The sequence below is a fragment of the Aeromicrobium sp. genome (assembly GCF_047606445.1).
Taxonomy (GTDB): domain Bacteria; phylum Actinomycetota; class Actinomycetes; order Propionibacteriales; family Nocardioidaceae; genus Aeromicrobium.
The window spans coordinates 57,672-115,342 of sequence record NZ_JASGEK010000017.1; the positions used below are offsets into that span (position 1 = coordinate 57,672).

The following is a 57,671-nucleotide window of genomic DNA, read 5'->3' on the forward strand; positions in this document are numbered from 1 at the left end:
AACAGCAGGCCACGGATGGACCGACCGCTGTCTACGACGCGGACCTCGACTTTCTGCGTGACGCCCTCGACGAGGTGCTGGAGACTCCCGGACGGCCGTGGCCGGACGGGGTGTCGTGGAAGGAGGAGCCCGCTCACCAGATCGCCGACGTCGCCCCTTCCCCCGACCTGCGCAAGCGCCTCGAGGTTTTGCCGCAGTCCTAACATCAAAGACCGCGAGGTGACCGAACGACTCCGCCTCGCCACGACCATCGGCCGCGGACAGGCGTCTCTCGAAGCGGCCCGTGGCGCCGGTCAGCACACCCTGTGGCCTGAGGCGCACTACCTGTCACCGCTCCATCCCGTCCTTGAATGGGCGGCTGACCGTGCCCTCGCTCAACTCGGACGCAATCAGGTGTTCGCAGTCCACGGACCGGTCGACGAGGTCGCCGTCCTGTTGCACGGCACCCTGAGCAACCGGCGTGGCCAGGTGGTCGCGTCGTCCTTCTTGCTGACGCGGTTCGTCGGGGGCGCGCCGGATCAACTCGCCCTGAGCGAACCGCGCTCCAGTCTGCGGAGCGCCTTGGAAGCCCTCGGCATCGCCGGTAACCACGTCAACTCTGGGGCGCCTGTCGATCTCGAAGAACTCACTCGCTACGTCGCTCCCGCCGTCCGCCAGGCCCGCGAGGCGCTCTCGACGGTCGTCGACGCGGCGGAGCAGGACACCCGCGCGCGCGTCGCGGCGTGGGCGGACCGCGTCAACCAGTGGGATGACGAGGCCGACGCCCTCATCCAGCGATCCGAGATCAGGGAGCGGCGCTCGCTGGTGGTCGGCGAGAAAGAGATCGCCGAGTCTCTGTTGCCTGATCAACGTATGGTGCGACCGCTGCTGGTCGTCGTGCCGAAGGAAGGTGCCCAGTGAGCGCGAGCGACGCGATTCTGATCGGTGAGGACTGGATCAGCGAGCACTACTTCACCACTGACGCGAAGAAGCAATCCTTCACAGCTCGGGTACTCGCGCGACGGAAAGTCTGGGACGAGCAGAAGGACACCGGCTCGGTGCGCTCGCGCTTCACCGCGGCCCGCGGATCGCTGCTCTCGCGTCTCGCCTCGCTGGAGGACTCCCCCGACCTCGTCGGTAGCGTCCTCAAGGACCTGGCCGACATCCTCGGCTACAACGCGCTCGGCCTCACTCATGTCGCCTCTGGTCCGGCGACGTTCATCCGGCAGGTCAGCCTGACTGACGGCCCCGGTGTCGCGCTGATCGCCGCCGCTCCTGCGGCGACGCCCGACGACCTGTTGGAGAAGGATGTCGCGACGCTCGCCGACCCCTATGAGGTTGACGACTCCACTCAGATCCAGTCAGTCTCACGGCTTCTGTCGGCTCTGTTCGTCGCCGATGACGCGCCGGACTTCGCGCTCGTTCTGGCCGGACGGATCGCGCTCGTCGCCGAACGTGAGCGCTGGCCCGAAGGCCGCTACCTCGCCATCGACCTGCAACTCGTGTGCGAACGCAGTGACGACAAGAAGGGCGGCGAGACCGACACCGTGTTGTCCTGTCTCTCGGCCGAGTCGTTGGCTCCCGACGCCGAGGGCAACATCTGGTGGCGCGACGTCCTCGACGAGTCGGTCAACCACACGGTCGGGGTCTCGCAGGATCTGCGTGAAGGCGTCCGCCTCTCCATCGAGATCATCGCCAATGACGTCGTGTCACGACGCGCCGCCCAGGGCCTTCCTCCGCTACCTGAGAGCGAGGCGCAACCGCTGGCCAAGCAGTCCCTGCGGTTCCTCTATCGCATCCTGTTCCTCCTCTACGCCGAGGCGTCACCGGAGTTGGGCGTGCTCCCGACGGGCGCCCCGGAGTATGAGCAGGGCTACAGCCTCGACCGGCTCCGCGACCTGATTCAGACGCCCCTGACGTCGCCACAGGCGGAGAGCGGTTCCCACCTGTACGAGTCGCTGTCGGTGCTGTTCCGGCTCGTCGACCAGGGCTACGCGCCGTCTGAGACCGACCAGGACGAGGGCTTGCCGCAAGCGCTCACCTTCCGGTCGCTCAAGGCGGACCTGTTCCGGCCCTCAGCCACGGCGCTGATCGACGAGGTCAAGCTCAGCAACATCGAACTTCAGCGCGTCCTCCAGCACCTTCTCCTCAGCAAGGAGAAGCGCGGCAGCGACCGGGGCTTCATCTCGTACGCCGAGCTCGGCATCAACCAGCTCGGGGCCGTCTACGAGGGCCTGATGTCTTACACAGGCCGATTCGCTGAGACCGACCTATATGAGGTCGCCAAGGGCGGCGACGGCTCCAAGGGCTCGTGGTTGGTGCCGGTCGACCGGGCAGGCGGCATCGACGACAAGGATTTCGTCCGCTACGAGGACCCGATCACCAGCGAGCACAAGCCCGTCCTCCACCGGGCTGGCTCGTTCGTCTTCCGGCTCGCCGGCCGCGAGCGCCAGCAGTCGGCGTCTTATTACACGCCCGAGGTGCTGACGAAGTTCACCGTCGGTCAGGCGCTCGAAGAACTCCTCGATCAAGAGGATGCGACGACGTCGGCCGAGGACATCTTGTCGATGACGGTCTGCGAGCCCGCGCTCGGATCGGGCGCGTTCGCGATCGAGGCCGTCCGGCAACTCGCGGCGCAGTACCTCAGCCGTCGTCAGCACGAGCTGGGAGACCGTATCGACCCGGAGGAGTACCCCAAGGAACTCCAGAAGGTGAAGGCGTATCTCGCGCTCCACAACGTCTACGGTGTCGACCTCAACTCCACCGCCGTGGAGTTGGCCGAGATCTCGCTGTGGCTCGACACGATGATGGAGGGTCTGCAAGCACCGTGGTTCGGCCTCCACCTGCGCCGTGGCAACTCACTGATCGGCGCCCGCCACGCTGTCTACCCGCGTCGTCTGGTCGAGAAGAAGCGCGCGTGGCTGAAGGCCGTCCCGAACGATGTCCCACTCACTGATCTGCCCGACGACATCGCCCAAGGCCGTGACGGCGCGACGGGTGGCAGCGTCCACCACTTCCTGCTCCCGGCAGAGGGCTGGGGATCAGCGATCAAGGCCAAGGAAGCCAAGGAACTGGCCCCGGAGGCGCTGGAGAGATTGAAGCAGTGGCGCAAGCGGGTGCTTGTGCAGCCGACCAAGGCACAGGTTGACACGCTGGTCGGTCTCAGCCGACGGGTCGAGTCGCTCTGGCAACTCGCCTGGCGCAGGTTGTCCATCGCTGAGAGCGAGATCCGACGCTCCATCGACGTGTGGGGCGCCGAAGGTCCGCCGGTCGGGGGAGCCGTCACCCGTGAGCAGATCGAGCAGAGCCTCGCCGACCCCAACAGCGCCTACCGCCGCCTGCGCCGTGTGATGGACGCATGGTGCGCCCTGTGGTTCTGTCCGCTCACCGAGGAGACAGCCCCACCGACTCTCGACGAGTGGATCGAGACGCTTCAGAAGCTTCTCGGTCGCGTCGGCAACGTGAAGAAGCAGCCTGTCGGTCAGTTGTCGCTGGCGTCGGCATCGAGCTGGGACGACCTCGGTGTCGCTGAGGAGAGCGACCTACGCTTCGCCATGGTCAGCGACGTCGAGAACATTCTCGACGAGCACCCATGGCTCGCCGCCGCCGAGCGGGTTGCCACTCAGCAGGGCTTCTTCCACTGGGAGCTCGACTTCGCTCCGGTCTTCTCACGAGGCGGCTTCGACCTCCAAGTCGGAAACCCGCCGTGGGTGCGCCCACGCTCTGACGTCGATGCACTGCTCGCCGAGGCCGACCCCTGGTGGCAGCTCAAACCCAAGAAGTCCACCGCGGCCGAAAACAAGGCACACCGCGAGGCCGCGCTCGCCATCCCTGGCACTCGGGAACTGCTGCTTGATGGCACTGCCGATGTTGCGTCGATCGCGGCGTTCCTGGGCGATGCGGCTCAATACCCGCACCTCGTCGGCCTCCAGCCCGATCTCTATCGCTGCTTCATGGAGCAAACCTGGCGGCACGCCAAACCAACAGGTTCGGCCACCAAGCGCGGAGGTTCGGTTGGCCTCATCCACCCCGAGACCCACTTCACCGACGAGAAAGCTGGGCTGCTGCGCTCGGCCACCTACACGCGCTTGCGACGCCACTGGCAGTTTCTGAACGAACTTGTCCTCTTCGAGATTGACCATCACGTCAGTTTCGGGGTGCATGTCTACGCCGCTGAGGGCGAACCTGCGTTTCAGCAGGCGACGTCGCTTTACCATCCGGACACGGTGGACCGGTCGCTCAAACATGATGGTTCAGGAACTGAGCCCGGCTTGAAGGACGACGACGGCAAGTGGGACCTCCGCCCGCATTCAAGCCGCATCCAGCGCGTCGACCTCGCCACCCTCGGCACCTGGCACGCCGTACTGGAGTCCGAAGACGTGCCCGTCGGCCAGTCCCGCATGGTCTACACCGTCAACCGCTCCACCGCCGCGGTGCTCGACAAACTGGCCGCCGCGCCCCGCATTGGGGACCTGGGGTTGTCCTTCTCTCCGGGCTGGCACGAGAAGAATGACCGGACCAAGGGCTACTTCGATGCCGAGTGGGGTGTGCCTGAATCGTGGGATTCGGTGATCCTCCAAGGACCCCACCTCCACGTCGCCAACCCCTTCTACAAGCAGCCCAATCCGACGATGCTGCACAACCAAGACTGGACCGCCGTCGACCTCGAAGCCCTCCCACCCGACGCGATCCCCGCCACCTCCTACAAACCACGCGGGGACCGCGCCGAGTACGACGCCGCATCCACACACTGGGACGGGCCAAGCGGATGGACGTCAGCCCGCTCACACTTCAGGATCGCGTACCGAGCTATGGCGGCAAACACGGGCGAGAGAGCGCTCATCCCCAGCGTGATCCCGCCAGGCACCAGTCACGTCAACGGCGTCTTCTCATTTGGCCTGCCTGGAGGCAGCGCCCGGAATCTCGCGCCGATCGCGGCGTCCGTAACGTCGCTGATTGCCGACTTCGCAGTACGTGCGGCACCGAAAAGCGGAATCTACCAGGGCGTCTTTGAGCGGCTCCCGGTCGTCACTGATGAGCGCCTTTACCCGTGGTTGAACTTACGCCTGCTGCGGCTGACGGCCATGACCGAAGCGTACGCCGACCTGTGGGCAGAGGCGTGTACGCCGGAGTTCGCCGAGGACGCTTGGACAGACAGCGCCCACCGGATCGACCGACCCGTCTTGGGTGAGTCCTCGTCGGATTGGCACGTGGGCGTGCCGCTCCGGCGAAGCCTTGATCGAAGGCAAGCCCTGCTTGAGATCGACGCGCTGGTTGGTATTGGACTCGGGATCAGCGCCAACGAACTCTGCACGATCTACCGAACGCAGTTCCCTGTGCTCTTCGGCTACGACCGTGGTCAGTATGTCTACGACCGGCACGGACGAGTCCTGCCCACGGCAGTCCTGACAGCGATCCGCAAGGGCGGCTCGGATGTGCCTGAGAAGGAGCGAACGCATGTGCATCCTGACAGCGGGGTCGAGTACGTCTACGAGGCGCCCTTCCGGAACCTTGACCGCGAGGCCGACCTGCGGATCGCCTACGCCGAGTTCGAGCGCAGGCTCGCCGAGGCCGCCGACTGACCGCTACTTGGTCTCGTTCGGGTGTGCGGTGTGTACAGCCTCGATCAGCACTCGACCCGCAACCTTCGACTTCTTGTCAGCAACCGCCACGAAGTACCAAATACGGCCGCCACCTGGGAACTTGTACTGGTAGCGGTCGTACTCGTGGTCTTCATAGGTTCCAGTGCCGAGTTCGGCCTTCATGCGATAGACACGTTTGCCGTCCTCCTGGGTGGGCTGCTTGCACAGATGATCCCAAGCGTCGACGATCGTGTTCCGGAAGGTGGCGAGTCCGTCCCGCCAGCCCTTCTCGGCTTGCCGAGTGATGAAGACGATCTCGAACTCTGCCCGCTTCAGTGGCCGCTCGACAGGGGAGCCGCGCCCCTGCTTCGGACTCACGCGCTGCGCGGGTCGGACACGGCCACGCCACCCGGAATGTAGTCGAGGTCATTCAGTTGGTGCTGGAGGCCGAGGGACAGCACCTCCGCAGTCTCGCGCCAGTTTCCTACGACTGCTGCGAGCCGATCGAAACGCCCGACCGAAGCGCACGCCCGCGCGGTCCGAAGGAACTCCCCCGCGAAGTCGCGGCGCGAATCCTCGTCGAGAAACTCGATCCACGGGAACGGTCCGACCAAGTTCTCGGCAATCCTCTCGGCGACGGACTGATCCTGGACCGTCGCCGCGATCAGCTGAGCGAACGCGGCGACCATTTCCTGGTCCGCAGTTGCATTGGTGTCCTTGCTCAGGCGCAGCGCCTCCCCGTCACGCCGAGTGATGACCACGTCACCTTCGTCAAGCGCTCGGATCACTGTGTTCGGTTGCCGTAGCAGCGCGGAGAGGGTAGCGGTCGTGGTCATAACTTAAGTATGCAGGACTAGTTCAGAACTGTCACGGTGAACGCTCGGAGTACAGGACTCGTCGGGTACGACCGCGGTCAGTATGTCTACGAGGCACCCTTCCAGAACCTCGATCGCGAGGCCGACATGCGGAGCGCCTATGCCAAGTTTGAGCGTCGGCTGCACTGCGCGCGCTGAGTCGCTGTTCGTCCGTGAGGCGGACCGCAAGCGCCCGAAGATCAGGAGTAGTCAGTGCGGTCGATGCAGCACAGGAACTCTTGCTCGTTGAGGCGGGTGTTCCAGAGTCGACGGCTCCGGTCGCTGAGGTGCATCTCGAATCCGTGCTGCGTCGGCGACCACCATGAGAAGGTTTCGACCTTGGTGCCTGTGAGGACCGCTTCGTCGAGCGCGGGAATGAGATCGCTGTCGAGTGAGGCGAGGATGACGAGGTCGATGTCGTCACGGCGGGCGTGTCGTACGAGGGCCAAGGCACACAACACGTCCACGCCCTTCTCATCAGGCCGACCGACTGGGACGCGAAGCCCCGTCTTTGGGTCAATGACGGCTTGCCCGTTGGCATCACGCTGATAGCGATACCGAAGCGGGCGATGGTTGACGATCACGCGCTTATCCCGTTCCCAACGCGACTTCTGCGCGAGGTTGCGCGCGTAAGCGCGGGGCTCGTGATCGGCGCTCGGGAGACCTCGGTACACGTCGACCAAACGTAGAACGGCCTTGCTTGCACCATCGCGTTGTCGAGCGTTTCGAACCTGGAGCAACTGCTGCGCGAAGGACAACGGGTCAATCAGTGCCTCGTGCTTGGGGCCGAACCGCGTGGAGTCGAATCTGCCGTGTCCGGTGAGGTGCACGTTCTGGTAGTCGATGACGACGGCGGCCCGGAGGTCAGGCACGAGACCCTCCTGAGTGAGGTGAAGAAAAAACCCCACCAGTCCCGGAGGACGGTGGGGAGCTAGGGCCTCAGTATGACACACCGTTCCTGAACGTGCGTGTTTGGTTGTCGATCAAGTTGGTGTCGGACGAGTCGTAGCCGAGAATCTCTCCACGAAATGACGGAGCAAGCAGATGAGCGGGTCCGTGGTGATGGTCCTGGCTCCATGACGCCGGGCTTGTCTTTGAACTGCCTGAACCAGAGGGTTCCGTGGTCTCGGCGAGGGATTTCTACCGAGTCGCGTGGCGAACGATGGCCGCGACGACAGGTGAACGAACCCTCATCCCAACGCTGCTGCCATCTGGGGCAACTCACGTCGATGGATGCTTCAGTGCGGGCTTGCCGTCTGCGGGTGCCCAGGAGGTCGCCGTGATCACTGCGTTCACGTCCTCAATCCTGTTGGACTTCAGCATCAGGGCCGTCCCCAAGAAGCACGTTCGGTCCCCGCAGTTTGAGCGCCTACCCTTCGACGTCAACGCAGACGTCCGGGACCTGCTCTTGCTCCGAATCCTCCGGTTGACCTGCGTCACGGAGGCGTTCGCCGAGTTGTGGGAGGCGTCGTTCGTCGCCAACTTCCGGTCCGACTCCTGGACTCGCGTTCTGTCTGGGATCGAGACCGAGATCGGTTCAGTTGCCAGATGGTGGAGTACCGAAGTCGCGCTGCGTCGCGCACTCGAGCGTCGGCAGGCGCTCATCGAGATCGACGCGCTGGTGGCCATTGCTCTCAATGTCACTGCGGATGAGTTGGCGACGGTCTACCGGACGCAGTTCCCGGTGCTCGCTGGCTACGACCGCCATGCGTACCTGTTCGATGCCAACGGGCGTCTGGTGCCGAACCCGGTTCTGAGCACCTGGCGACAGAAGGGGTCGGCGATCAGCCGCGAGGAACGCACGGCACGGCACCCCGAATCGGGCGTCGAGTACACCTACGAACTGCCGTTCTCCACCCGAGACCGGGAGGGAGACCTTCGGTGCGCTCACGCTGAGTTCTCGGTACGACTGGCCAACCGGCGCTGAAACTCGGAGTGGGCGACACGGAGATCACCTGCCCTGTCCAGCACCGTGAACGGCAGCTCATACCGGTACTCGACGCCGCTTCCTGGGTGAGTTGCATGTAGGTCGGTCGGGTCGAACTGCTCGCTGTCGTCTCCACCGCCACGCTTGCGCCAATGGCTCAGCACCGATGGAGGTACCTGGCGACCGCGACGGTCAAAGGCATACTGCGTTCGGTCGTAGCCAGCGAGCACCGGGAACTGGGTGCGGTACACGGTCGCCAGCTCGTCGGCTGTGATGCCGAGAGCAACGGCGGTAAGCGCGTCAATCTCAAGTGCGGCTTGGCGGCGGTCGACGGCGCGGCGCAACGGAGTCGCGGCCGTCCACGAGTCAGTGACATCTCCGAGGTTGACAGTGACTCTGTCGGGGGTCGCCGTCCACCTGTCGCTAGCGAAGCTCGCCTCGTAGACCGCCTCCCAAAGTGGAGCAAAGGCAGCCGATACACACGTCAGACGCAGGTATCGGAGGCGCAACTCCGGCCACAACGGATGGCCTGATTCTATCGCCGGAATACGCTCAACCGTCGTTGCCCGGATGTTTGCCTTGGGCGCTGCCCGGACAACCAGGTCGCTGGTGAGAGACGCGAGTTGGAGCGAGACGTCGACCAGTTTCACGAGATCGTCGCTCACGGGGGTCACCGAGAAGACACCATCGATGTGCGCCGCCCCCGGAGGGATGACAGCGGAGATAAGCGTGCGCTCGCCCGTGTTCGCGGCCATCTTTCGCCAGGCAACCCTGTATCGACGCCGAGCCGATACCGAACCCTCTGGTTCGGCTTGCCAGTGGGTGTATGCGGCGTCGTACTCGGCGCGGTCCCCGCGTGGTTTGTAGGAGGTGGCGGGGATCGCGTCGGGTGGGAGGGCTTCGAGGTCGACGGCGGTCCAGTCCTGGTTGTGCAGCATGGTCGGGTTGGGCTGCTTGTAGAAGGGGTTGGCGACGTGGAGGTGGGGTCCTTGGAGGATCACCGAATCCCACGATTCAGGCACACCCCACTCCGAGTCGAACATCCCTTTCTTCCGGTCGATGCTCTCGTCCCAACCACGCGAGAACTGAAGGCCAAGTGAGCCGATCCTCGGTGCCTTCGAGAGCTTGTCGAGGACGGCGGCGGTGGAGCGGTTGACGGTGTAGACCATGCGTGACTGGCCGACGGGCACGTCATCGGACTCCAGGACGGCGTGCCAGGTGCCGAGGGCGGCGAGGTCGACTCGCTGGATGCGGCTTGAATGCGGGCGGAGGTCCCACTTGCCGTCGTCGTCCTTCAGGCCGGGCTCAGTTCCTGAACCATCATTTTGAGCGACCGCTCCACCGTGTCCGGATGGTAAAGCGACGTCGCCTGAAGGAACCCGGGATCGCCCTCGGCGGCGTAGACATGCACCCCGTAGCTCACGAGGTGATGGACCTCGAAGAGCGACAGTTCGTTGATGAACTGCCAGTGCCGACGAAGCCGGCGATAGGTGGCCGACCGCAGCAGCCCAGCTTTCTCGTCGGTGAAGTGGGTCTCGGGGTGGATGAGGCCAACCGAACCTCCGCGCTTGGTGGCCGAACCTGTTGATCTATTGGTTCGACCTGGGGTGAGACGGTTCTCAAAGACAGTCGTCAGCAGGAAGAACGCAACAAAGTGTCACGTCTACACCGAACAAGAAGCGTCGGCAGTTCACGGCTGAGTTCAAGGCCGACGTGGTGCAGCTCGTGGTGGCCGGTGCGGGTCGTCCGATCGCGCAGGTCGCCCGCGAGTTGGAGCTCAACGAGTCGTCGCTGTGTAGCGGGTCAAGGCCTACCGTGCCGAGCCCGCGGGGTCCGGATGCCCCGACACCGGTCGAAACCGCCGCGCCCCTCCCCACACCAGTGGGGATTCCTCTCCCTACGAGTAGAGGTCGTCGGCCGAATCCTTCCCGGGCCTACTGCGCGTGAGCGTCGTCGCGCGGTTCCATCGGCCGTGCTCAGTAGTCTTGAGGCGTGACTGTCGACGCCCCCGCCGATCAGCCAGACGACGGCGAGCGTCGTGAGCTGACTCCCGAAGAACAGGAGAAGTTGCGGCGGCTCGCTACGAGTCTGCAGGGCATCTCAATGCCCAAGTTCGAGTTCAATATCCCGAAGCTCGTGGACTCGAGTGCATTTGCGAAGATCGCCGCTGACGCCGCACGACTCTCTTCCTTCGCGTTGCCGGAGTCCACACTCAAGAACTTCTCGGCTCTCGCGGCTCAACAGTCACTCATGCTCGACTCGATGAAGCCTGTTGTCGAGGCGCAGAGCGTATGGAAGAAGCAGTTCGAGGTCATCAACAGTGACTTCTTCAATACTCACGCAGCGACTCAGGCGCAGTTCGCCCAACTGACTGCGAATCTGACCAAGACCATCGACTTCGGCATCAGTGACTCGTTCGCCAAGTTGGCGAGCCAGTTCGCCGCACAACAGTCCTCGTGGTTTAAGGCGTTGGGACCGGCGCTTGAGCGTCTGGGGGAGAGCTTCTACCCGTTCAATCTCCGGGCCATCGAGAACCTGGAGTTCGAGGACATCGAGAAGGTCGTCATGGCCGACAGCATCGCCCTGTACGGCGTACCGAGGGCTACATCGCGGAGGCGCTGATCCGCGCCGGGAGCGCTGCCAAGCGCCGTGAGATTTTAGGCCGCAAGTGGAAGGCGATGTCCGCAGACTGCCGTTCAGCACTCAACGGCTGCGATTCCGACTCCGTCGCGGGCTACGTGTCCTTTGGTCTGGCCGCGTTGGATGCGCTGGACAACGGGCACACCGAGGCTGCCCAGGCGCTCGCGGGCTCACTCATCGACAGCCTTCTCTCGAACTACTTCGGCAAGGAGCGCAAGAACTACACACCTGACAGGAAGGGCAAGCGGACCACGAAGGCCTACGAGGAGTTCACGGTCCGCCAGTTCATCGCGTTCGCCCCCATGTGGCAGACCTACCAGCAGTTCTGGGTTGAGGACGGCGACAAGATCCCGACCACGTTCAGCCGCAACGCGACCGCTCACATGGTCAGCCCGAGGCAGTACAACCGTCGTAACGCGATACAAGCACTCCTCTTCGCAACGAGCCTCATTTACTTCCTCAACGAGCAGGAGTCGAGGCGCAGGGTTGGGTGACGGGCAGCACCATGTGCACTCCGAGCAGAGCATCCGTTGAGACGACGTGATTGACGCCGCTACGGCAATGAGCCCCGGTCATGACGAGCAGCTCGTCTGGGTAGTCCCGATGACAGATTCGCCTGCGGGGCCCGGAGCCGTTAGGAGTGCGGCGATAGTCGGGCCTGCGGCGAGAAGTGGCATCGAACGGCCTATGCTCGCCGACGTCTGCTTACGAGACCCCCCTGTGGTCTTGCTTCCCGAACTTGGTGGCCAACACGTTGCGTTGGCGACTGACGCCCAACGGTTGTCGCATGACGAACACCAACACCAGCAGCCCCGCGTGGGCCAAAGAGATCGAGTCATGGCGGGTCGCGATGAAGGCGATGCGACTGTCGCCGCAGACGATCGAACTGCGGACCTACCACCTTCGTCGGCTGGCGCGGGCACAGCTCGCGGAGTCGCCGTGGGAGGTCTCCCGTGCCGACCTCCTGGAATGGACAGGCAAGCACGACTGGCGACGCGAGACCGCGCGAGCCGTCCGATCGTCCTTCCGCCGCTTCTGGGCGTGGGGCCTGAGCACCAGCCGGACGAAGGACAACGTGGCCGACGTGCTGCCGATGATCCGCCCGGAGCAGCCGCAGCCGCGCCCTGCCTCATCGACGGTCGTGGTGACCGCGATGAAGGACGCGGACGCGCGAGTGGCTCTCATGCTCCGGCTCGCTAACGAATTAGGGATGCGTCGTGGTGAAGTGGCGCAGGTCCATCCAGAGAACGACCTCGTCCACGACCTCGTCGGATGGGCGCTCGTCGTCCACGGCAAAGGCTCTCGCAAGCGCGTCCTACCTCTGCCGGACGACCTCGCACAGCTGCTCCGGGACGCGCCCTCGGGCTACCTCTTCCCAAGCCCGGACGGCGGCCATCTCTCGCCCCATTGGGTCGGCACACTGGTCTCCCGGGCGTTGGCCGACGGCACCACCATGCACCAGCTCCGACACCTCTGCGCCACGGAAGTGCATGAACAGACCCACGACCTCCGACTCGTGCAAACCCTCCTCGGTCATGCCTCGCTGGCGACCACCCAGAGGTATGTCGCGGTCGACGACAGCAAGGTCCGCGATGCCATCGCCGCTCGGTCTCATCGATGGAGCAGCTCACGCAGTTCTGGCGAGTAGGCTTGCCCCATGACGGTCAAAGAACTGCGGGAGCAGGCTAGCCGCCTGACCCGCGAGGAACAGGACGAACTCATTCGCGAGTTGTTCGTTCTGCGTGACGGTGATGCCGCCGCTGACCACGAAGCGATCCACTCGGCTTGGCTCGACCACGCTGAAGTACGCGCTGACGCTCTTCTGAATCGTGGGGTTCAGGGAGTGTCGAGTGCGGAAGTTCGACGTCGGACGGCCGAGATCATCGCAGCAGCGCCTTGATCACTCGCTACGAGTTCCATCCCGAAGCGGCAGCTGAGTTCGAAGAGCAGGTGCGGTGGTATGTCAACCGTGCCGGTGCGGACGTGGCGAGTCGATTCGATGCGGCGATCGACGAAACGATCTGCGGCTTGTTGAACTGGCCCGATTCCGGACTGGTCGAGCGAGTTCGGCCTGGCAAGCCCGCCATTCAGTCAATCAGCGTCAAACAGTTTCCGTTCCGAGTGGTCTATCAGATCCTCGGCGACACCGTGTTCGTGCTCGCAGTCGCCAGCGTGCATCGAGAACCCGACTACTGGACCGTTCGCGATGAGTAGGGCGAGAGCAGCCCGCATGTGTCTTCGCTCACGCATAGAGTGGCTCATGTGAGCGAGCTTCTGCCCGGTGTCCAGGCGCCAGCGATCCAAGACGGGATCTTGGACTACCTCTCCACGACGTTCGCTCTCGCTGACGAGGAAGCACGCATCGCTCTCGTCGACTTCCTCGCCGACCGCGACAACGGGATCTTCAAAGGGCCCTACCTCCGAGTGAGGCTTCCGTTCAAAGCCGCCGACGACGGCTGGCGTGACGCGCTGGAGTGGTACGAGGGTTTTCCACCGTACGGCCACCAGGCCACAGCGTTCGCGCGACTGAGCAGCCTCGACCTTGGCGCGTCGAAACCGAGACCCCTGCCGACCCTCGTCACCACCGGCACCGGCTCCGGCAAGACCGAGGCGTTCTTGTTCCCCATCGTCGACCACGTGCTGCGGGCGAAGCGTCACGGCACCACCGGCATGAAAGCGCTCATCCTCTACCCGATGAACGCGCTCGCCAACGACCAGGCGCAGCGTCTCGCCTCGATCCTGACATCCTCCGAGGACCTCGCAGGGGTGACGGCTGCGATCTACACCGGCGAACAGGAGTCGAAGCGTTCGAAGGTCTCCAAAGACAGCCTCATCACCCACCGTGACGTCATCCGTAGCGACCCGCCCGACATCCTGCTCACCAACTACAAGATGCTCGACCAGTTGTTGCTCCGAGAGAAGGACGCTGAGATCTGGGCCAAGAGCGCGACGAGTCTTCAGTACCTCGTGCTCGACGAGTTCCACACCTACGACGGCGCCCAGGGCACGGACGTGTCCATGCTGCTGCGGCGTCTCGGCCTCGCGCTGAAGTCGCACTGGCCGACCGACGCTTTCACCGAGTCGGATCGCGCACGTCCTCTGGGTGTCATCACTCCCGTGGCGACGTCGGCGACCTTGGGCGACAAGGGCGATCCCACCGCGATGTTGGAGTTCGCCCGCACCGTTTTCGGCGAGGAGTTCGACGAGTCCGCCGTGGTGACCGAGTCACGCTTGACCGTCGACGAGTGGGCCACGGGCGCCGCAGCGCTGGAGGCCCGCACCGATCGCGAAGCCGTCGAGAACGCGGTCGCACGCGCTCAGGGTCTCACCGATGGCCGCGCTATCGCTGAGGCGGTCCTGAGCCGACTCTTCGTCACCACCGCAGGCGGCGCTCCTGTGCTGAGTCGAGCCACACCCGAGGATCTGCTCTCGCTCACAAAAGCCCACCCCTTCACCCTTAAACTCGCCGCCCTCGCCGAGCAGGCGCAACCTCTTGACACCCTGATCGACGAGTTGCTTCCAGCGTTCGCCGCCGACGCTCGCAGTCGTGAGACCGCCGAGACGTTCTTGCTGCTGCTCTCGGCAGCCCTCAGCCATGTGCGCAAGGTCGTCGGCCGTGAGGCGCTCTCCATCGACGTGCATGTGTGGGTACGTGAGCTCACCCGCATCGATCGGGTCGCCCTCGGCTCACCGCAGTACTTCTGGTCCGACGACACCCACCTCGGCGATGCCGGCGCTGACGGAGAAGGCACCAGCGCTCCCGCCTTCCCAGCCGTATTCTGCAGGCACTGTGGCAGGTCCGGCTGGGCCGTCATGCGCGCCCCCGTGGGAGGCTTCGAGCTCACCGCAGACGAGCCCAGCGAGATTCGTCTGGGCCGCCTGACGGAGAACCATGAGTTCCGTGTCCTGATCCACGCCCCAGGCGAGGCTGAACGCGCCGGGCTCCTCGACGAGCCGATCCCGCACGACCCGGACGAGCCGCGCCTGATGTGGTTCCACACCACCGAGCGCAGGGTCGTCGCGGAACAGCCCGAGGACGACGCCGAGTCGGCGGCCAGCCGCGTCCTGCCGGTGCTGGTCCACACCGGCCCGAAGGCGGGGGAGTTCTCCACCAAAGACACCTGCCCGTCGTGTATGCAGAAAGACGGGATTCGCTTCCTCGGATCGGCCATCGCCACCCTGCTTTCCGTGGGACTCTCGACGATCTTCGGCAGCGACGACCTCGACAAAGTCGAGAAGAAGGCCCTCGTCTTCACCGACAGCGTCCAAGACGCCGCCCATCGAGCCGGATTCGTGCAGAGCCGCTCGCACAGCCTGACGCTGCGCTCCGTGTTGAGAGGCGCAGTCCACCACGACCTCGTCAGCCTCGACCTCCTCGTCGACCGCGCCATGCAGCAAGCCGGCGATGACCCGCACCTGCGCTATCGCCTCATTCCGCCGGACTTCGCCGACCGCAAAGAGTTCGAGGACTTCTGGCAGCGCGCCCGACAGAGCCAGGTGCCAGCCAAGGTCCGCACTCGCGTCAAACGCCGCCTGCTGCTCGACACAGTTCTCGAGTTCGGACTGCAAGCACGCCTAGGCCGCACCCTCGAACTCACCGGAAGTCTCGCCGCCGAGGTCGACATCTCACCTGCGGTGATGTTGAAGGCCGCCAGAGATGTCGAGAAGGCCGTCGGAGCCGACACCTTCGAGGGTATGGGCGTCACCGACGCGCAACGGATCGGCTGGGTGCGCGGCGTACTCGAACGTATGCGCACCGACGGAGCCATCGAACACGAGTGGTTCCGCACTTATCAACGCGAGGACGGGCGTCGTTACTCGATCTGGGGCGGACGCCCACGTTCCAACGGCATGCCCGCGTTCCCCCGCGGCCGAGGAGCCCCCGCGTACCCGCGTGTGGGCGGCGCGGGCGGAGTCCGTGACAGCGACCTGGTCTCCGTCGGCTCACCACAGAGTTGGTACGCCCTGTGGACGTCGCGTGTCCTTCTCCGCACACCCAGTGAGGCCGCCTCGCTCGCGTTGGCGTTGCTCGACCGACTCGCCTCGCTCGACATCGTCAACGTCGTCAACACCAATTCCGGCGGCAAGGTGTACGAGCTCCCTCAACGCGGCATCCTCGTCGGCCCCATCGAGGACGACGGCTACCGCGACGGCGACTATCTCCTCGCGTGCGACGTGTGCCGATCAGCGGTTCCCGGAACACGCCGGGTCGTGGACGAACTCGAGAATCAGCCCTGCTTCGTCGTCCGTTGCACGGGAACCCTGGCGCGGACCGGCGGACGTCCGGAGAACTTCTACCGGCGGCTCTACGAGGCGTCCGACGTCACGCGTGTCGTGGCACGTGAGCACACCAGCCTCTTGGACGACGCCATCCGGCTGGAGTACGAGAACCAGTTCAAGTCCAGTTCCACGGATCCACAAGCCCCGAACGTCCTCGTCGCGACGCCAGCGTTGGAGATGGGCATCGACATCGGCGACCTCTCCACCGTCATGCTCGCCTCATTGCCCAAGAGCGTCGCCTCCTACCTGCAACGAGTCGGACGCGCTGGCCGCCTGACCGGCAGCGCGCTCAACCTCGCCTTCGTCTCCGGCCGAGGGGAGCAGCTGCCTCGCCTCGGTGATCCGCTCTCGGTCATCAACGGCCAGGTCCGTCCGCCCGCGACCTACATCGAGGCCGAGGAGATCCTCCGACGGCAGTACATCGCGTCCGTCGCCGACCAGCTAGCCCGCCGCACAGACGCGCCCCGCCCTCAATCAGCCACTCAAGCCATCGGAGTCGTCGAGCCAGGGAGTTACCTGCACGCGGTCATCGAGTCCGCTGAGACCGCCGAGAGCCTGGAGGCCTTCCTCTCCTCCTTCGACTCTTTGACCGAGCACGCACGGACACGACTGAAGCAGTGGGTGACGCCTGAGTCCGGCCCGTTGTCCAGCGGGCTCTCGGTCTACCTCCATGAGCGACGGCATCAGTGGATGAGCCAGGTCGAAACGCTCAGGCGCCGAGTTCAGGAAGTGCAAGAGAGCCTGCCCGGCCTGCAGGAACGCGCCGAAATTCCTGCGGCGACAGAGGACGACAAAGTCGCCTTCCGCACAGCCAAGGCGGCGCTCGGCCTCGCGAGGACACAGTTGGCCGACCTTCAGGGCGACTACTGGATCGGTGTTCTCGAAGAGCACGGCATCCTGCCGAACTACACCCTCCTCGACGACTCGGTCACGCTCGATGTGACGCTGAGCTGGATCGACCCTGACACGCAGGAGTACATGTCCGAACCGGCCACGTTCAACCGAGGAGCGTCAGCCGCGCTCCGCGAGTTCGCGCCAGGGGCGACCTTCTACGCGCGTGGCTTCAAGATTCAGATCGACGCGGTCGATCTGGGCGCGGACGGCGAGTCCATCAGACGTTGGGCGTTCTGCCCCTCCTGCGGCTACGGGCAACAACTCGAACAAGCACACCCACCCGCATCGTGTCCACGGTGCGGTGAGGCGGCGATCTCAGACGTCAAACAAGTCATCGATGTGGTCGAGTTGGAGCGAGTCTCATCGGCCATGCGGCGTGAGGAGGCGGCCATCGACGACGGCCGCGACGAACGCGAGCGAGCCAGTTTCCAGGTGGTCACAGCAGCCGACGTCGGCGCACCCCGTCACCAGTGGTTCGTCGAGGACTATCCGTTCGGTCTCAAGCACCTCACCAATATGACCATCCGCTGGCTCAACCTCGGTAAAACCTCCGAACCGGGCTCAAGCCACAGGATTCTCTCCGGCGAGGAGTACGCGGCTCCGTTGTTCCGCGTGTGCTCTGGGTGCGGCAAGCTGGACGGCCGCACCGGACAGAACTCTCCTGCGGAACATAGGCCTTGGTGTATGTACCGCAACGCGACCCAGGAAAGCGTCCGGCACGTCGCCTTGTCACGAACGCTTCGCACCGAGGCGGTGGTCATTCAACTGCCAGCGGTGATCTCGATCGGAGACCGGTTCGCCGTTCCCAGCCTGCTCGCCGCGCTCCAACTCGGCCTGCGTGAGCACCTCGGCGGAGCACCCGACCACTTGGCCTTCGAGCGGATCGTCGATCCCTACCTCAGCGACGGCGCCGAGAATCGTGACGCGATCCTCATCCACGACACCGTGCCAGGCGGCACCGGCTACCTCGCCGAACTGGCCGACCCCGCGAAGGTCTACGCCCTGCTCTACCGAGCCTGGATTTTGGTCCGCGACTGTCCCTGCAAGGACGAGGGCCGAGCGTCGTGCCACCGCTGCCTCTCACCGTTCATCAACAGCTCCACCCAGAAGCACGTCTCCCGCGTCGCCGCGGAGCGGCACCTGAAGAGCATCCTGCTTTCCGGCGACTCCGAGGGCGAGCCGAGCGAGGCGCTGGGATGGATCGTCACCGAACACGAAACCGCGCCGCCGGATCAAGAGACTCACATCGAGCAAAAGTTCCGCAAGGTGCTCTATGACCGACTCACCAAGGGTCTCGGCGCCAGTGTCCAGGAGCAACCTGGGCCGAACGGGAACCGCTGGACCATCCATCCCGGTGGTGCCCGCACCTGGAGGATGGAGCCGCAACTCTCCCTCGGCGGGGTGAAGCCGGACTTCGTCTTCTACAGCAACGACCAGAACGTCCCGCGTCTCGCCGTGTTCTGCGACGGCTGGCAATTCCACGCCAGCCCCGTCGTCAACCGTGTCGCTGACGACGCAGCCAAGAGAGCCATGCTGCGCGACCAGAATTGTGTCGTTCTCGGACTGACCTGGCACGACCTCGTCGACGCCGAATCACGCACTCCAGCACCACCTCCCTGGTTCGCCGAATCCCGCTGGACACAGGCGATGGCCGCCACCGGAGGGACGCTCAAACCGGCCCACCTCGATCTCGTCAAAGGCGGCCCCCTCGACTACCTCGTCCGCTGGATCAGCCACCCCGACCCCGCAGGCATCGAAGCGCTCGCAGAAGCGCTCCCGCTGCTGCTCATCGGCGCAGGATCACACGGCAAGACCGAGAAGGGCACGAGCCTGGTCGCTCTGACCAAGACAGTTCACGACGGCGGCGCGCTCCCCGCCGAAGGCGATCTGCTCGCGTGGGGCTGGCAGCACGACACGCTCACCGTCCTCGCGCGCAACGTCGCCGCGCAGGGCTACAGCACCGAGGTCTCCGTCCTCCTCGACGACCGCGACAGTCGTCTCGGACACCACCACAAGGGCGCGTGGCGCGAGTGGATCAGACTCGCGAATCTCCTCAACCGTCGTCTTCAACCGGCTCACGTCACGACCTACTCGCTCGCTGCGACCTCACCGACGAGAACGACTCCTGACGGGGTCGGACTGGCCGAACCGTGGGCATCGCTCTACCAATCGGCAGTGAACGAGGCGGAGAAGAAGTTGATCGCCCTCCTCGCCGCTTCCGGAGCGCCTGCTCCTTCACTCGGCTACGAGACCACCAACGGATTGCCCATCGACGTCTCATGGCCCGAGTACCACGTCGCCGTCAACATCGACCTCGCCGACGATGACCGCGACGAGTTGAGCCACGACGGTTGGACGCTCGTCGACGCCGAATTGGAGGCCATCTTGTCCACCCTTGCCAGTGCCGGAGCCAGCTAATGCCCCAGATCATCCTCGGACCGCGACAGTACGCGCCGAAAATCGACGGTTCGGTGCGCGGCAAGGCCTACAACTTCCTCGCCAAGCTCGCTGACGACGACACTCTGCCCGGTCTGCACATCGAGCCCATCGTCCGCGCCATCGACCCGCGGGTTCGCACGGGCCGAGTCGATGACTTCTGGCGCGCCGTCCTCTTCAAGGTGCAGGGCCACGAGCAGGAGGCCATCTACGTCTACCTCGGCGTATGGCCCCACGACGCCGCAGCTGACTTCGCGATGAAAGCGCGGCTCAAGGTCAACCCGGTCAACGGCATCGCCGAGTTGCTCCTCGCCGACGCGCCAGTCATTCCGACGACGCCGGACGACACCAGCGTCACCGATGACACCGCGCCCACCGAGCCGCTTCTCATCCGGCTCGGGCTCACCCTCGACGCGCTCGTGGAAGATCTGGGGCTCGACACCGAGGTCGCAGAGTTGGCGCTGGAATGCGCCGAGGCGGAGGATGTCATCGAACTCGCCTCGCTGGTGTCCAGTTGGCAGGGCGTCGCCCTCATCGACCTCAGCGCCGGACGTTCCATCGAGGCCGTCAGAGAGACGCTCGCGATCAGCGAGGAAGAGAAGCCCGCACACACAGAAGACCCGGACACCGAGTTGGCGGCAGCGCTGCACCACCCAGCCGCACGTCTCCAGTTCGCCTTCATCGAGGACAACGAGGAACTGCGTCGGGCCATCGAGGACGCCGACTTCGCCGCGTGGCGTGTCTTCCTCCACCCGGAACAGCGCAAGTACGCCGAACGGTCCTGGAAGGGTTCGTTCCGTCTCTCCGGTGGAGCAGGCACTGGGAAGACCGTCGTGCTGCTGCACCGGGCGAGGAACCTCGCTCGGAAGAACCCCGAGGCTCGTATCGTCCTGACGACCTACAACAAGACACTCGCCGACGCTCTGCTCCGCGACCTGAAGACCCTCGACCCCACGTTGACCATCGCCGACAAACTCGGGGACGTCGGCGTCTTCGTTCGAGGCGTGGACGCCGCCGTCCGTTCCGTCCTTCAGTCCGGCTCACCGTCACTGGAGACGGCCGTCGAAGGGGTGCTGGGATCACGGACCAGCCAGATCGGCAAGATGACCGACCGAAACGCATGGCGCGACGCCATCGCCTCAGACGGTTCGAAGCTTCCCGCCGACCTCAAGAGCCGGGCGTTCTTCCAGTCCGAGTACGAGCTTGTCGTGCTGCCCCATCGAGTGAGGACGCTCGCGGAGTACGCCAAGGTCCGCCGGGCGGGCCGTGGCGTACCACTCGACCGCAACGCTCGTGCCGCAGTCTGGTCCGTCATCAACGCCTACCGCCTCAACGCCGCCATCCACGGCAGCGCTGACTTCGCGGAGGCGGCCGCCATCGCGGCCGAGGTGCTCAACGAATCGGGCGACCGTCCTGCCGACCACGTCCTCGTCGACGAGGGCCAGGACCTCAGCCCGACGCACTGGCAGTTCCTGCGCGCTCTCACCGACGAAGGGCCGGATGATCTTTTCATCGCCGAGGACTCCCACCAACGCATCTATGGGAACCGCGTCGTCCTCGGGCGCTACGGCATCAGGATCGTCGGACGCTCGCAGCGTCTGCGACTCAACTACCGCACCACAGCGCAGAACCTTCGCTACGCGGTGAGCGTGCTCACCGGAACCGAGTTCATCGACTTGGAGGAAGGCGTCGAGGACACCGACGACTACCGGTCTGCGCGGGTCGGTCCTGTTCCACGTCTCCTTCCCGCCGCGAACCTCGCCGAGGAACTGGAAGTGGCCGCGGATGTCGTCGGCGCTTGGCTTACAGCGCTCAAGGACGGCGAGGGTCCTGAGACCATCGGCATCCTGGTGCGTACCGAACAAGCGGGAGAGCAACTGGTCCGCGCGCTCGATGAGCGCCAACTCCCGGCACGCTTTGTCTCCGACAAGACGGTTCCGTCGGGCAAGCCGGTGGTGATGACCATGCACCGGGCCAAGGGGATGGAATTCGCTCGTGTCCTCATCTTCGGAGTGGACTCGTCGGCACTGCCTGCTCCGTTCGCGCTGAGAAACGTCTCCGCGTCGGACAAAGCCGACATCCTCCAACGTGAGAAGTCGTTGCTCTACGTCGCAGCCACCCGAGCCCGCGACGAACTGGTGATCTTGTGGGCCGGCGACCCGAGCGAGTTGCTACCCGCTCACGCGGCAAGCAGCGGAAGCGCATGACGGCCGCTTTTCGTCCACCGCGCAACCGGTCGACATGGCCTGACCGCCGCCGTCTCGGGATCTGAGACGTGCGTCCACGCCCTGTCCGTCGTGCCAGGCTCGGGGTGACGCCCACCACGACCCAGGAGCACCGATGAGCGAGAACTGGTCCTTCGAGACCCAGCAGATCCACGCCGGCCAGACGCCCGACCCGACCACCGGAGCCCGTGCGCTGCCGATCTACCAGACCACGTCCTACCAGTTCCGCGACACACAGCACGCCGCCGACCTGTTCGCACTGGCCGAGCCGGGCAACATCTACACGCGCATCATGAACCCGACCCAGGGCACGGTCGAGGAGCGTCTCGCCACCCTCGAGGGCGGCGTCGGCGCGCTGCTCGTCGCCTCCGGCCAGTCGGCCACCACCGGCGCGCTGACCAACGTCGCCGAGGCCGGCGACCACATCGTCGCGTCGGCCAGCCTCTACGGCGGCACCGACTCGCTGCTGCGCCACACCTTCCCGAAGCTCGGCATCACCGTCACCTTCGTCGAGGACAACAACGACCCCGACGCCTGGCGCGCCGCCGTCCAGGACAACACCAAGGTGTTCTTCGGCGAGACCATCGGCAACCCGAAGGGCGACGTCCTCGACCTCGAGGCGATCGGCGCGGTCGCCAAGGAGGTCGGCGTGCCGTTCATCGTCGACAACACGATCGCCACGCCGTACCTGCTCAACCCGCTCAAGCACGGCGCGGACACCGTCATCCACTCGGCCACGAAGTACATCGGCGGCCACGGCACCGCCATCGCGGGCGTCGTCATCGACGGCGGCACCTTCGACTACGGCGCGCACGGCGACAAGTTCCCCGGCTTCACCACCGCCGACCCGAGCTACCACGGCCTCGTGTTCGCCGACGCGCTCGGCCCGGCGGCGTTCATCGCCAAACTGCGCGTGCAGTACCTGCGCAACGTCGGCCCGGCGATCAGCCCCTTCAACGCCTTCCTCATCGCGCAGGGCCTGGAGACGCTGAGCCTGCGGATCGAGCGCCACGTCGAGAACGCCCGCAAGGTCGCCGAGTGGCTGCAGGCCCGCGAGGACGTCGCGAAGGTCACCTGGGCCTCGCTCGACGGCAACCCCTACAAAGAGCTGGCCGACAAGTACACGCCGAAAGGCGCGGGCGCGGTGCTCACCTTCGAGCTGCCCGGCGGTGTCGAGGCGGGCCGGAAGTTCATCGACGCGCTGGAGCTGTTCAGCCACGTCGCGAACATCGGCGACGTCCGCTCGCTGGCCATCCACCCGGCCTCGACCACCCACTCCCAGGGCACCCCCGAGGAGCACGCCGCCACCGGCGTCACCCCCGGCCTGGTCCGTCTGGCCGTCGGCATCGAGCACATCGACGACATCCTCGCCGACCTGGAGAAGGGGCTCGCGGCCGCACAGTGAACCGTCGTCACGCCGAGATCGGCGACCTGACGCTGGAGTCAGGTCGGGTGTTGCCGTCCGTGAGCGTCTCCCACCGCACGTGGGGGACGCGCGCGGGCGGCGACGCCGTGCTCATCGAGCACGCGCTCACCGGCGACTCCGAGGTGACGAGTTGGTGGCGCGACCTGGTCGGTCCGGGCCTCGCCATCGACACCGACCGCTGGTTCGTCGTGGCCGCCGACATCCTCGGCGGCTGCGGCGAGACCACCGGCCCGACCTCGCTGGCGCCCGACGGACAGCCCTGGCGCTCGCGTTTCCCCGACCTGACGGTGCGCGACCAGGTCGCGGCGGAGATCCTCCTCGCCGACCACCTCGGCGTCGACCGCTGGCACGCGGTGATCGGCGGGTCGGCGGGCGGGATGCGCGCGCTGGAGTGGGCGGTCACCGCGCCGGAGCGGGTCGAGCGGCTGTTCCTGCTGGCCACCTCGGCGGCGGCCTCGGCCGAGCAGATCGGCCTGTCGGCCATCCAGCAGACGGCGATCCGGAACGACCCGGAGAACGGCCTCGCGCTGGCCCGCCAGATCGCGCATCTGACCTACCGCAGCGAGCCGGAGCTGGCCCAGCGCTTCGGCCGCGAGGTGCACGACGACGGACGTTTCGCGGTGGCGTCCTATCTCGCCCACCACGGCGATAAATTGGTCCGCCGCTTCGACGCCGACGCCTACGTGACGCTGACCCGCGCGATGGACAGCCACGACGTCGGCCGTGAGCGGGGCGGCGTCGTAGCCGCGCTCGCCCGGGTCACCGCGCGGACCGTCGTCGCCGGCATCGACTCCGACCGCCTCTACCCGCTCGCCCAGCAGCAGGAGCTGGCCGACGGCATCCCCGGCGCCGACGGCCTCAAGGTCGTCACCTCGCTCCACGGCCACGACGGCTTCCTCATCGAGTCCGATCAGGTGGGGGCTCTGGCCCGGGCGCTCCTAGACTGACGCGGTGAGCAAGCTCGGCCTGATCCAGGTCTGCCTGGCCGGCGTCCTGTGGGGCACGGCGGGGCTCGTCGCGGCGGTGCTGCACGACGACCACGGGCTCGGCGCGACGACGACGAGCGCCTGGCGCATGGTCGTCGCGACGGCGGCGCTGCTCGCCTTCGTCATGATCGCGCAGCGGACACGCCAGGTCGTCGCGGCGGTGCGCGCGCGGCCGCTGACCATGGTCGTGCTCGGCTGCGGGACGGCCGTCTACCAGGGCCTCTACTTCCTCGCCGTGCTCGCGGTCGGGGTGAGCGTCGCGACGGTCGTGTCGCTCGGACTCGCTCCACTGCTCGCCGCCGCGTGGGAGCACTCGCGGACCCGCACCCGGCCGACGCTCCGCGAACTCCTCGTGCTCACAGCGGCACTCGTCGGGCTGGTGCTCGTCTCGCTCGCCTCAGCCGGACACGGCGCGCCCGGCGACGACCCGGCGCTCGGAGTGCTGCTGGCCGTCGCCGCGGGCGCCACCTACGCCGTCACCACCGTCCTCGGCCACCACCTGGCCCGCGACGTCGACCCGCTCGCCCTGACGACCGGCGGCACGACCGTGGGCGCGGTGGTCCTGGCGCCCTTCCTGATCCTCGCGGCCGCGCAGGGCGGCCCGGTCGTCGCCACCGACCCCACCGCGCTGCTGCTCGTCGTCTACCTCGGCGTCGTGACGATGGCGCTGTCCTACGGGCTGCTCTACGCGGGCCTGCGGACCGTCGCCGGGTCGGCCGCCACCGTCGCCACGCTGGTCGAGCCGCTGAGCGCCGCCGCCCTCGCCGTCTGGTTGCTCGACGAACGCCTCACCGCCCCCGCGGTCCTCGGCGGCCTGCTCATCCTCACCGCCGTCGCCGGCCTGCGCCCCGCCCCGCGCGACGAGTCGCCTTCTCACGAGATAGGCGACGCGTCGGGTCATTCTCCCGAAGGAAGACGACCCGACGCGGCGCACATCCGGGATGGACTCAGCGCTCCTCGGAGCCCTCGATGAAGGCCTCGAGCTTGGCGCGGCCGAGGTCGTCGGGACGTTGCTCCGGCGGGGACTTCATCAGGTAGGACGACGCCGACAGCAGGGCGCCGCCGATGCCGCGGTCCTTGGCGATCTTCGCCGCGCGGATGGCGTCGATGATGATGCCGGCCGAGTTCGGCGAATCCCAGACCTCGAGCTTGTACTCCAGGTTCAGCGGCGCGTCGCCGAAGGCGCGGCCCTCGAGGCGCACATAGGCCCACTTGCGGTCGTCGAGCCAGGCGACGTAGTCCGACGGGCCGATGTGGACGTCCTTGTCGTGGACCTTGCCGGCCAGCGGGCCGGTCAGGTTCGACGTGACGGCCTGCGTCTTGGAGACCTTCTTGGACTCCAGACGCTCACGCTCCAACATGTTCTTGAAGTCCATGTTGCCGCCGACGTTCAGCTGGTAGGTGCGGTCGAGCACGACGCCGCGGTCCTCGAACAGCTTCGCCATGACGCGGTGCGTGATGGTCGCGCCGACCTGGCTCTTGATGTCGTCGCCGATGATCGGCACGCCGGCCGCCTCGAACTTCGCCGCCCACTCCGGGTCGGAGGCGATGAAGACGGGGAGCGCGTTGACGAAGGCCACGTTCGCGTCGATGGCGCACTGCGCGTAGAACTTGTCGGCCTCCTCCGAGCCCACCGGCAGGTAGGACACGAGCACGTCGGCCCGGGTGTCCTTGAGCACCTGCACGACGTCGACCGGCTCGGCGTCGGACTCGTCGATGGTCGCCAGGTAGTACTTGCCCAGGCCGTCGAGGGTGTGGCCCCGCTGCACAGTGACGCCGGTCGGCGGCACGTCGGTGATCTTGATGGTGTTGTTCTCGCTGCTGCGGATCGCCTCGGAGAGGTCGAAGCCGACCTTCTTGGCGTCGACGTCGAAGGCGGCGACGAACTCGACGTCCTTGACGTGGTAGTCGCCGAACTGGACGTGCATCAGGCCGGGGACGCTCCCGGCCGGATCGGCGTCCTTGTAGTACTCGACGCCCTCGATCAACGAGGTGGCGCAGTTGCCCACGCCCACAATGGCTACCCGTACCGAACTCATCGGTGCTCCTTTTTTGAAATGCTCGGGGTCATGCTGTCTGGCTGGTCGTGTCGGGGTCGCCGGCGTCGTCGCCGGCGACCGCGTACCCACCTGCACGCTCGCGGTCGATGAGCTCGGTCAGCCACTGGACCTCGCGTTCGACCGACTCCAGGCCGTGGCGCTGGAGCTCGCGCGTGTAGGAGTCCGCCTGACGCCGACCCCGTTGGGAAGCGTCGCGGACGTTCTCGAGCCGCTCCTGGAGCCGGCTGCGCCGACCCTCGAGGATGCGGACCCGCGTCGGCGTGTCGGTGCGCGCGAAGAACGCGAACCGGACGCCGAAGTTCTCGTCGTCCCACGTGGCCGGGCCGGACTCCTCCATGACCTGCGCGAAGGACTCCTTGCCCTCGGCGGTCAGGCGGTAGGCGATCCGGTTGCGGCGGCCGCGCACGGCGGCCTCCGGATCGTCGTCGGCCACGATGAGCCCCTGGCGCACGAGTGACTTCAAGCAGGGGTACAGCGTGCCGTAGGACAGCACCCTTCCCCAGCCGAGCAGAGCGATCAACTGTTTGCGCAACTCGTACCCGTGCATCGGGGAGTCGTGCAACAGTCCGAGGATCGCGAGCTCGAGCGCAGCGCCGCGCCGTGCCATGGACACACCTCACGTGAGTGGAATTGATATATCGAGACGATACATCGAATCGTCGCGGGAGTCACGTCGGGGCCGGACGGCCGTCGCCGTCCGGCCGCTCACAGGCTGCCGATAGGTTTGGACCCGATGACCTGACCAGGCACACTAGAGGCCCTGGCCAGATCGGCGCGCCCGGAAAAGCGGGACACGCGTCGGTCGGTTCGAGATGGAGGTGCCCGGCGGTGACGCGGAGCAATAAAGTGAGTGCGGGAAACAGGCAGGCCAAGCGCGGCGGCCCGTTCAAGTGGTTCCGTGCCATCGGCGGCGAGGGCAAAGCCTGGTGGGTCAAGACCCTGCGCTGGCTGGCCTTCCTGACGGTCGCCGGATTCGCGACGGGCGCGCTGGCCTTCTTCATCCTGTATCGGATGATCGAGATCCCCGACCCGAACCAGGAGTTCCAGACCCAGACCACGAAGGTCTACTTCTCCGACGGAACGACCCAGTTGGGCGAGTTCGCCGAGCAGCAGCGCGAGAACGTCTCGCTCGACCAGGTGCCCGACGTCATGCAGGCGGCGGTCATCGCGGCCGAGGACCGCACCTTCTACTCCAATCGCGGCCTCGACTTCAAAGGCATCATCCGCGCCTTCCGTGACAACACGGCCTCCGGCGAGATCCAGGGCGGCGCCTCGACGATCACCCAGCAGTACGTCAAGATCCTTTATCTGACCCAGGAGCGCTCGTACCAGCGCAAGGCCAAAGAGGCCATCCTGTCGCTCAAGATCCACAACCAGTTGAGCAAGTCCGAGATCTTGGAGGGCTACCTCAACACGGTCTACTACGGCAACGGCGCCTACGGCGTGCAGGTCGCCGCACGCACCTACTTCAACAAGGACGTCTCGGAGCTGAGCGTCCAGGAGGCGGCCTACCTCGCCACCGTCATCAACTCGCCGAGCCGCTTCGACCCTTACACTGCCAACTGCACGGCCAACGAGGCCAGCCCCGAGTGTCAGGCCGACCGCTCGGTCATCCTCGAGCGCTACCAATACGTGATCGACGGCATGGAGAAGTCCGGCGCGATCACCCTCGAGGAGGCCACTGCGGCCTACGACACGCTGCCGGCCTTCTCCCCGCGCGTGATCAGCGACCGTTACGGCGGAACCAACGGCTTCCTGCTCAAGATGGTCGAGAACGACATGGCCCGCCGTGAGTTCAGCGACTCGGAGGTGCAGGGCGGCGGCCTGCGCATCATCACCACCTTCGACGCGGGCATGCAGCAGGCCGCGATCGACGCGGTCAACGAGGTCAGCCCCCAAGGCCTGGAGGGCCTGCACCAGGCGGTCGTCGCGGTCGAGCCGGGCACCGGCGCGGTCAAGGCGATCTACGGCGGCCCCGACTTCCTGGCCAGCCAGATCAACTGGGGGACGACCGAGACGCAGCCCGGATCGACCTTCAAGCCGTTCGCGGTGATCGCGGCTTTAGAGGACGGCTTCAGCCTGCGAAGCTCGCTGACCGGCCAGTCCCCTTACCGGACGCCGGGCGGCGAGACGGTCAAGAACTACGGCGACAGCGGCGGCGTCTCCTTCGGCACCGTCACCCTGCAGCAGGCGACCGCCAAGTCGATCAACACCGCCTTCATCGACCTCACCTACAAGATGAGCGACGGCGGGGACGTCAGCGTCGGCGCGAGCAAAGTGATCGACGGAGCCAGGCAGGCCGGCATCCCCGAGTCGACCTTGGAGAACATCGAGGCCGTGCCGGTCGCCACGCTGGGCTACGCGCCGGTGGCCCCGGTCGACATGGCCAACGCCTACGCGACCATCGTCGCGAGCGGCAAGCGCTCGGAGTGGCACGTGGTGAGCAAGGTGACCTCTCCGGAGGACGCGGTGCTGTTCGAACAGGTCGCCGAGCCGGAGCAGAGCGTCCCCGCCGACGTCGCCGCCGACACGCTGTCCGCCCTGAAGGCGGTCACCTCCTCGGGCGGCACCGGCCAGAACGGCAACACCGTCTGCCCGACGATCGGCAAGACCGGCACCGCCACGGCCACCGGAACCGACGGCTACGAGCACATCTCGTCCGTGTGGTTCGTCGGGGCCACGCCGAAGCTGGCGACGGCGGTCATGTACAACCGCGGCGTCGGCAACGAGTCGCTGGAGGGCTTCCTGTCCCCGGCCACCGGCGGCGGCTATCCGGCCAGGACGTTCAAGACGTTCATGAACAAAGTGCTCGACAGCAACGACTGCGGCGAGTTCCCCGCAGCGGCCAACATCAAGCCCAGCAGCATGGTGACGACCACCACGGCCGCGCCCCAGTGCGGCGCGACCGAGCAGTTGAACGCCGACCGCACGGCCTGTGAGCCTCGCACAGTGCCCCAGTGCTCCAGTTCCGAGAAGCTCGACTCGACCGGGTACGACTGCGTCCCGCGAACCTGCGCGGACGACGGGCTGACCGGCACGTATCCGAATTGCACGAGTCCGACGCCGACCACGACGACACCCACGCCGACAGCCACGGCATCACTCGCTACGAGCTACTACCAAACCCAGGCGACGTGTAAGCCTTCCTCCCGGTATCGCTGGGACGGGCAACGATGCTGGATACAATGATCGTGCGGTGATCCCGAGGGCTCCCGACCTGCTGGTCGGGAGCCCTTCGCCGTGCGAGGAACGGGTCAGACGAAACGGACGGCGTCGAAGCTCGCGATGGTGTGGCGCACCGTCACCGGGACGGCCTCGCCGACCTCCGGCGGCGTGGTCCCCGCAGGCAGGAAGAGCATGGACGCCTGCATGTGCGGCGGTTCGGCGAACCAGGTGCGGCGCCCGCCGATCGCGAAGGGGGCCAGGGCCAGGCCCGCGGCCTCCATCACGCCGTAGGCGAGCGACTTGGCCCGGTCCTTGGCTCCGGTGACCGCGCGCGGGGCCTCCAGGCCGACGCTGTGGCTGGTGCCGCCCTCGACGATCACGATGTGCCCGTCCCGCGGCATCGCCCGCTGGCGGTAGCCGACCCGGTCGCCGCGCCGCACCGGATGCACGTCGAGCACGCTCGCCCAGACGCCCAGCTCCGAGCCGTCGCCGTGCCAGAGGCGGGTGCCGATCCGCGGACGGACACTCAGTTGGGGCCGGGTCTCGCGCAGCTCGTCGAGCTCGGCGGGGGTCAGGTGAGAGACGAAGAGGCGGTCGGATGCGATCTGCGAGGCGAGCAGCACGCCGGCCCACCGCTGCGCCTCGGCGAGCTGTCCGCCCTCCATCGGCAAGTGGATCGAGAGGCCTTCGACGGCCAGCCCCTCGGCCGCCCGGGCGGCGGCCGCCAGCTCGTGGCGGTCGAGACCGTGGCGCAGCATGGAGGTGCGTCCCTCGAGAAGGATCCGGGCGCCGGGGGCGCGCTCGGCCAGCGCGGCGACGTCGTCGACGCGGCCGAGCGTGTGCACCACCCGGGGATCGAGGACCGCCTCGGACAGGAAAGGGCGCCACGGCGACAGGACCAGCACGTCGCCGCCGAACGCGGCCAGCGCGCCCGGGACCTCGCTGTAGGAGCCGACGGCGATGAGGTCGGCTCCGATCCGGGTGGCCTCGGCGGCCAGCAGATCGCGGCCGAGTCCGTAGCCGTTTCCTTTGACGACGGGGACAAGGCCGGGCGTCGCCTCGACGAGCTCGTCGATCCGTCGTCGCCAGGAGTCGGCCACGACGCGTAGCTCGAAGGTCATGTCAGCGCCTTCCGAGGTAGAGGGTGAACGCCTTGTAGAGGGCGCGGTTGAGCGGCAGGTCCCACTCGCCCAGGTACTCGACCGCCCGGCCGCCGGTGCCCACCTTGAACTGGATGAGCCCGATGTGCGGGTCGTCGGCGTCGAGGGTGTCGGTGATGCCGCGCATGTCGTAGACGGTGGCGCCGGCCGCGAGGGAGTCGGCGATCATGCGCCACTGGACGGCGTTCGAGCCGCGCACCTCGCGCTTGGCGGTCGTCGACGCGCCGTAGGAGTACCAGGCGTGCTGGCCGACCCGCACCATCGTCGTGGCCGCGACGAGGTCCCCCTCGTGGCGGGCGAGGTAGAGGCGCATGCGGTCGGGCTCGTCGGCGTTGAGCGCGTCCCACATCGTCGTGAAGTAGGAGGCCGGACGCGGGATGAAGTGGTCGCGCTCGGCGGTCTCGACGTAGACGCGGTGGAAGTCGTCGAGGTCGTCGCGGCCGCCGAGGCTCACCTCGACGCCGAGCTTGGCGGCCTTCTTGATGTTGCGCCGCCACAGCTGGTTCATGCCCTTGAGCACGGCGTCCTCGGTCAGCGGCGCGCCGTCGGCGTCGGTGAGCGGGACCTGGAAGTTGTACTTCGGCTGGCCCGCCGAGAAGCCGCCCTCGACCGGCACCGGGCGCCAGCTGCGCGCGGCCAGCCCGTCGGCGACGGCCAGCGCGGCGGCGTCGCTGTGGTCGGCGGGGACGTCGGAGAGCGTGCCCAGCACCGGGTCGGCGACGCCGGCCTTGATCGCGGCGGCGTTCCAGGCGCGGCTGACGACCGGCGGCCCCATGCGGATGGCGAAGGCCTTGGCGGCCTTGAGGTGGGCGACCATCGGTGCGAGCGCGGCGTCGAGGTCGATTCGCGTCCAGTCCAGGTCGGGGCCCTCCGGGAGGTAGGCCAGGTACCGCTCGATCTTCGGGACCGGGCGGAACAGGACCAGTCCCGCCCCGACCATGCGGTCGCCGTCGAACCAGCCGATCGACTCGGCCCGCCACTCCGCCTTCACCGCGGCCCAGCCGGGCGTCTGCAGGAAGCTCACCGAGGGGCGCGAGGCGATCCAGTCGCGGTGCTCGTCGGCGCTGATCGTCCGTACGTCAAGAGGAGTCGTCACCCACCCGAGGCTACCGGCCTCCCGTCACGCCGCCGCCCGCTCACCGCGTTCCTTGTCACCGCCCCTCCCTTTCCGTCGAAATGCACAGTAGAAGTGCGTCGAAATGCACAGTGGCGGAGGGATGGCTGCCCTCCGGTGCTCATCGACGAGTGGCAGTTGGAACCGCAGACCTGGGAACGCGTGCGCCGGGCGGTCGACGCCGACGCCATCGGCGGGCGCTTCCTCCTCGCAGGATCGGCGGGCGTCGCCCCCGGTGTGCGCGTCCACTCCGGCGCCGGACGGATCGTCAGCGTCCCCATGCGCCCACTGGCGGTCGGCGAGCGGGGCCTCGGCACGCCGACCGTGTCCCTACGCGGCCTGCTCACCGGGGCGAGCGATATCGGCGGAGACACCTCCGTCGGCCTGCCGACGTACGTCGACGAGATCGTGCGATCGGGTTTCCCCGGCATCCGCGACCTCCCTGAGACCGCTCGGCGCCTTCAACTCGACAGCTACGTGACGCGCCTCGTGGAGCGCGAACTGCCCGAGAACGGCGTCTCCGTGCGACGCCCGTCGACGCTGCTGGCCTGGTTGACCGCCTACGGAGCCGCCACCGCGACCAACGCCGCCTACGCCACCGTGCTCGACGCGGCCACGGCCGGCATCGCCGACAAACCCTCTCGGACCACCGTCGACGGGTATCGCGAACATCTTCAACGGTTGTTCATCCTCGACCCCGTCCCCACCTGGACCCCCGCCTTCAGTCCGCTGAAACGACTGACCTTGACGCCGAGGCACCACCTCGTCGACCCGGCGCTCGCCGCCCGGCTGGTCGGCGTGGGCCCCGCCGGCCTGTTGCGCGGCGACGGCGGGCGTGTCGCGGCCGCCACCGGCACCTGGCTCGGCGCGCTTTTCGAGTCGCTGGTGACGCAGAGCGTCCGGGTGTACGCCACCGCTTGCGGGGCCACGGTCAGCCACCTGCGGACGAAGAACACCGACCGCGAGATCGACGTGATCGTCGAAGGGCCGGAACGCGAGGTCGTGGCGATCGAGGTCAAGCTCTCGGCGACCGTCGACGACCCCGATGTGCGCCATCTGAACTGGCTGCGCGACCAGATCGGCGACCGCTTGGTCAACCGCGTCGTCATCACCACGGGCGAGGTCGCCTACCGACGCTCTGACGGCGTGGCGGTGGTGCCGCTCGCGCTACTGGGGGCGTGAGGGGCGATCAAGTGAGGTAGGCCCCGCTCATCCCCCTTCTGAACGAGGACGCGTGCGGGTCCGCACTGTGCGGGTGCGGCCGCGATAGCCATGCCGAAACATGCCTGACACGTCGCGGTCCTACACTCACGCCGTGAGTGAGACGAGCCTCTTCGACGACTACGGCGGCGGCGCCGGTTTCGATGAGATGTTCACCGCCGCCGGTCAGGTCCGCTCCGAGTACGAGGCCATCCATCGGCGTTTCGTCTCGATGGGCGCCGAGGAGGTCCGCTCCCGTGCCGAGGCGCTCGCGTCGTCCTACCTCGACCAGGGCGTCACCTTCGGCGTGGCCGGCGAGGAGCGTCCCTTCCCGCTCGACATCGTGCCGCGCGTCATCGAGGCCGAGGACTGGCACCGGGTCGAGCGCGGCGTCGCCCAGCGGGTGCGCGCGCTGGAGGCCTTCCTCGCCGACGTCTACGGCGACGGCAAGCTGTTCAGCGACGGCGTGGTGCCCCGTGAGACGGTCGTCACCTCGCCCCACTACCACCGGGTCGTGGCCGGGTGGGAGCCCGCGGGCGGCGTGCGCGTGCACGTCGCCGGCGTCGACCTGATCCGCGACGGCGACGGCGCCTTCCGGGTGCTGGAGGACAACGTCCGGGTGCCGTCGGGCGTCTCCTATGTGATGACCAACCGCCGCGCCCTGTCCGGCGCGCTGCCGGAGGTCGTGGCGGGCCACCGCATCCGGCCGGTCCAGCAGTACTCGCTGCACCTGCTCGCCGCGCTGCGGGCCGCCGCGCCCGCCGGCGTGAGCGACCCGACGGTCGTCGTGCTGACCCCGGGCGTCTACAACTCGGCCTATTTCGAGCACACGCTGCTGGCCCGCACGATGGGCGTGGAATTGGTGGAGGGGCGCGACCTCGTCTGCCAGGGCGGCCGCGTCGCGATGCGCACGACCCGCGGCCTGGAGCCGGTGCACGTCATCTACCGGCGCATCGACGACGAGTTCCTCGACCCCGCAGCCTTCCGACCCGACTCGATGCTCGGCGTGCCCGGCCTCATCACCGCCGCCCGCGCCGGCAACGTGACCGTCGCCAACGCGGTCGGCAACGGCGTCGCCGACGACAAGCTGCTCTACACCTACGTGCCCGACCTGATCGACTACTACCTCGGCGAGGAGCCGATCCTCGCCAACGTCGACACCTGGCGGCTCGGCGACCCCGACCAACGCGCCGAGGTGCTCGACCGGCTCGACGAGCTGGTGCTCAAGCCGGTCGACGGCTCCGGCGGCAAGGGCATCGTCATCGGCCCGGCCGCCTCGACCGCCGAACTCGACGAGCTGCGCACGAAGATCGCCGCCGACCCGCGGGCCTGGATCGCCCAACCGGTGATCTCGCTGTCGACCGTGCCGACCCTCGTCGAGGACGGCATCCGCCCCCGCCACGTCGACCTGAGGCCCTTCGCGGTCAACCGAGGCGACGACGTGTACGTGCTGCCCGGCGGGCTGACCCGCGTCGCGCTGCCGGAGGGCGAACTGATCGTCAACTCCAGCCGGGGCGGCGGCTCCAAGGACACCTGGGTGCTCGCCGACCCGCTCACCGACCCGCATCCGCGCGACGAGGAAGAAGCGGCCGCCAGCGGCCAGAAGCAGAGCGAGGGAGGGATCGCCTGATGCTCAGCCGGATCGCCGACTCGCTGTTCTGGATCGGCCGCTACCTGGAGCGCGCCGACGACACCGCGCGCATCCTCGACGTCCAGACGCAGGTGCTCGTGGAGGACCCCTCCATCGACGAGGTCAGCTCCTGCCGTCAGCTGCTCACCGTCATGGGCGTCGAGGACGTGCCCGACGACGCCGACCGCTGGACCGTCATGGAGCTGCTCGCCCACGACCACAGCTCGCCGTCGTCCATCGCCTACGCCATCGAGATGGCCCGCGAGAACGCGCGCGGCGCCCGCGAGACGCTCTCGACCGACATGTGGGCGAGCATCAACATGACGTGGCGGGGGCTCAGCGCGGCCCGCACGATGCGCCAGGTCGACCTGTCCGGCTGGGTGCGCAGCCGCACGGCGATGATCGCCGGCATCGCCGACTCGACCATGACCCGCGACGAGGGCTGGCGGTTCTTCGTGCTGGGCCGCAGCGTGGAGCGGGTCGACATGACCGCCCGCATGCTGTCGACCGCCGCGCTGGCCTCCGAGGCGCACCTCGCCTGGCCGACGACGCTGCGCGCCTGCGGCGCCTACGAGGCGTTCATCCGGGCGTACCGGGGCGTCGAGGCCGACCAGTACGCGGCGGAGTTCCTGCTGCTCGACCGCTGGTTCCCCCGGTCGGTGGTCTCCACCCTCGCCGCCGCCGAGAAGGCGCTGGCGCGGCTGGAGAACGGCGGACGGCGGTCCGGCTTCAACGACGAGGCTCTGCGGCTGCTCGGCCGGGCGCGCACCGAGTTGGAGTACCGGCCGCTCGCCGAGATCGTCTACGACCTGCCGACCGAGATGGAGCGCTTGCAGCGCCGGGTCGCGGCGGCGAGCGAGTCGATCACCGACCGGTACTTCTCGCATGCCGAGACGCGCGAGTGGAGCGAGGGGAGTCTGCTGTGAGCACACCGGAGAGCCTGCGGCTGAGCATCCGCCACACCACCGGCTACCGCTACGCCAAGGGCGCGTCCGGCTCGTACAACGAGGCCCGCATGACGCCGCTGGGCACGGGCGACCAGACGGTGCTGCGCTCGAAGGTCGAGGTACGGCCGGCGCCGTGGACCTTCGAGTTCCGCGACTACTGGCGCACCGAGGTGACGGCCTTCGAGGTGCACGAGGAGCACACGTCGTTGGAGGTCGTGGCGACGGCGACCGTCGAGACGCGCGTGCCGTCGGCCTCCCCGGCCGGGCTGGGATGGGACGACCTCGGCGAGGTCGCCGACGAGCACTGCGAGTTCCTGATGTCGTCGCCGTGGGTGGCCGCGCCGCCGGAACTGGTCGAGGAGCTGGAGCCGTTGCGCGCCGCAGCGCAGACCCCGAGCGACTTCGCGTGGTCGGTCGGGGCCTTCCTGCACCGGACCGTCGCCTACCGGCCGTGCAGCACGACCGTCGAGTCGACGGCGGCCGACGCCTGGGCCGCGCGGGCCGGCGTCTGCCAGGACGTCGCGCATCTGATGGTCGGCGCGCTGCGCTGGGCGGGCGTGCCGGCGCGCTACGTGTCGGGCTACCTGCACCCGTCGCGCGAGCCGGAGGTCGGGGCGACGGTCGAGGGCGAGTCGCACGCCTGGATCGAGTGGTTCGACGGCGACTGGATCGGCTGGGACCCCGCCAACGACCTCGCCCCCGACGCGCGCCACGTCGTGGTCGCCCGAGGCCGCGACTACTCCGACAACCCCCCGCTGCGCGGCATCCACGCCACCGACGGCGACTCCGACCTGTTCGTCTCCGTCGAGATCACCCGCCTGCGGTAACGACCCCCTCAGGGCGGTGAGTTGTCCACCTTTCGCCTGTCGTCGGTGAGTGATCCACCCTATGAGCGCTCATAGGGTGGAAGATCCACCGGCCCACGGGCAAAGGTGGACAACTCACCGCCTCAGGGGATGGCGAGGACGGCGACGGGGGTGGGGGTGGAGCGGCCGCGGAGGGTGACGGGGGCGGCGGGGGTCCAGTGGGACTGCTCGGCCTCGCTCGCCGCGTCGACGCTGGCCTGCATGACGAGGACCTGGCCGGGGACGTCCTTGGCGAGGTCGGTGAGCCGGGAGGCGGAGTTCACCGCGTCGCCGATGACCGTGTACTCGAAGCGCGACTCGTCGCCGATGTTGCCCGCGACGACCTCGCCAGTGGCCACGCCGATCCCGGCGCCCACCTCGGTCACCTCAGCGGCGAGGCGGCGGGCCATCGTGCGGGCGGCGGCCAGCGCCTGCTCGGCGTGGTCGGGACGGTCGACCGGGGCGCCGAAGATCGCCAGCACCGCGTCGCCCATGAACTTGTTGACCAGCCCGTGATGCCGGTCGACCTCCTCGACGACCACGCCGAAGAAGCGGTTGAGCACCGCCACGACGTCGGCGGGCGTGTGCTCGGTGGCGTACGTCGTCGACGACACCAGGTCGACGAACAGCACCGACACCCGGCGCGTCTCCCCGCCCAGCTCGACCTCGCCCGCCTGCGCGGCGGCCGCCACCTCGCGCCCGACGTGACGGCCGAACATGTCGCGGATCGTCTCGCGCTCACGCAGCCCGGCGGCCATGTCGTTGAAGCCCGCCTGCAGCACGCCCAACTCGGTTCCGTCGTAGACCACGATGCGGGTGTCGTAGTCGCCGTCGCGCACCTGGCCGAGGGCGGCGGTCACCGACTGCAGCGGGTTGATGATCGACCGTGTGGTCAGCACGGTCACCAGCAGGCCGAAGGCCAAGACGACCCCGGACAGCCCCAGCACGACGATGGCGAACTGCGTCTTGGACGACTCCGGGAAGGCCAGCACCATGACCGCCGCCACGACGAGGCCCAGCACCGGCGCGGCGGTGCCCAGCCCCCAGAACACGAGCAGCCTCCACTGCACGCCCACGCCGCGGATCTTCTCGACGTCGTGCTCCTCCAGCGCGCGGGCGGTGACCGGCCGCAGCGCGAACTCGGCGAACAGGTAGGCGATGGTCGTCACCACGAGTCCGGCGATGACCACGCCCGCGATCACGCCGAGCACGGCGCGCGGTTGGAGGAGGAAGGCGAGCACCCCGTAGAGGACAGCGGCGAGATCCCACAGACAGGCCTGCATGAGGCTGAGCCGCCAGGGCAGCCGCAGCGCCTCGCGCCCCTCGGCCTCGGTCGGCGTGCGCTCCCGGACCGCCCAGCGCAGGCTCTTGAACAGGCTGAGCGTGCCGTAGGTGGCGCCGAAGACCACCGCGGCCAGCACATAGGTGGGCGTCGCGATGGCGAGCGCCGTGCCGAAACGAGCGTTGATGCCCTCGCCGGGGATAACCACCAAGCTCAGCGCCGCCACGACCATCGCGCCGATGACGTTGGTCGCGATGATGAGGACGGTCAGCAGCACCTGCACCCGGACCCGCAGCCGCCGCAAGCCCTGATCGGCCGAGCCCAACAACAGCGATCCGTACGCGGCGTCGCCCGTGCGTGCCATATGTTGTCCGTCCTCGTGCCGGTCGTCGACCCGTCAGCACAGAATCTTAGTGTGCGCGCGAGCACCGCCGGATTTGGCTGCAATCGCGGCTGTCGCGTAAGCTGACCCGGTTGCCTGTCAGGCAACACCTCCTGCTGCGGATGGTCCGTAGCCGCTGAGTCCGAAGGAGGGCGCGCGTATGTCGCTGCGTCACTACGAAGTCATGGTCATCCTCGACCCGAGCCTGGACGAGCGCACGGTCGCTCCGAGCCTCGACACCTACCTCAACGTCATCCGCAACGAGGGCGGCACGGTCGACGACGTCGACGTGTGGGGCAAGCGTCGTCTCGCCTACGAGATCAACAAGAAGTCCGAGGGCATCTACGCCGTCGTCGACCTCCAGGCCACCCCGGCGGCCGTCGCCGAGCTCGACCGTCAGCTCACGCTGAACGAGTCCGTCGTCCGCACCAAGGTCGTCCGGCCCGACGCCCGCTGAGAACGCCGCGCGCCGCGCCTGTGGACAACGCCTTGGCGATGTCCGGGGCATGGGCTTGACTGAGCCTCACGGCGCGACGCACTCTCACGAAAGGTTCCAGCCATGGCAGGCGAGACAAACATCACCGTGATCGGCAACCTGACCGATCACCCCGAGCTCAAGTTCACCCCGAGCGGGGCGGCGGTCGCCAACTTCACGGTGGCGTCCACCCCGCGTACCTTCGACCGTCAGACCAACGAGTGGCGTGACGGCGAGGCGCTGTTCTTCCGCTGCGCGGCCTGGCGTCAGCTGGCCGAGAACGTCGCGGAGTCCCTCACCAAGGGGCAGCGCGTCATCGTCACCGGCACGCTGCGCATCCGCAACTTCGAGCGTCAGGACGGCTCGCGGGGCACCAGCGTCGAGATCAACGTCGAGGAGATCGGCCCCTCGCTGCGCTTCGCGACGGCCAAGGTCGAGCGCGCGCAGCGCAGTGGCGGCGGTGGTGGTGGCTACAACGCCGGCGGTGGCGGAGGCGGCTTCGGCGGCGGTAACGCGGCCCCGAGCCAGCCCGCGAGCGACCCGTGGGGCGCGCCCCCGGCCGGTGGCGGCCAGGCGGCCCCGAGCAACGACCCCTGGGGAGGCGGCGGCTCGTCCGAGCCCCCGTTCTGATCCCCGCTTCCCATCAACTTTCACTTCACCAGGAGCATCATGGCCAAGCCAGTCATCCGCAAGCCCAAGAAGAAGAGCAACCCGCTCTCGACCTCCGGCGTCACCACGATCGACTACAAGGACACCGCGCTGCTGCGCAAGTTCATCTCCGACCGGGGCAAGATCCGCGCCCGTCGCGTCACCGGCGTCTCCGTCCAGGAGCAGCGCCAGATCGCCAAGGCGATCAAGAACGCGCGCGAGATGGCGCTGCTGCCCTACACCTCCACCAACCGCTGAGCGAAGGGGACACTGATGAAGCTCATCCTCACCCACGAGGTCAGCAACCTCGGCGACCCCGGCGACATCGTCGAGGTCAAGGACGGCTACGGCCGTAACTACCTGCTGCCCCGCAACTTCGCGATCCGTTGGAGCAAGGGCGCGGCCAAGCAGGTCGAGTCGATCAAGGCCGCCCGTCAGGCGCGCGCCATCCACGACCGCGAAGAGGCGACCGCGCTGCGCGACCGTCTCCAGTCGGCTCCGGTCAACGTGCCGGTCCGCGCCGGCGAGGGCGGCCGTCTGTTCGGCTCGGTGACCGTCGCCGACATCGCCTCGGCCCTGGAGGCCGCCGGCGGCGCGGTCGACAAACGTCGCATCGAGGTCGGCAACCCGATCAAGTCGCTCGGCGCGCACACCGTCTCGGTGCGCGTCCACCCCGAGGTGACCGCCACGGTCAAGTTGAACGTGGTCGCCGCGAAGTGACTCATGCCCCTCGTCGAGGGGTGCCGTACGAGGCCCGGACCGCCCAGCGGTCCGGGCCTCGTCGCGTTCCTGGTGGCCTATCTCACCTTTTCGGCCGTAACCCCGGGGGAACTGGGACAGTTGTACAGCCAGTGACTAGTAAGGGGAGCCTCGCCATAAAAGGAGACACCGTGTCCGATCCCATCATCGTGGCCGAGGGGCTGTTCAAGACCTTCGGCGGACCCGGCGGCGAGCCGGTGGTGGCGCTGGACGACGTCTCCGTCGAGGTGGCCCCCGGCGAGATGGTCGTGGTCATGGGACCCTCCGGCGCCGGCAAGTCGACTCTGCTGCAGGTGCTCGCCGGACTCGACCGCCCCGACGAGGGCAGCGTGCGCATCGCCGGGGAGGACATCACCCGCTGGGGCGACCGCCGCCTGGCCCGCCTGCGCCGCCAGCAGCTCGGCTTCGTCTTCCAGTCCTTCAACCTCGTCGACAGCCTCACCGCCCGCGAGAACATCGCCCTGCCGTTGGAGATCGACGGCCGCGAGGTCGACGACGCATGGCTGGAACGACTGGCCGACAGCCTCGGCGTCGTCGACCGGCTCGACCACCTGCCCGGCCAGCTCTCCGGCGGCCAGCAGCAGCGCGTCGCCGTCGCCCGCGCGCTGCTGGCCGACCCCGACGTCGTCTTCGCCGACGAGCCCACCGGCGCCCTCGACGCCGAGTCCGCCGAGCAGCTGACCGACGTGCTGGTCTCCGTCGCCCACGACCACGGGCACGCCGTCGTCGTCGTCACCCACGACGACCGTCTGGCCCGGCGAGCCGACCGCGTCTACCGGCTCGCCGCCGGACAGCTGGACCAACTGACCACTGCGGGAGTCTGAGCCGATGTCGACATCACGCACGGCGGGGGCGCTGCGCCGTCTCGCCGTGGCCGAGGCCCGTCGGCGGCCCGGACGCGTCGTCGTCACGGTGCTGACCGTCGCGCTCGGCGCCGGAGCCCTCACCACCGCCCTCGTGCTCGGCGACAGCGTCGAGACGGCCGTCGCCGACGGGGCGTCGGTCGAGTTCAAGAACACCGACGTCATCGTCCGCTCCGAGATCGCCGCCGCCGAGGAGAGCGCCCAGACCCTGCTCGGGTCGCCCTCGACCTCCGTCGCCCCGGAGAACGTCGCTGCCGTGGCGGCGCTGCCCGACGTGGAGGCGGTGGCCTCGACGACCCGCGCCGCGGCCGTCGCCCGCACCGGGGACCTGGCCCGGGGCATCAGCCTGGAGTCGCTGGCCACCGACACCCGCTTCCAGTGGCAGGGCTGGTCGGCCGGACGCCCGCCGAAGCAGACCACCGAGATCGCGCTCAGCCAGCACACCCTCGACGAGCTGCTGATCGGCCTGGGCGACCAGGTGCAGATCGGCCATCCCGGCGTCGGCTACGCCAACTTCACCGTCGTCGGCGTGGTCGACACGCGCGGCTCGCTGACCCGCCAGTCCTCGGCCTACGGCATCGTGCTCGACAGCGTGGCCGCCCGGCTGGCCGGGATCGAGGGCTCCAACACGATCCTGATCGACGCGGCCGACGGCGCCGACCTCGACGAGGTGGTCGCCGGGGTCAACGAGAAGGCCCCCGTCGGCTGGCCGCAGAAGACCTCCGATTTGATCTCGAGTTCCACCGACGTCCAGGGCGGCCGGGTCGCCGCCCTCGGCGCCGTGGTCGCGGTGCTGGCCGGGGTGTCCTGCCTCGTCGCGGCGATCACCGCCGCCACCACGACGGTCGCCGGCCTCGCCACCCGTCGGCGCACCTGGGCGCTGGCCCGCTGCATCGGCGCGAACCGCTGGCATGTCGCCGGGCTCGTCACCGTCGAAGCGCTGCTGCTCGGCGCGGTCGGGGCGGTCGGCGGCGTGCTCGGCGGCCTGCTGGTCTCCCGCCTCGCGCTGCCGCTCGTCGGCCTGGTGCCCAGCCTGCCGCCGCTGCAAGGCTCCTCGTTCACGGTGCACGCCTCGTCGGTCGTCGTCCCGCTGCTGGTCGCGGCCGGGCTCGCGCTGCTCGGCGCGCTGCTGCCGGCCTGGCTCGCCGCCCGCATCTCCCCGCAGGCGGCGCTGCGCGAGACCCGGACGCCGCAGGGTCGGTCGGCCGGTCTCGTCCGACTCGTCGTCGGCGTGGTCCTGACGGCGCTCGGCACCGCCGCCGCGCTCCTGGGAGCCGACGACACCCGCCTGTGGCTGATCGTGGGGGGGGTGGCGGCCATGCTGCTCGGCGCGGGCCTGCTGCTCACCCCGCTGCTGGCCCTGCTCGCCCGGCTGCTGGCCGGGTGGGCGGGATCGGCGGCGGTGCGCATCGGCCTGCGAGACGTCGTGCAGCGCCCCCGGCCCGCCGCGACCGAGGCGGTCGCCGTGGCGCTGGCCGTCGGCATGATCGCGATGTCGTGGGTGGCGCTCGCCTCGATCCAGGAGGCCACCTCCGCGCGTCTGTCGGACTCGCCGATGCCCGACCTGACCGTCGGCGCCCCCGACGGCGCGGGCGTGGTGCCGAAGGAGGCCGTCGAGTACCTGCGTGAGATCGACGGCGTCGACACCGCCGTCCAGGTCGACCACGGCGTCGACGTGACCGTGGAGGGCCAGGGCGAGACCGGCCACGTCTCGCTGTCGACCGGCGTGGTGGCCGGGAACGCCGCCCAACTCGGCAGAGCACTGCCCCACGGCTTCCCGGTCAACGAGATCGCCGACGACACCGTCTACCTGCCCGAGGTCGCCTTCCCGCCCTTCACCGAGGGCTCGCGGGTCACGCTCAAAGGCCCCGACGGCGCCAGCGATCCTCTGAAGGTCGTCTATATCGAGGACTTCGAGCTGCCCGCCGTCGTGAGCCCGGCCACCATGGAGACGGCCACCGAGAAGAGCGAGACCCGCATGGTCTGGATCGCGCTCGCCGACGGGGCCGACCGGACCGAGGTGGCCGACGAGATCACCGGTGTGGCGATCCTCGCCGGACAGCTGCCGGTGACCGGCCCGGTCATCACCGACATCCGCATCGGCGAGGCGCTCAGCACCGCGCGGGCCGCCGCCGTGGCGATCCTGGTCGTCGCGGTGATCGTGGCCGCCGTGGGCGCCGCCGCCACCGCCTCGCTGTCGGTCTCCGAACGCGCCCGTGAGCACGCCGTGCTGCGGGCGCTCGGCCTGCCGCGCGCGTCGCTGGGCCGTCTGCTCACCGCCCGCGTGCTCTTCGTCGGCGCGGTCGCCTCGCTGCTCGGGGTCGTCGTCGGCACGCTGGTCGGCATCGTCGCCAGCCGCGCCGTCGCCGTCGGCCTGGGCCTGCCGCCGCAGGTCAGCTGGCTCGTGATCGCCCCCGTGCTCGTCGTCGCCCTAATCACCGTGCTCCTCATCCGCACCGCCGCCCTGGTGCCGATGGAGCGCGCCTCATACATCCCGCCGTCGCGCGCTCTGGCGCGAGGGTGAAGGAGGGAATCATGAAGAGAACACTCGCCTCGGTCTCCGCGACCGTCCTGACCGCCGTGGTCGCGCTGAGCGGCACGGCTCCGGCCTCGGCCGACGACGACTCGCTGCTCGGCATCACCGCCGACTACGACTGCTTGATCGAGAACGCCAGCGCCGACGCCGTACGCGTCTCGGTGTACGTCGAGGACGTCCCCGAGGACGCGAAGACCGGAGACAAAGTGACGCTCTCCGGCCGGCTCGACCTGGGATTCACCTCGACCACCACCTGGTCGATGGTCGGCACCAGCCTGGCCCAGGAGTTCGCACTCGACGAGACCACCTTCGGCGTCGTCGCGGTCTCCGGCGACGACGAGCAACTGCTGGCGCTCGACGAGATCGAGTCCACCCCGGCCACCCCTCCCACCGACAGCACCGGCATGACCATCTCCACTCCTTTCACGCTGGAGGAGTACACCGTGCCGGACGACAGCGAGGAGGTGACCTTCATGATGCCGACCGGCGAACGAGTGGAGAACACCGTGTCGACGAGCCCGGAGAAGGTCGCCTTCACCGCCGTCGTCAGCCAGGCCTACACGTACGCCACCTTCGTCCCGGCCACGACGCGCAAGGTCGCCTGCGGCGTCGACGCCGACCAGGCCGCCGCCGCGCTCGTGCGGCTTCCGGTCTCCGCCGGAGCGGGCACCGCCGCCGGCGTCGAGAACATCTCGCCGGAGACGGTCGCCGAGGTGGCCGCGCTCGTCGACAACGCCTCCCTGAACACGTCTCTGAACACGTCCGCCGCCGTGTCGGCAGACCTGGACGTCGATGCCGCGCTGGACGCCCCGGCGCTCGCGGACGAGGCGCCCGCCGGCGTCAACGACGCCATCGCGAGCGCCTTCCCCGGCCTGCCGCAGCACACCAAGATCGGCGGCATCCTCATCCCCGCCTGGCTGATCGTGCTGTTGATCGCCCTGATCCCGGCGGCCATCGTCGGCTATGCCCTGCACCTGCGCACCCGCACCATGCTCGCCCAGATCGCCAGCGGCGACGTGCGCGCCCGGTTCGCCGACTGAGGAAGGAGAGTCCCATGAAACTCGCCCCCGTCCGTTCCCTCCCCGCGCTGACCGCCCTCGGACTGGCCGCGATGTTCGCCGTCGGCCCCTCGTCGGACGCCGAGGCCCGCACCGCCACGGCCCAGGCGGCCTACGAGTGCGCCGCGATGTTCGACGGCCAGGAGAACACCCAGGTCGCCGGCGAGGCCGGCATCTGGACGGTCACCGCGTCGATGCAGTTGCAGGTGCCGGAATCGGTCGCCCCCGGACAACGGGTACCGCTCAACGGCGTGCTCGCCCTGCAGATGCCCGAGGACCTGCGTCAGTCGATGGAGGGCTTCCTGGACACCGTCGAGGCCTACTCCGACACCGCCTCGGTGACCCTCGGCGTCAACGGCGGCACGGACATCCACAACGCGGACCGCTGGCAGACCCCTCGGCAGAAGGTCGGCAACCCGTTCGTCGTCAAGGGCGCCATCGGCTTCCCGAGTTTCACGGTGCCCTCGAACGCCAGCGGCGTCGTGAAGATCGGCCTGCCCCAGAACAACGTGGTGAAGAACCCCTTGAAAGCCCGGGCCACCAAGAACGGCAACCAGATGCCCGACATCGTGGCGTTCACCGGCCGCGCCCAGGCGTCGGGCGCGATGGGCACCTACTCCTACGACCTCGCCTGCTGGTTGAAGCAGCCCACCGCCGGCATCATCGCCCAGATCCCCGTCAGCGCCTCGGGCAGCAGCGGGAGCAGCACGAGCGGCACCAGCGGCAGCGTCGGCGGGACCTCGGGATCGGCCGGGAGCGGTACCTCGAGCAGCAGCACGGCCGCCGGGTCCAATCCGGACGACCCGTTCGCCGCCGCAGCAGCCGCCGCCGAGGACGGCACGCTCGCCGAGGGCGAGGACGGAACCACCGCCGCCGACGCCCAGAGCACCGCGACCGGGGTGGCCCTCGGCCAGGGCGTCAAAGTCCCGCTCTGGCTGCTGGCGACCGTCGGCGTCATCGCGATCATCGGCTCCATCGCCTACCTCGCCCTCACCCGCTTCCGCCTCGGCCTGATGCTGAAGGACTGACCTGATGGCACGCGGACGGACGACCCGGCTTCTGCTGGCGGCCACCATGGCGGCGACCACCGCCACCCTGGCCGCCCCGGCGGCATCCGCCGAGCGCGAGGTCGCCGACCAGGCCGGCTACCAGTGCGCCATGATGTTCGACGGCCAGGAGGCGTACGGTTTCGGCGGTCAGGCGAACATCCTCGACGTCACCGTGTCGATGGGGCTGAAGGTTCCCACGGCCGTGTCGCCCGGGCAGAGAATCCCGCTGCGCGGCGCCCTCACCCTCCAGTTCTCCGAGGAACTCCGTTCCCAGATGAACGGCCTGATCGACACCGTCGAGGGCTACTCCGACACCGTCTCGGTCGGCGTCGGCATGAACAACGGCCAGTCGATCCATCGCGCCGACCGCTGGCAGACGCCCCGGCAAGCGGTCGGCAACCCTTTCCTGGTCCGAGGCGCGATCTCCTTCCCGAGCCTCACCGCGCCGCGCACCGTCGGCGGCAGCGTCACGCTGGCGTTGCCGCGCAACAACGTGATGGCCAATCCGATGCGCGCCAAGGCCCCCGAGACCGCCATGCCCGACACCATCGCCTTCACGGGCCGGGCCGTCGCCTCGGGCTCGCTCGGCACGTACACGCTCGACCTCGCCTGCTGGCTCAGCGACTCGAACCCCGGCATCATCGCGGCGATCCCGGTCACCAGCGGCGCCGCGTCCGGCTCTCCCGCCAGCGCGGCGCCGTCCTCGGGCGGATCGTCCGCCGCCGCTTCCGGCGACGGCGCGACATCGAGCCTCGCGGCCGCGCCGGGCGGCGACCCGTTCGCCCCGGCCGCCTCCGTCCCCTCCGCCGACGGCGACGTCACGACCGCCGACGACACCACGCGGGCCGCTCTCGACGCCGCCTCCCTGACCCAGGGCGTCGTCGTGCCGACCTGGCTGGCGATCGCCGTCGGGGTCCTCGCGTCGCTCGGCGCGGTGGGCCACCTGGCGCTGACCCGCTACCGGATGACCCTCATGACGCGGGCCTCTCGCAGCTGAGAACGGCCTCAGCCACGGCCGGTAGCATGCCCGGAATGATCTGGGCACGCAGTCGTCTGGCCGTCGGCGCCGCCGGCCTCCTCCTGCTCGCCTCCTGTGGTGGCGGGGACGAGCCGGTCGAGCTTCGCGACGGAGGCACGCTCCGGCTCGCGGTGAGCGAGCTGCCGGAGTCGTTCAACCCGTACCGGGCGACGCCGTCACCGGCCCTGCAGACGCTCCTGGAACCGACACGGGGCTCCGCGGTGCGGCTCGCCGACGACGGCTCCTGGGACGTCGACGAGCGGTACGCGGAGTCGGTCGAGATCACCGCGACCGAGCCGTTCACCGTGACGGTGCGGCTCAACCCCGACGCCGTGTGGTCCGACGGCACGCCCATCGACACGGCCGACATGCAGGCCTTCGTCGCGGCGCAGACCGGCGCGGGCGGACAGCTGCCCAGCGACGGCGAGCCGTGGCGCGCGGTCGCGGGCGTCGATCCGGGGGCCGACGCGTGGACGTACGCGGTGCGCTTCAACGCCCCGACCGCCGACTGGCCCGCGCTGGTCTATCCGGGGCTGCCGTCCGAGGCGACCGCCGCCGAGCTGTACAACGACTTCTCCACCGGGGCCCCGCCGACGAGCGGACCGTTCGCCGTCGAGTCCGTCGACCGGGAGAAGGGCGTCGTGACCCTCGGCCGCCACCCCCACTGGTGGGGCGAGGAGCCGACGCTCGACGGTGTCGAGTTCTCGGTCATGGACGCCGACCGGCAGGCGACGGCCTTCGCCGAGGGCGACCTCGACGCGATCGACCTGCCGCCCACCGCGATCACCGAGTTCGCCGACCGCGACGGGGTGACCCTCTCGGTCTCGCCCGGGCGCGAGTGGAGCCACCTGACCCTCAACGCCGGACGCGGACCGCTCGCCCACCCGGCCGTGCGACAGGCGGTGGCCCGGGCGGTCGACCGACAGGCGTTGGCCGACGCGGTCGGGTCGAAGGCGGCCGCAGCCGGGAGCGTGGTCGCCGTGCCCGGCCAGCAGGGCTATGCCGACACTGCCTCCGATGTACTGGGTCACGACCTCGACGCGGCGACCGAGCTCTTGGCCTCGGCGGGCTACACCGAGTCGAAGGGGCGTTGGGTCGGCTCCGACGGCGCGCCGCTGACGCTGCGCTACCCGGTGCCGGAGGGCAATGAGCCCGCCCTCGAGCGCGCCGAGGCCGTCGCGGCCGACCTGGACGACCTCGGCGTCGACGTCGACGTCGAGCCGCGCCCGGCCGAGACCTTCTTCGACGACGTCGTCGTGGCCCTCGACTTCGACCTGGTGTCCTTCCTGTGGTCGAGCGACCCGTTCGCGACGCAGGCGGCCGTCGCCCGTTCCACTCCGGTCGACGGGCCGTCGAACTTCACCGGCCTCGCCGACCCGGCCGTGGCCCACGCCGGCGCGGCGCTGCTCGCCGCCGCCGACCCGGACTCCTTCCGGGCGGCGGCGCGCGCCTACGACGAGGCCGTGCTGGCGACCGCGACGATCATCCCGCTCGTCGTGGAGCCGCAGGCCGTCGTGGCCGACGAGGAGGTCGTCGGGCTGACCGCCCGCCGTTTCGGCGTGATCGACTGGACGAAGGTCGGTTTCCGCGTCGAATGAGTCGACCCGGCAGCCTGTCGACATGTCCATCTGTGGATGAGTGGCGGTGGGAAATTCACTCCGTCCACAGATGGGGACGGCGTTTGCGCAGGTCAGAGTGTTGACACCGAGGCTTCTCGCGGATATCCACAGAGTTGTCCCCACCCTGTGCACAGTCGTGTTCGGCGTTTCGCACAGGTTTTCCCCCGTTGCACACACAGCCTGTGGATAACTTGGTGATCTCGGTTCGACCCGGAACGCCTCGGGGGCCTAAGGTGAGCCATCGTGGCCGTGGAATGTCCGTGCCCGCGCCTACCCTGAGCGCATCTGCCGACCGCCCGGCCCGAGGAGAGGAGTCCGCCTGTGAGCGTCACCGAGGTCTACCCGTCCGAGCCGCCCGACGAGGACGCCTTCACCGGCGGGCGCGTCCCCCCGCAGGACCTCGGCGCCGAGCAGAGCGTGCTCGGCGCGATGCTGCTGAGCAAGAACGCCATCGACCCGGCGGCCGACACGCTGCAAGGCCGTGACTTCTACCGCCCGTCGCACGAGCTGATCTTCGAGGTCATCACCGACATGTACGGCCGGGGCGAGCCGGCCGACGCGATCACCGTGGCCGCCGAGCTGCAGCGGCGCGGCGACCTCGCCAAAATCGGCGGCGCCCCTTATCTGCACACGCTCGTCGCGGGCGTCCCGACGGCCGCGAGCGTCGACTACTACGCCGCCATCGTCCACGAGAAGGCCGTGCTGCGCCGCCTCGTCGAGGTCGGCACCCGCATCCAGCAGATCGGCTACGACCAGACCGGCGAGGTCGCCGAGCTGGTCGACCAGGCGCAGGCCGCCGTGCTCGACGTCGACGGCGACCGGGGCGCCGAGGACTACAGCTCGATGGCCGAGTTGATGCCGCTGGCCATCCAGGAGATCGAGGACATCGCCAGCCGCGACGGCGAGATGGCCGGCGTCGAGTCCGGCTTCCCCGACATCGACACGATCACCACCGGCTTCCGTCCCGGCCAGATGATCGTCGTCGCGGCCCGTCCGGGCGTCGGCAAGTCCACCATCGGCCTCGACTTCGTGCGCGCCGCCGCCGTCAAGGGCGACACCCCGTGCGCCATCTTCTCGCTGGAGATGACCGCCGCCGAGATCGCGATGCGACTGCTGTCGGCCGAGGCGAAGGTCAGCATCGGCCATATGCGCGGCGGCACGGTCAACAAGTTCGACTGGGACGCCATCAGCCGGGCGATGCCCCGGGTCATGGGCGCGCCCATCGTCATCGACGACTCCCCGAACATGACCATGCCGCAGATCCGCTCCAAGGCGCGGCGCATCGCCAAAGACCACGGCCTCGGCATGATCGTCATCGACTACCTCCAGCTCATGACCTCTGGCAAACGGGTCGAGAACCGTCAGGTGGAGGTCAGCGAGTTCAGCCGTCAGATCAAGCTGCTCGCCAAGGAGCTGGAGATCCCGGTCGTCGCGATCAGCCAGCTCAACCGCGGCTCGGAGGCTCGCAGCGACAAGGTCCCGCAGCTGTCCGACCTGCGCGAGTCCGGCTCGATCGAGCAGGACGCCGACGTCGTCATGCTGCTGCACCGTCCCGACATGCACGGCGGCGGCGACGGCGACCGCCCCGGCGAGGCCGACGTCATCATCGCCAAGAACCGCTCGGGTCCGGCCGGCGTCAAGGTCGCGGTGACCTTCCAGGGCCACTACTCGCGCTTCACCCCCATGGCCCGCGACGAGGCCCCGCCCCCCGCCGCCGACGCGGCCGCCGCCGGCGACTTCTTCTGATTCACCCATGAACGCGCTAGAATTCTGTGCATGACGACGCTTCCTCTGGCTGAGGCGCGGGCCAAGTTCTCGGCGCTCGTCGACTCCGCGGTCACCACTCACGAGCGCTTCGACGTGACTCGCAACGGGGACCGCGTGGCGGTTCTCCTGTCCGCCGACGACTTCGACGCGCTGTTGGAGACGCTCGATGTCCTGAGCCGTCCCGACGAGGTCGCCGCCCTCCGCTCAGGCCTGGACGACGAGGCGGCAGGGTGCGTGTCGTCGCTCGACGACGTCCGCGCCGAGATGGCCGACCTCGGCAGGCTGTCGCGGTGACCGACCGTTTCGAGGTCGTCCTCACGAGAAGCGCCCGACGGGCGCTCACCCACGGACTTCCCGAGACGGTCGCCGCCGCCGTGTTCGAGTTCATCGACGGCCCGCTGCGGGAGAACCCCTATCGCGTCGGCAAAGCACTTCGCGAGCCACTGACGCCGCTGTACTCGGCCCGGCGCGGCGACTACCGCGTCCTCTACCGGATCGAGGAGGGGCGGCTGGTGGTGGTCGTCGTCTCCGTCGACCATCGCCGCGACGCCTACCGGCGCTGAGTCAGCGCTTCTTCGGGCGTCGGAGCGACCAGGGCTCCAGGTGGTCGTAGCCCTTGACCGAGGCCCGTGGGGCGCGGCGAAGCCGGAAGTCGGTCTCCTCCAGCAGGCGCGCCAGCTCGGCGTCGACCAGCACACGCCCCGGTCGGGCGATGGAGGTGAGCCGCGCGGCGATGTTGACGACCGGGCCGAACACGTCGCCGAGCCGGGCGAGCACCGTGCCGTAGGCCGAGCCGACCCGCACCTGCGGATAGGCCGGGTCGCGGTCGCACTGCTCCACCAGGTTCAGCGCGACCTCGGCCGACGCCACCGGGTCGGCGATCGTGTACAACACCTCGTCGCCGATGGTCTTGACCACCTGGCCGCCCGCCTCCACGACGATGCCCGAGGTGGTCTGCTCGAAGGTCTCGATCATCGTGGCGAGTTCGCTCGTGCTGAGCTGACGGCTGCGGCTGGTGTACCCGACGATGTCGACGAAGCCCACCGCCAGCGGCGTCGCCAGCGGGTCGGTGGAGGCCTGCAACAAGGCGCGGCTCGTCGCGTCGACCAGATGCCGCCGCCAGATGTAGGACTGCACCTTCTCGACCAGCGGGATGACCTCGGTCAGCGCCTCCAGCGGCGCCGGCTCCCCGCTGCCGACGCCGAGGAACATCCGGCTCTGCCAGTCGGCCAGCCGGGCGAAGGACGAGCCCATGGCGCGCGTCAGCCCCGGCAGCGACTCCAGGTCGAAGACGTCCTGCTCGAACAGCTCGCGCACAGCACGCAGCGCGTCGACGTCGGCGGCGGTGAACGCGGCGCGGTCGTCGCCGACCTCCGCGAAGCCGAGCGAGCGCCACAGCCGGGTGGCCCACTCCAACGGCACCTCGGCGCGCTCGGCGACCTCGCGGCGGGTCAGGCTCGGCGTCTCGCCGAGCAGGTACGACCCGGCCACCTCGATGACGATGGCCGGGTCGAAGGCGTCTCCGCCCGCCTCGTCAGTCACTCGCGAGGCGCGCGGCGGCGGCCTCCTCGAGGGCCTGGCCGAAGCTCGGGTTCTCGGCGACGAGGCCCGCGATGGCCTCGTCGGTGAAGTGCAGCGCCTTGAGCGGCGTCAGCGCGAACACCGACGCGCTGCGCAGCTTGTGGTTGACCAGGGCGATCTCGCCGATGACCGAACCGGCCCCGAGCTCGGCGATGTCGGCGTTGTCCTTGCGGATCACGACCTCGCCCTCCAAGATGATGTACGCCTTGTCGGCCGGGGTGTTCTCCCACATGAGCGACCAGCGGGCCGGCACGTTGACGATGGTGCCGTGGGTCGCGAGCGCCTTGACCGTGGTCTCATCGAAGTCGGTGACGGACTGAAGCGCCTCGACGACGGACGGATCGAGCTTGGCCATGATGTTCCTCTCGTTGCCGGATCGCGGTGGATCCGGGTGTTGCCTCCCCGCCGTGATCTTGTCATCTGCGCCGGTGGCTGTCCAGCGTTCGCGGGATTCGTGGGGCGCGTCGCCGGGCGGCGGTCCGTTAGGCTCTTCGGCGTGATGCTCAGCAACGACCTGACCGGGACGCATGAGATCGACGGCCTCGCCGGGTTCATGGTCGATCTGATGGACAGATTAGGGCTGCTCGGCGCGGCCATCGCCGTCGGGCTCGACAACCTCTTCCCCCCGATTCCCAGCGAGATCGTGCTGCCGCTGGCCGGGTTCGCGGCGAGCCAGGACATCTTCTCGCTCCAGGGCGCGCTGTTCGCGACGACCGCCGGATCGGTGATCGGCGCGGTGGCCCTGTACTGGCTGGGCCGGGCGTTCGGCCGCGACCGCGCCGTGTGGGTGTTCGACAAGACGCCGCTGCTCAAGGTCTCCGACCTGGAGAAGACCGAGGAGTGGTTCGCCAAGCACGGCTCCAAGGCGGTGTTCTTCGGCCGCATGGTGCCGATCTTCCGCAGCGTCATCTCGCTGCCGGCCGGCGTGGAGAAGATGAGCTTCTGGCTGTTCCTCGCGCTGACGACCGCGGGCAGCCTGATCTGGAACTCGATCTTCGTCGTCGCCGGGTACCGGCTGGGCGAGAACTGGGAGAAGGTCGAGCCGTACGCCGACGTCTTCCAGAAGGTCGTCATCGTGGCGGTGCTCGTCGTGATGGTCGCCTTCGTCGTGGTGCGGGTGCGCGAGAAGTTGATCGAGAAGCGCGGTTAGGCTGAAGCATGGCCTCCACCTTCACCGTCGAACGGTCCCGCGTCATCGCCGCCTCCCCCGAGACCATCGCCCCGCTCATCGCCGACCTGCGCGCCTGGCAGCGGTGGTCGCCGTGGGAGGGCATCGACCCCGACCTCCAGCGCGAGTACTCCGGCGCGGAGAGCGGCGCGGGCGCCGAGTACCACTGGAAGGGCAATAAGAAGGCCGGCGAGGGTCATATGACCGTCACCGCGGCCGAGCCCCGCCGCGTCGAGATCCGCATCGACTTCCTCACACCGTTCAAGTCCACCAATCACAGCGTCTTCACGCTGACCCCCGAGGGCGACGGGACGAAGGTCGTCTGGTCGATGACCGGCCCCCGGCCCCTGCTCATGCGCCTGTTCAGCATTCTGATCAACCCCGAGAAGTTCGTCGGCCCCGACTTCGAGAAAGGCCTGGCGAGCCTCGACGAACTGGTCGCCTAGGCCGAGAGCGACGGGTCGACGACCGTCATACCGGCGACCGGAATCTGGTCGAAGACGGGGAGCAGGCGGGCGGCCTCCTCCAGGCCGATGACCCGCTCGACCAGCCGCTTCGGCTCCAGCGCACCCTGCTCGACCAGCGCCAGCATCTCCGGATAGTCGGCCGCGGCCATGCCGTGGCTGCCGAACACGTCGAGCTCCCAGGCGATCACCCGGTCCATCGGCAGGCGCGGGTGGCCGTCCACCGGCGGCAGCAGGCCGACCTGCACGTGACGACCGCGCCGCCGCAGGCCGAGGATCGCGTCGGAGGCGGCCTGCTCGCTGCCGACCGCGTCGACCGACACATGCGCGCCGCGTCCGGTCAAGTCTCGGATCGCGCCCGGGACGTCGGGACTGTCGGCGACCACGACCTGCTCGGCCCCCATCGCCCGCGCCGCCTCCAATGCCTGCGGCGTGCGGTCCACCGCGATCACCCGGGCGCCCAGCGCGCGGGCGATCATGATGACGCTCAGTCCGACGCCGCCCGCGCCGATCACACTCACCCACTCGCCCTCGCGCAGCCGGGCACGGCCGACCAGCGCCCGGTAGGCGGTGGCGAAACGGCAGCCGAGGCCGGCCGCCGTGGGGAAGTCCATCGCGTCAGGGATCGCCACGAGGTTGGCGTCGGCGGCGTGCAGCACGACGTACTCGGCGAACGACCCCCAGTCGGTGAAGCCCGGCTGCCGTTGGTCGGGGCACACCTGCGCGTCGCCGGCCCGGCACCACGCGCAGCGCCCGCAGCCGCACACGAACGGGACGGTCACCCGGTCGCCCAGGCTCCAGCGCCGCACCTGCGCGCCGGTCTGGAAGACCTCTCCGGCCAGCTCGTGTCCGGGCACGTGCGGGAAGGCGAGGTCGTCGTGACCGGCCCATGCGCGCCAGTCGCTGCGGCACAGACCCGTGGCCCGCACCCGCACGAGCACCCCGTCCTCGGGCACGTGCGGCACGTCGACCGACCGGACCTCCGGGTCGCCCCGCACCTCGTCGACGACCAGCGCGCGCATCGTCCGCATGTCAGAGGAAGGCGGCGGGGTCGAACTCGTCGATGGGGATGACCCGCAGGCGCGGCAGCTCCTCGTTGAACGCCGCGACGTCGTACTCGAGGTCGAGGATCTCCAGGCCGCCCGCGATCAGCTCGGTGTAGCCGGAGCTGCGGAACTCGTTGAAGGCCAGCAGGCTGGTGCGCCGTTCGCCGACGAGCGGCGTCATCTGCGGGATGAAGTCGCCGTCGTTGCTGACCAGCATGACGTCGCCATCGCGGCGGGCGATCTCCTCCAGGGTGCGCTGGATGCCGAGGTCGACGACCTTCTGGTCGGGCGTTCCCGACAGCGGCACCGGCCGATAGCCGCGCGCGGTGAGCGCCTGCACGAAGGGCATCGGCAGGTCGCCGTTGACGGCGAGGAAGAACAGTGCGGTGACCGGCTGGCCCCAGTGCTGCTCGACGAAGGACAGCACCCGGTCCCAGCGCGGACGCTCCTGCGGCTGTGGCCGCCGTCCCAGGATCGAGCTGCCCAGTGTGGCGTCGATGTTCTCGCCGTCGACCAGCAGATAGGTGCGACCCGAAGCGTCCATGTCCGCCAGCTTATCCGGGGGCGTCGCTCACACGCTGACGTCGGCGCGCCGGGGACTGGGGCGTTCGCAGACGGTGCGGCCGTCGGCGAAGCGGACGCCGTCGGTGAAGCGCGCCTCGATCTCGCCGCCGCCGAACTGCTCGACGTACAGTCGCGCGTACAGGCCCCCGGCGGCCAGCAGCTCACTGTGCGTGCCCGACTCCACCAGCTTCCCGTCCTCCAGACCGAAGATGACGTCGGCGTTGTGGATCGTCGACAGACGGTGCGCGATGGCGATGGTCGTGCGATTGTGCGTGGCCCGCTCCAACGCCTCCTGCACGAGCCGTTCGGTCTCGGTGTCGAGCGCCGACGTCGCCTCGTCGAGGATGAGCACGCGCGGGTCCATCAGCAGCACACGGGCGATGGCGAGGCGCTGCTTCTCGCCGCCGGACAGCCGGTAGCCGCGCTCGCCGGTGATCGTCTCGTAGCCCTCGTCGAAGGACAGGATGCGCTCGTGGATGTTCGCGGCGCGTGCCGCCTCGACGATCTCCTCGGCGGTGGCGTCGGGCTTGGCGTAGGCGAGGTTGTCGCGGATCGTCCCGTGGAACAGGTACGGCTCCTGGGTGACCATGCCGACGCATCCGGCCAGCGACCCGAGCGTCAGGTCGCGCACGTCGTGGCCGTCGATCCGCACCGACCCGTCGGTCACGTCGTAGAAGCGCGGCACGAGGTAGGTGGCGGTGGTCTTGCCCGACCCGGACGGCCCGACGATGGCGGCGAGCTGTCCTGGTTTCACGTGCAACGAGACGTCGCGCAGCGCCCAGGTCGGCTCGGCGGCGCCCTCCGGCCGTTCGATCCGGGCGGTGCTCTCCTCGAAGCGGTCCTTGGTCGCAGACCCCGACAGCGAACGCGGCGACGGATACCGGAAGGACACGTCGCGGAACTCGATCTCGCCGCGCAGCCGTTCGGCGTCGAGCACCACCGCGTCGGGACGCTCGGTGATGGCCGGCTCCAGGTCGAGGTATTCGAAGATGCGCCGGAACAGCGCCAGCGAGGTCTGCACGTCGAGCGTCACCCGCATCAGCTGCAGGAGCGGCATCTGCAAGCGCGCCTGCAGGGTGGTGAAGGCGACGAGCGTGCCTGCGGTCAGCGCGTCGTCGCCCCCGGGGATCCGTCCGGTGAGCATGTACCCGGCCACCAGGTAGATCAGCGCAGGCGTGATCGCGAAGAAGGTCTGGACCGTGGCGAAGAAGGCCCGACCGGTCATCGCCTGCTCGACCTGCAACCGCGTCTGCAAGCGGTTCGCCTCGCGGTACCGCTGCACCTCGGAGTCGGCCCGGTTGAACACCTTCGACAGCAGGATGCCCGAGACGCTGAGCGCCTCCTCGGTGATCGCGGTCATCTCCGACAGGTTCTCCTGGGTGCGCCGGGCGAGCCGCTGCCGCCGCTTGCCGACCTGGAGCTGGATCCACACGAACAGCGGCATGACGACGAGCGTGAGGATCGTCAACTGCCACGACAGCAGCACCATCGCGATGAACGCGGCCGTGACCGTGACGGTGTTCTGCAGGATCGTCGTGGCGGTGTCGGTGAGCACGGTGCGCACGCCCGCGACGTCGTTGGCGAGGCGCGACTGGATGGCGCCGGTCTTCGTGGCGGTGAAGAAGGCCAGCTCCATCTTCTGCAGATGGGCGAACAGGTCGCCGCGCAGATCGGCCATCGCGGAGTTGCCGACGGTCGAGGTGAGCCAGTTCTGCGCGATGCCGATGAGCGCGGTGGCGATGGGGATGACGCTCATGCCGACGACGAGCCAGCCGAGCAGCCCCAGGTCGGGGCCGGACCCGTCGAGGCGGAACAGCGCCTTGTCGAAGACCGCCTGGGTCAGGAAGGGCACGAGCGAGGTGAGTCCGGCCGAGACGACCACGGCGACCGCGACCAGCGCGATCTTGCCCCGGTAGGGCCGCAGCAGCGACGCGATCCGGCCGAGCACGGGCTCGCCCCTGGCCGCGATCTCGTCCTCGGTCAGATGGGTGGCCTGTGGTCCGCGCGGCATGGGGTCCAGGCTAAGCGGCTGCTCAGCCGACGGCGCGCGCCAGGCCGTGAACCGCTTCGGCGAGCAAGACGTCGTCGCCGAGGTCGTGGGCGTAGGCGGCGCCGCTGAACACCGCCATCGTCCGGGCGCGCACCTCGGTGAGCGGGTCGATGTCGCCGTACGCCGTCCAGAAGGCCTCCCGGTCCGCCCCGTCGAACAGGCTGAACGCCACCGACAGGTCGACCGACGCCGGAGCGAGGCAGACGTCGCCCCAGTCGATCACCCCGGTGATCCGGTCACCGTCGATCAGCACATGGCGCGCGTAGAGGTCGCCGTGGCTCACCACGAGCGGGCGGCGCTCGACGGAGGCGGCGTCGGCGCGGGCCAACCACTCCTCACGTCGCTCGTCGCCCTCGACCACTCCGTCCGCGACGAGGACCGCCAGTAGCTCGCGCGCCCGTGCGGCCCGGTCCGTCGCGTCGGCCCGCCGGTTCGGATCGACGGGCAGCGGCGCGGCGAGGTCGTGAGGGAGGTCGTGCAGCGTCCGCAGAAAGCCGCCGAGCTGTGCGGCCACCGCCGCCCGGTCGACGTCGGGTCGTCGCGCCAGCTCCTCGCCCGGCAGCAGCTCATGACCCCAGAACGGCCACGGCGGATCGCCGAACGCCCCCGTCGTCGCAGGCACCGGGACCGGCGACGGCAACCGCTCGGCCAGACGGGGCAGCCACGCGATCTCCCGCTCGACCCCGGCGAGCGCGAGGGAGCGACGCGGGAACCGGAACGCGAGACGCCGATGCGCGACGACCGTGTTGTCCCAGCCCTCGCCGAGCAGCCGCGGGTCGGACTCTCCCGTCAGCCGTTCCGCCTCGGCCAGCGTCACTACCCGTTCGGGGGTCCACTGCGTCACAGGAAGACTGTGTTCACAAGAAGAACGCGAGACTCAGCCCGAGGAGCGGCAGGAGGATCGCGGCGGCCAAGATGACGACGAAGACGCCGACGCCCTTGCGCTTGACCGGCTCGAAACCGATCGACCCGGTGGTGAACTGGTGCAGCGG

At 68.7% G+C, this 57,671-nt stretch carries 51 protein-coding genes and 1 pseudogene (2 of these 52 cut by a window edge); 35 read left to right on the top strand and 17 right to left on the bottom strand.

Translation table 11 applies throughout. The features are described 5' to 3' along the window. The 3 genes in view from QM621_RS04515 to QM621_RS04525 are tightly spaced (at most 16 nt apart) and all read left to right on the top strand, a layout consistent with a single transcriptional unit that may run on beyond the window. Positions 1 to 203: the 3' end of a C-terminal helicase domain-containing protein gene (locus QM621_RS04515; RefSeq protein WP_414989221.1), read on the top strand. Its footprint begins 742 nt before the window's first position; the window shows 203 of its 945 coding nt (coding positions 743-945); its start codon lies off the left edge, out of view; it ends in the stop codon at positions 201 to 203. Positions 204 to 219: 16 nt separating this feature from the next. Further along, positions 220 to 900 carry a hypothetical protein gene (locus QM621_RS04520; RefSeq protein WP_414989167.1) on the top strand — a complete coding sequence of 227 codons (681 nt, stop codon included), beginning with the start codon at positions 220 to 222 and terminating at the stop codon, positions 898 to 900. Further along, positions 897 to 5,561, top strand: coding sequence for a class I SAM-dependent DNA methyltransferase (locus QM621_RS04525; RefSeq protein WP_414989168.1), 4,665 nt, complete (start codon positions 897 to 899; stop codon positions 5,559 to 5,561). The genes QM621_RS04520 and QM621_RS04525 overlap by 4 nt, the downstream gene beginning before the upstream one ends. Before the next feature lie 3 nt (positions 5,562 to 5,564). Here QM621_RS04525 and QM621_RS04530 read toward each other — a convergent pair whose 3' ends face one another. The 3 genes from QM621_RS04530 to QM621_RS04540 form a co-directional block, all read right to left on the bottom strand. After that, a complete protein-coding gene (locus tag QM621_RS04530) occupies positions 5,565 to 5,939 on the bottom strand; it encodes a hypothetical protein (protein ID WP_414989169.1) in 375 nt (124 codons plus the stop codon). Then, positions 5,936 to 6,397, bottom strand: a complete 462-nt coding sequence (locus QM621_RS04535; protein ID WP_414989170.1) for a hypothetical protein — start codon at positions 6,395 to 6,397, stop codon at positions 5,936 to 5,938. The genes QM621_RS04530 and QM621_RS04535 overlap by 4 nt, the downstream gene beginning before the upstream one ends. 218 nt (positions 6,398 to 6,615) lie before the next feature. Continuing rightward, a complete protein-coding gene (locus tag QM621_RS04540; RefSeq protein WP_414989171.1) occupies positions 6,616 to 7,287 on the bottom strand; it encodes a hypothetical protein in 672 nt (223 codons plus the stop codon). Positions 7,288 to 7,694: 407 nt separating this feature from the next. Here QM621_RS04540 and QM621_RS04545 point away from each other — a divergent pair, with 407 nt between their 5' ends. Continuing rightward, positions 7,695 to 8,342, top strand: a complete 648-nt coding sequence (locus QM621_RS04545) for a hypothetical protein (RefSeq protein ID WP_414989172.1) — start codon at positions 7,695 to 7,697, stop codon at positions 8,340 to 8,342. Here QM621_RS04545 and QM621_RS04550 read toward each other — a convergent pair. After that, positions 8,303 to 9,511: a hypothetical protein gene (locus QM621_RS04550; RefSeq protein WP_414989173.1), complete on the bottom strand. Its 1,209-nt coding sequence runs from the start codon at positions 9,509 to 9,511 to the stop codon at positions 8,303 to 8,305. The two genes, QM621_RS04545 and QM621_RS04550, sit on opposite strands and share 40 nt — an antisense overlap. Before the next feature lie 125 nt (positions 9,512 to 9,636). After that, positions 9,637 to 9,765: a hypothetical protein gene (locus QM621_RS04555; protein ID WP_414989174.1), complete on the bottom strand. Its 129-nt coding sequence runs from the start codon at positions 9,763 to 9,765 to the stop codon at positions 9,637 to 9,639. Between the two features lie 251 nt (positions 9,766 to 10,016). On the opposite strand from QM621_RS04555, the pseudogene QM621_RS04560 reads away from it, so the two are divergent. The 11 genes and pseudogenes from QM621_RS04560 to QM621_RS04610 all read left to right on the top strand — a co-directional run. After that, positions 10,017 to 10,205, top strand: a pseudogene (locus QM621_RS04560) (transposase); the annotation flags it as partial. 129 nt (positions 10,206 to 10,334) lie between these two features. After that, on the top strand, positions 10,335 to 10,964 hold the full coding sequence (locus QM621_RS04565) for a hypothetical protein (protein ID WP_414989175.1): 630 nt from the start codon (positions 10,335 to 10,337) through the stop codon (positions 10,962 to 10,964). A 56-nt stretch (positions 10,965 to 11,020) separates the two neighbouring features. Then, complete coding sequence (locus QM621_RS04570; RefSeq protein WP_414989176.1) at positions 11,021 to 11,476, top strand: hypothetical protein; 456 nt, start codon at positions 11,021 to 11,023, stop codon at positions 11,474 to 11,476. Positions 11,477 to 11,769: 293 nt separating this feature from the next. Continuing rightward, entirely contained in the window at positions 11,770 to 12,630 is an 861-nt protein-coding gene (locus QM621_RS04575; protein ID WP_414989177.1) for a tyrosine-type recombinase/integrase, read from the top strand. Between the two features lie 9 nt (positions 12,631 to 12,639). Beyond that, positions 12,640 to 12,882 carry a hypothetical protein gene (locus QM621_RS04580; protein WP_414989178.1) on the top strand — a complete coding sequence of 81 codons (243 nt, stop codon included), beginning with the start codon at positions 12,640 to 12,642 and terminating at the stop codon, positions 12,880 to 12,882. Continuing rightward, complete coding sequence (locus tag QM621_RS04585) at positions 12,879 to 13,196, top strand: type II toxin-antitoxin system RelE/ParE family toxin (protein ID WP_414989179.1); 318 nt, start codon at positions 12,879 to 12,881, stop codon at positions 13,194 to 13,196. Before QM621_RS04580 ends, QM621_RS04585 begins: the two co-directional genes overlap by 4 nt. Before the next feature lie 48 nt (positions 13,197 to 13,244). Continuing rightward, positions 13,245 to 19,574, top strand: coding sequence for a DEAD/DEAH box helicase (locus QM621_RS04590; RefSeq protein ID WP_414989180.1), 6,330 nt, complete (start codon positions 13,245 to 13,247; stop codon positions 19,572 to 19,574). Continuing rightward, positions 19,574 to 21,799 carry a 3'-5' exonuclease gene (locus QM621_RS04595; RefSeq protein ID WP_414989181.1) on the top strand — a complete coding sequence of 742 codons (2,226 nt, stop codon included), beginning with the start codon at positions 19,574 to 19,576 and terminating at the stop codon, positions 21,797 to 21,799. Before QM621_RS04590 ends, QM621_RS04595 begins: the two co-directional genes overlap by 1 nt. 133 nt (positions 21,800 to 21,932) lie before the next feature. Then, positions 21,933 to 23,222 carry a bifunctional o-acetylhomoserine/o-acetylserine sulfhydrylase gene (locus QM621_RS04600; RefSeq protein WP_414989182.1) on the top strand — a complete coding sequence of 430 codons (1,290 nt, stop codon included), beginning with the start codon at positions 21,933 to 21,935 and terminating at the stop codon, positions 23,220 to 23,222. After that, positions 23,219 to 24,190, top strand: coding sequence for a homoserine O-acetyltransferase MetX (gene metX / locus QM621_RS04605; RefSeq protein ID WP_414989183.1), 972 nt, complete (start codon positions 23,219 to 23,221; stop codon positions 24,188 to 24,190). Before QM621_RS04600 ends, metX begins: the two co-directional genes overlap by 4 nt. 4 nt (positions 24,191 to 24,194) lie before the next feature. Further along, complete coding sequence (locus QM621_RS04610; RefSeq protein WP_414989184.1) at positions 24,195 to 25,202, top strand: DMT family transporter; 1,008 nt, start codon at positions 24,195 to 24,197, stop codon at positions 25,200 to 25,202. Here QM621_RS04610 and QM621_RS04615 read toward each other — a convergent pair. Together QM621_RS04615 and QM621_RS04620 are read right to left on the bottom strand one after the other, a co-directional pair. Continuing rightward, the gene (locus QM621_RS04615) at positions 25,177 to 26,268 is read right to left on the bottom strand and encodes an inositol-3-phosphate synthase (RefSeq protein WP_414989185.1); all 1,092 of its coding nucleotides are present in this window, start codon (positions 26,266 to 26,268) and stop codon (positions 25,177 to 25,179) included. The genes QM621_RS04610 and QM621_RS04615 overlap by 26 nt on opposite strands. Before the next feature lie 28 nt (positions 26,269 to 26,296). Continuing rightward, positions 26,297 to 26,896: a PadR family transcriptional regulator gene (locus tag QM621_RS04620; RefSeq protein WP_414989186.1), complete on the bottom strand. Its 600-nt coding sequence runs from the start codon at positions 26,894 to 26,896 to the stop codon at positions 26,297 to 26,299. A 239-nt stretch (positions 26,897 to 27,135) separates the two neighbouring features. Here QM621_RS04620 and QM621_RS04625 point away from each other — a divergent pair, with 239 nt between their 5' ends. Continuing rightward, a complete protein-coding gene (locus QM621_RS04625; RefSeq protein WP_414989187.1) occupies positions 27,136 to 29,478 on the top strand; it encodes a transglycosylase domain-containing protein in 2,343 nt (780 codons plus the stop codon). Between the two features lie 65 nt (positions 29,479 to 29,543). Here QM621_RS04625 and QM621_RS04630 read toward each other — a convergent pair whose 3' ends face one another. Continuing rightward, positions 29,544 to 30,575 carry an alanine racemase gene (locus tag QM621_RS04630; protein ID WP_414989188.1) on the bottom strand — a complete coding sequence of 344 codons (1,032 nt, stop codon included), beginning with the start codon at positions 30,573 to 30,575 and terminating at the stop codon, positions 29,544 to 29,546. A gap of 1 nt (position 30,576) precedes the next feature. Then, positions 30,577 to 31,710 carry a lipid II:glycine glycyltransferase FemX gene (locus QM621_RS04635; protein ID WP_414989189.1) on the bottom strand — a complete coding sequence of 378 codons (1,134 nt, stop codon included), beginning with the start codon at positions 31,708 to 31,710 and terminating at the stop codon, positions 30,577 to 30,579. 135 nt (positions 31,711 to 31,845) lie between these two features. Between QM621_RS04635 and QM621_RS04640 the strand changes: the two genes are divergently transcribed. From QM621_RS04640 to QM621_RS04655, 4 genes are all read left to right on the top strand, one after another. After that, a complete protein-coding gene (locus QM621_RS04640) occupies positions 31,846 to 32,910 on the top strand; it encodes an ATP-binding protein (RefSeq protein ID WP_414989190.1) in 1,065 nt (354 codons plus the stop codon). A gap of 187 nt (positions 32,911 to 33,097) precedes the next feature. After that, positions 33,098 to 34,558, top strand: a complete 1,461-nt coding sequence (locus tag QM621_RS04645; protein WP_414989222.1) for a circularly permuted type 2 ATP-grasp protein — start codon at positions 33,098 to 33,100, stop codon at positions 34,556 to 34,558. Then, positions 34,558 to 35,484 (top strand): alpha-E domain-containing protein, encoded by a 927-nt coding sequence (locus QM621_RS04650; protein ID WP_414989191.1) that lies wholly within the window; start codon positions 34,558 to 34,560, stop codon positions 35,482 to 35,484. Before QM621_RS04645 ends, QM621_RS04650 begins: the two co-directional genes overlap by 1 nt. After that, the gene (locus QM621_RS04655; protein WP_414989192.1) at positions 35,481 to 36,332 is read left to right on the top strand and encodes a transglutaminase family protein; all 852 of its coding nucleotides are present in this window, start codon (positions 35,481 to 35,483) and stop codon (positions 36,330 to 36,332) included. Before QM621_RS04650 ends, QM621_RS04655 begins: the two co-directional genes overlap by 4 nt. 122 nt (positions 36,333 to 36,454) lie before the next feature. Here the strand turns inward: QM621_RS04655 and QM621_RS04660 are convergent, their stop codons facing one another. Further along, the gene (locus QM621_RS04660; protein WP_414989193.1) at positions 36,455 to 37,996 is read right to left on the bottom strand and encodes an adenylate/guanylate cyclase domain-containing protein; all 1,542 of its coding nucleotides are present in this window, start codon (positions 37,994 to 37,996) and stop codon (positions 36,455 to 36,457) included. Between the two features lie 184 nt (positions 37,997 to 38,180). Here QM621_RS04660 and rpsF point away from each other — a divergent pair, with 184 nt between their 5' ends. The 13 genes from rpsF to QM621_RS04725 all read left to right on the top strand — a co-directional run bounded on the left by rpsF (position 38,181) and on the right by QM621_RS04725 (position 50,369). Continuing rightward, positions 38,181 to 38,471 (top strand): 30S ribosomal protein S6, encoded by a 291-nt coding sequence (rpsF, locus tag QM621_RS04665; protein ID WP_414989223.1) that lies wholly within the window; start codon positions 38,181 to 38,183, stop codon positions 38,469 to 38,471. A gap of 102 nt (positions 38,472 to 38,573) precedes the next feature. Beyond that, positions 38,574 to 39,119: a single-stranded DNA-binding protein gene (locus tag QM621_RS04670; protein WP_414989194.1), complete on the top strand. Its 546-nt coding sequence runs from the start codon at positions 38,574 to 38,576 to the stop codon at positions 39,117 to 39,119. Positions 39,120 to 39,158: 39 nt separating this feature from the next. Then, entirely contained in the window at positions 39,159 to 39,395 is a 237-nt protein-coding gene (rpsR, locus tag QM621_RS04675; RefSeq protein WP_414989195.1) for a 30S ribosomal protein S18, read from the top strand. Positions 39,396 to 39,410: 15 nt separating this feature from the next. Then, positions 39,411 to 39,857 (top strand): 50S ribosomal protein L9, encoded by a 447-nt coding sequence (rplI, locus tag QM621_RS04680; protein WP_414989196.1) that lies wholly within the window; start codon positions 39,411 to 39,413, stop codon positions 39,855 to 39,857. A 170-nt stretch (positions 39,858 to 40,027) separates the two neighbouring features. Continuing rightward, the gene (locus tag QM621_RS04685) at positions 40,028 to 40,720 is read left to right on the top strand and encodes an ABC transporter ATP-binding protein (RefSeq protein WP_414989197.1); all 693 of its coding nucleotides are present in this window, start codon (positions 40,028 to 40,030) and stop codon (positions 40,718 to 40,720) included. 4 nt (positions 40,721 to 40,724) lie between these two features. After that, positions 40,725 to 43,283: an ABC transporter permease gene (locus tag QM621_RS04690; RefSeq protein ID WP_414989198.1), complete on the top strand. Its 2,559-nt coding sequence runs from the start codon at positions 40,725 to 40,727 to the stop codon at positions 43,281 to 43,283. Between the two features lie 11 nt (positions 43,284 to 43,294). Then, positions 43,295 to 44,335 carry a hypothetical protein gene (locus QM621_RS04695; protein WP_414989199.1) on the top strand — a complete coding sequence of 347 codons (1,041 nt, stop codon included), beginning with the start codon at positions 43,295 to 43,297 and terminating at the stop codon, positions 44,333 to 44,335. Between the two features lie 14 nt (positions 44,336 to 44,349). Then, complete coding sequence (locus tag QM621_RS04700) at positions 44,350 to 45,381, top strand: DUF6801 domain-containing protein (protein ID WP_414989200.1); 1,032 nt, start codon at positions 44,350 to 44,352, stop codon at positions 45,379 to 45,381. A 4-nt stretch (positions 45,382 to 45,385) separates the two neighbouring features. Next, a complete protein-coding gene (locus QM621_RS04705; protein WP_414989201.1) occupies positions 45,386 to 46,399 on the top strand; it encodes a DUF6801 domain-containing protein in 1,014 nt (337 codons plus the stop codon). 35 nt (positions 46,400 to 46,434) lie between these two features. Further along, positions 46,435 to 48,018, top strand: a complete 1,584-nt coding sequence (locus tag QM621_RS04710; RefSeq protein ID WP_414989202.1) for an ABC transporter substrate-binding protein — start codon at positions 46,435 to 46,437, stop codon at positions 48,016 to 48,018. Between the two features lie 342 nt (positions 48,019 to 48,360). After that, positions 48,361 to 49,785, top strand: coding sequence for a replicative DNA helicase (gene dnaB, locus QM621_RS04715; RefSeq protein ID WP_414989203.1), 1,425 nt, complete (start codon positions 48,361 to 48,363; stop codon positions 49,783 to 49,785). A gap of 30 nt (positions 49,786 to 49,815) precedes the next feature. Beyond that, positions 49,816 to 50,100 carry a type II toxin-antitoxin system Phd/YefM family antitoxin gene (locus tag QM621_RS04720; RefSeq protein WP_414989204.1) on the top strand — a complete coding sequence of 95 codons (285 nt, stop codon included), beginning with the start codon at positions 49,816 to 49,818 and terminating at the stop codon, positions 50,098 to 50,100. Further along, positions 50,097 to 50,369, top strand: a complete 273-nt coding sequence (locus QM621_RS04725) for a type II toxin-antitoxin system RelE family toxin (protein WP_414989205.1) — start codon at positions 50,097 to 50,099, stop codon at positions 50,367 to 50,369. The genes QM621_RS04720 and QM621_RS04725 overlap by 4 nt, the downstream gene beginning before the upstream one ends. A 1-nt stretch (position 50,370) precedes the next feature. Here the strand turns inward: QM621_RS04725 and QM621_RS04730 are convergent, their stop codons facing one another. Continuing rightward, the gene (locus tag QM621_RS04730; RefSeq protein ID WP_414989206.1) at positions 50,371 to 51,348 is read right to left on the bottom strand and encodes an adenylate/guanylate cyclase domain-containing protein; all 978 of its coding nucleotides are present in this window, start codon (positions 51,346 to 51,348) and stop codon (positions 50,371 to 50,373) included. Further along, positions 51,341 to 51,742, bottom strand: a complete 402-nt coding sequence (locus QM621_RS04735) for a Crp/Fnr family transcriptional regulator (protein WP_414989207.1) — start codon at positions 51,740 to 51,742, stop codon at positions 51,341 to 51,343. The genes QM621_RS04730 and QM621_RS04735 overlap by 8 nt, the downstream gene beginning before the upstream one ends. A gap of 144 nt (positions 51,743 to 51,886) precedes the next feature. Here QM621_RS04735 and QM621_RS04740 point away from each other — a divergent pair, with 144 nt between their 5' ends. Together QM621_RS04740 and QM621_RS04745 are read left to right on the top strand one after the other, a co-directional pair. Then, positions 51,887 to 52,537, top strand: coding sequence for a DedA family protein (locus QM621_RS04740; RefSeq protein WP_414989224.1), 651 nt, complete (start codon positions 51,887 to 51,889; stop codon positions 52,535 to 52,537). A gap of 8 nt (positions 52,538 to 52,545) precedes the next feature. Further along, complete coding sequence (locus QM621_RS04745) at positions 52,546 to 53,001, top strand: SRPBCC family protein (RefSeq protein WP_414989208.1); 456 nt, start codon at positions 52,546 to 52,548, stop codon at positions 52,999 to 53,001. Here the strand turns inward: QM621_RS04745 and QM621_RS04750 are convergent. The 5 genes in view from QM621_RS04750 to QM621_RS04770 are tightly spaced (at most 27 nt apart) and all read right to left on the bottom strand, a layout consistent with a single transcriptional unit that may run on beyond the window. Further along, positions 52,998 to 54,041, bottom strand: coding sequence for a zinc-dependent alcohol dehydrogenase family protein (locus tag QM621_RS04750; protein WP_414989209.1), 1,044 nt, complete (start codon positions 54,039 to 54,041; stop codon positions 52,998 to 53,000). The two genes, QM621_RS04745 and QM621_RS04750, sit on opposite strands and share 4 nt — an antisense overlap. Before the next feature lie 10 nt (positions 54,042 to 54,051). Then, entirely contained in the window at positions 54,052 to 54,609 is a 558-nt protein-coding gene (locus QM621_RS04755) for an NYN domain-containing protein (protein ID WP_414989210.1), read from the bottom strand. A 27-nt stretch (positions 54,610 to 54,636) separates the two neighbouring features. Further along, entirely contained in the window at positions 54,637 to 56,640 is a 2,004-nt protein-coding gene (locus QM621_RS04760; RefSeq protein ID WP_414989211.1) for an ABC transporter ATP-binding protein, read from the bottom strand. A 22-nt stretch (positions 56,641 to 56,662) separates the two neighbouring features. Next, complete coding sequence (locus QM621_RS04765) at positions 56,663 to 57,523, bottom strand: phosphotransferase (RefSeq protein WP_414989212.1); 861 nt, start codon at positions 57,521 to 57,523, stop codon at positions 56,663 to 56,665. A 13-nt stretch (positions 57,524 to 57,536) separates the two neighbouring features. Beyond that, positions 57,537 to 57,671: the end of a hypothetical protein gene (locus QM621_RS04770; RefSeq protein ID WP_414989213.1), read on the bottom strand. Its footprint extends 279 nt past the window's final position; only the last 135 of its 414 coding nucleotides appear in the window; the start codon falls outside the window, past its right edge; it ends in the stop codon at positions 57,537 to 57,539.

Bases quoted from the DNA above. Each gene is read 5' to 3' on its own strand.
- QM621_RS04535 (WP_414989170.1), bottom strand. From the start codon at position 6,397: ATGACCACGACCGCTACCCTCTCCGCGCTGCTACGGCAACCGAACACA.
- QM621_RS04550 (WP_414989173.1), bottom strand. From the start codon at position 9,511: ATGGTCTACACCGTCAACCGCTCCACCGCCGCCGTCCTCGACAAGCTC.
- QM621_RS04570 (WP_414989176.1), top strand. From the start codon at position 11,021: ATGTCCGCAGACTGCCGTTCAGCACTCAACGGCTGCGATTCCGACTCC.
- QM621_RS04575 (WP_414989177.1), top strand. From the start codon at position 11,770: ATGACGAACACCAACACCAGCAGCCCCGCGTGGGCCAAAGAGATCGAG.
- QM621_RS04580 (WP_414989178.1), top strand. From the start codon at position 12,640: ATGACGGTCAAAGAACTGCGGGAGCAGGCTAGCCGCCTGACCCGCGAG.
- QM621_RS04595 (WP_414989181.1), top strand. From the start codon at position 19,574: ATGCCCCAGATCATCCTCGGACCGCGACAGTACGCGCCGAAAATCGAC.
- QM621_RS04600 (WP_414989182.1), top strand. From the start codon at position 21,933: ATGAGCGAGAACTGGTCCTTCGAGACCCAGCAGATCCACGCCGGCCAG.
- QM621_RS04615 (WP_414989185.1), bottom strand. From the start codon at position 26,268: ATGAGTTCGGTACGGGTAGCCATTGTGGGCGTGGGCAACTGCGCCACC.
- QM621_RS04620 (WP_414989186.1), bottom strand. From the start codon at position 26,896: ATGGCACGGCGCGGCGCTGCGCTCGAGCTCGCGATCCTCGGACTGTTG.
- QM621_RS04630 (WP_414989188.1), bottom strand. From the start codon at position 30,575: ATGACCTTCGAGCTACGCGTCGTGGCCGACTCCTGGCGACGACGGATC.
- QM621_RS04645 (WP_414989222.1), top strand. From the start codon at position 33,098: ATGTTCACCGCCGCCGGTCAGGTCCGCTCCGAGTACGAGGCCATCCAT.
- QM621_RS04650 (WP_414989191.1), top strand. From the start codon at position 34,558: ATGCTCAGCCGGATCGCCGACTCGCTGTTCTGGATCGGCCGCTACCTG.
- QM621_RS04660 (WP_414989193.1), bottom strand. From the start codon at position 37,996: ATGGCACGCACGGGCGACGCCGCGTACGGATCGCTGTTGTTGGGCTCG.
- QM621_RS04670 (WP_414989194.1), top strand. From the start codon at position 38,574: ATGGCAGGCGAGACAAACATCACCGTGATCGGCAACCTGACCGATCAC.
- rpsR (WP_414989195.1), top strand. From the start codon at position 39,159: ATGGCCAAGCCAGTCATCCGCAAGCCCAAGAAGAAGAGCAACCCGCTC.
- rplI (WP_414989196.1), top strand. From the start codon at position 39,411: ATGAAGCTCATCCTCACCCACGAGGTCAGCAACCTCGGCGACCCCGGC.
- QM621_RS04690 (WP_414989198.1), top strand. From the start codon at position 40,725: ATGTCGACATCACGCACGGCGGGGGCGCTGCGCCGTCTCGCCGTGGCC.
- QM621_RS04695 (WP_414989199.1), top strand. From the start codon at position 43,295: ATGAAGAGAACACTCGCCTCGGTCTCCGCGACCGTCCTGACCGCCGTG.
- QM621_RS04700 (WP_414989200.1), top strand. From the start codon at position 44,350: ATGAAACTCGCCCCCGTCCGTTCCCTCCCCGCGCTGACCGCCCTCGGA.
- QM621_RS04705 (WP_414989201.1), top strand. From the start codon at position 45,386: ATGGCACGCGGACGGACGACCCGGCTTCTGCTGGCGGCCACCATGGCG.
- QM621_RS04710 (WP_414989202.1), top strand. From the start codon at position 46,435: ATGATCTGGGCACGCAGTCGTCTGGCCGTCGGCGCCGCCGGCCTCCTC.
- QM621_RS04720 (WP_414989204.1), top strand. From the start codon at position 49,816: ATGACGACGCTTCCTCTGGCTGAGGCGCGGGCCAAGTTCTCGGCGCTC.
- QM621_RS04735 (WP_414989207.1), bottom strand. From the start codon at position 51,742: ATGGCCAAGCTCGATCCGTCCGTCGTCGAGGCGCTTCAGTCCGTCACC.
- QM621_RS04740 (WP_414989224.1), top strand. From the start codon at position 51,887: ATGCTCAGCAACGACCTGACCGGGACGCATGAGATCGACGGCCTCGCC.
- QM621_RS04745 (WP_414989208.1), top strand. From the start codon at position 52,546: ATGGCCTCCACCTTCACCGTCGAACGGTCCCGCGTCATCGCCGCCTCC.
- QM621_RS04750 (WP_414989209.1), bottom strand. From the start codon at position 54,041: ATGCGCGCGCTGGTCGTCGACGAGGTGCGGGGCGACCCGGAGGTCCGG.
- QM621_RS04755 (WP_414989210.1), bottom strand. From the start codon at position 54,609: ATGGACGCTTCGGGTCGCACCTATCTGCTGGTCGACGGCGAGAACATC.
- QM621_RS04760 (WP_414989211.1), bottom strand. From the start codon at position 56,640: ATGCCGCGCGGACCACAGGCCACCCATCTGACCGAGGACGAGATCGCG.